We start from the raw sequence: 57671 nt of genomic DNA, 5'->3' as shown, positions 1-57671 counted from the left end.
AAGGAAATAATGCCAATGACGCTCGTTCCTCTAAAAATATCAAGCAATTTAGGGTCAATCTGTTGAATATCATTGAATGTGGCAACAGGTCCACCTAATTGAGTAAAGGCAACGATCGGCACGAGCACTAATGCTAAAAACATAATAGCTCCTTGAACAAAATCAGTTAAACTAACTGCCAAAAAGCCGCCGAATAGTGTGTACAAAATCACGATACTAGAAGTTAAGATTAAACCAAACATATAATGAGCACCAAACGCTGATTCAAATAAGCGTCCGCCTGATACCATACCTGATGAGGTGTAAAGCGTAAAGAAAATCATAATGATGACAGCTGAGACAGCTTTCAATAAAGTAGATGAGTCTTTAAACCGTTTGTCAAAAAAGTCTGGAATGGTAATCGCATCATCAGCAACTTCTGTATATGATCTCAATCGTGGCGCTAGGAATAGATAGTTTAAGTAAGCCCCACTAATTAAACCAACAGCAAGCCATCCAGATGAAAGACCGGTTGTATACATAGCGCCTGGAAGCCCCATCAGCATCCACCCACTCATATCAGCTGCACCAGCAGATAGAGCCGTTACATAAGGACCTAACCCGCGTCCGCCTAACATATAATCATTCAAGTCGTTTGTTTTTCTGAATGCATACCAGCCAATGGCAAGCATTCCAATAAAATAAATAGATAGAGAAATTACAATCTCAATACTCATGTTTCCATATCACCTTTTTCGTATTAATTTGACATCACCTCAATCAAAATATACAAAGAACAGCCTATTGAACTGTCTGCTCACTGCTATGGTTACTTAACCTATCAGAGTATTCCCAAGTGATCAACCTTCTTAAACATCCTCATCATACAAAAAAATACGTGTATGCGTGATAAGCGTCTATATGTAAGCGTTTACTCAATTAAATAAAAGAAAAAATTTTCTGAAAAATAAAAGTCAGCTTGATGAATATTTTAGACAATAGTGGACAAAGCCTTTCTGGGCGTCCTCGTAAAGTTGCTTTAGAACAGTAAAATTTGATATGATAAAGTGTATATGACTTATGATCATGACCACGAACACGTATCATTTTGGAGGTGAACCTGCATGTCAAGAATTTCAATAGAAGAAGTAAAGCATGTTGCGCATTTGGCACGGCTTGCGATTACAGAAGAAGAAGCTGAGATGTTTACAGAACAGCTTGATAGCATCATTTCATTTGCAGAGCAGTTAAACGAGGTAGATACGGAAAACGTTGAACCAACAACACACGTATTAAAAATGAAAAACGTCATGAGAGAAGATGTTCCGAATAAAGGTCTTTCCATTGAGGCAGTCATCAAAAACGCGCCTGATCATAAAGACGGCTATATTCGTGTGCCATCAATTTTGGACTAAAGGAGGCCTGAGGCATGTCACTGTTTGACCACAAAATTTCTGAATTAAAAGAGCTTTTACATAAAAAGGAACTGTCTGTTTCTGATTTAGTGGACGAGTCTTATAAACGAATCCATGAAGTAGACGGGAAAGTACAAGCATTCCTAGCGCTGGACGAAGAGAAAGCACGTGCGTACGCAAAAGAATTGGACGAGGCCGTTGGTGAAAAGGACGAGCTTGGTCTATTGTTCGGTATGCCGATCGGTGTCAAAGATAACATCGTGACGAAAGATTTACGTACAACGGCATCAAGTAAAATCTTGCAAAACTTCGATCCTATTTATGATGCAACCGTTGTGAACCGCTTAAGAGAAGCGGAAGCTGTCACAATCGGTAAGTTAAACATGGACGAATTTGCGATGGGATCTTCTACGGAGAACTCTGGCTTCAAAGCAACGAAGAACCCGTGGAATTTAAACACAGTTCCAGGTGGATCAAGTGGTGGCTCAGCAGCATCTGTTGCAGCTGGAGAAGTACCATTCTCTCTTGGATCGGATACAGGCGGCTCCATTCGCCAGCCGGCATCATTCTGTGGTGTTGTTGGTCTTAAACCAACGTATGGCCGTGTATCTAGATACGGTTTAATCGCATTTGCTTCATCATTAGATCAAATTGGGCCGATTACGCGTAATGTTGAGGACAATGCATATGTTCTTCAAGCGATTTCTGGTGTTGATCAAATGGACGCAACGAGTGCAAATGTCGATGTCCCAGATTTTCTTTCTTCATTAACTGGCGACATCAAAGGCTTGAAAATCGCTGTGCCAAAAGAATATCTTGGCGAAGGTGTTGGCGAAGAAGCAAAAGAGTCTGTTCTTCAAGCGTTGAAAGTATTAGAAGGACTTGGTGCCACATGGGAAGAAGTGTCTCTTCCTCATTCTAAATATGCGCTTGCGACTTACTACTTGCTTTCATCTTCAGAAGCATCTGCAAACCTTGCTCGTTTTGACGGTATTCGCTATGGCTACCGTACAGACAATGCAGACAACCTGATTGATTTATATAAAAATACCCGTTCTGAAGGCTTTGGAGACGAAGTCAAACGCCGCATCATGCTTGGCACATTCGCTCTAAGCTCAGGATATTACGATGCATACTATAAAAAGGCACAAAAAGTCCGTACACTGATCAAAAAAGACTTTGAAGATGTTTTTGAAAAGTATGATGTCATTGTAGGACCAACAACACCAACTCCGGCATTTAACATTGGTGAAAAGACAAGCGATCCACTGACGATGTATGCAAACGACATTTTAACGATCCCTGTTAACCTTGCAGGCGTCCCAGGAATCAGTGTGCCTTGTGGATTTGCAAATGGTCTTCCGTTAGGACTGCAAATCATCGGTAAACACTTTGATGAAGGAACCGTTTACCGCGTGGCTCACGCTTTCGAACAAGCAACAGATCATCATAAAGCAAAACCTGAACTGTAAGGGGTGAATCAGAATGAACTTTGAAACGGTAATTGGACTTGAAGTCCACGTAGAGCTCAAAACACAATCAAAAATTTTCTCAAGCTCACCGACGCCTTTTGGTGCGGCTGCCAATACGCAAACAAGTGTCATCGATCTTGGTTATCCAGGCGTACTGCCTGTGCTGAACAAAGAAGCGGTGAACTTTGCGATGAAAGCAGCAATGGCACTGAACTGTGAGATTGCAACTGATACAAAATTTGACCGTAAAAACTATTTCTATCCTGATAACCCAAAGGCGTATCAAATTTCTCAATTTGATAAACCGATCGGTGAAAACGGCTGGATTGAAATTGAAGTAGACGGCAAAACAAAACGAATTGGTATTACACGTCTTCATTTGGAAGAGGATGCAGGAAAACTGACGCACACAGGCGACGGTTATTCACTCGTCGATTTCAACCGTCAAGGTACACCACTTGTTGAAATCGTATCTGAGCCTGACATTCGTACGCCAGAAGAAGCGTATGCTTACTTAGAAAAATTAAAATCCATTATTCAATATACAGGCGTTTCTGACTGTAAGATGGAAGAAGGCTCACTACGTTGTGATGCCAACATTTCTCTTCGTCCGATCGGCCGTGAAGAGTTTGGAACGAAAACAGAGCTCAAGAACTTAAACTCATTCGCTTTCGTCCAAAAAGGTCTTGAGTTCGAAGAAAAACGTCAAGAGCAAGTATTGCTTTCTGGCGGCTTGATCGAACAAGAAACTCGCCGCTATGACGAAGCGTCTAAAAAGACGATCCTCATGCGTGTCAAAGAAGGTTCTGATGATTACCGCTACTTCCCAGAACCAGATTTGGTGGAGCTATACATTGATGACGAGTGGAAAGAACGCGTAAGAGCATCCATTCCAGAGCTTCCAGACGAGCGCCGCAAACGCTACATTGATGAACTTGGACTTCCTGCATATGACGCAATGGTACTGACGCTGACAAAAGAAATGTCTGATTTCTTTGAAGCGACCATTTCAGAAGGTGCTGAAGCGAAGCAAGCATCAAACTGGCTCATGGGTGAAGTATCTGCGTACTTAAACTCGGCTCAAAAAGAGCTGGAAGATACGAAGCTAACGCCGCAAGGACTGGCTGGTATGATCAAGCTTATCGAAAAAGGAACGATTTCTTCTAAAATTGCCAAAAAGGTATTCAAAGAACTTATCGAAAATGGGGGCGACGCAGAAACAATCGTCAAAGAAAAAGGACTTGTCCAAATTTCTGACGAAGGTGCACTGCTCAAACTTGTCACAGAAGCACTTGATAACAACCCGCAATCCATTGAAGACTTCAAAAATGGAAAAGACCGCGCAATTGGTTTCTTAGTCGGACAAATCATGAAAGCATCGAAGGGCCAAGCAAACCCGCCGATGGTCAACAAGATTCTTCTCGAAGAAATCAAAAAACGATAAATCGCAAAAACCGCCTCATGGAAGAGGCGGTTTTTTTGTTGATGGATATGACAGGGTCTTATCACAGATTCAGACCACCGCCGTATATCAATTCATTGGTTCTTTTTTTATAATGAAGCATAAGCTTTAGCACATATTCGAAGGGGATAAAGGTGAACTAAAGTGAACATCGCCACGTATTGTCATTGGAGGAATAGCTTCAATTGTTCCACAGCTCTTTGGACAGCGGAGTCCTCACACGTTTCTAAATTTGTCAGCATCCCTTGAATGACCGGCTTGCGAGGCTCATTTTTGGCCAATTCTTCTTCAATAACTTCAATGGATACAAGGGTATCATCCGAAAGCAGATGCTCAGATTTTAACAATCGAAGCTCTTCTTGAAGAGTAGCGGCATTTGGCGCTTCATCATCCCAAATGTTTTGCTTTAGAATCGGCTTCGCATGAGAATGGAGAAGCCCATGCACCAAATCATCAAATCGGTCGAGAATAAAGGATGAGAGCTCATCACATGATAATTGCATCTGATCTTGTAAAAGCAGTACCTGCACATAAGATTGGATGATTCCTTGAATCATGACTGACAGGTCAGTTATGTATGGTTCGATCTCCTGTCCATACGTGGTCAAAATAGAAATTTGGATTTCATCATTCATCTGCTTTTTAACCGTTTTGGAATACTTTTTAATTTGCTGGTTTTCCGGAATAATGTTCTCGCTGAGGATCAAAATGATAAAATCCTTGTTCTCAGCAAAGTGCTGGAACTGTTCAGCGATTTGTTTCTGAAAGATATCTCTAGGCGCAAGATGCTGATTTTCTTTTCGAATCTTTTCAATACTTTGCATAGACGTGTCGATATAATATTCAAACGCTCTGTTGAAAAGCTGTTCTTTTGATTTGAAATGCAAATAAAATGCACCTTTAGAAATTCCGCATTCATCTGCAATTTCCTGAATGGTCGTAGAAGAAAAACCTTTTTTCGCAAACAACTGAATGCTTGCTTTAATGATTTTTTCTTTTTTTTCGTTCATGAAATAAGGCCCCTTCAGCTTTAGAATGTTACGTCAAACGCAAGTGAAATGGTTGACGGCATTGTATATCACCGTTTATTATGATATAGAATGACCAGTCAGTCAATACATAAAGGAAAATGGAGGACATAATGAATTCGATCATCAATTTTGTATTAAAGAACAAGTTCGCTGTATGGCTCATGACGATTATCGTAACAGTTGCTGGTCTATATGCCGGATTGAATATGAAACAAGAATCAATCCCGAATATCAACACTCCAGTCATTACGGTTTCTACAACGTATCCTGGCGCAACGCCGGACGAAGTATCAGATAAGGTGACAGACCCAATTGAGAAGTCGATCCAAAATCTCAATGGGGTGAATGTGGTCACTTCTAATTCTTTTGAAAATGCCTCATCGATTCAAATCGAGTACGATTACAATAAAGATATGGATGAAGCAAAGAAGGAAATTGAAGATGCCATTAGCAATATCAATTTCCCAGAAAATGCAGAAAAACCAAAAATCGCACGTTTTAGCATCAATGCGATTCCAATCTTAGCTCTTAGTGTCTCCGGTGATAAAGAATCATTACAAGACCTGACACAAAAAGTGGAAAATGACCTTATTCCTTCTCTTCAAGGTTTAGATGGTGTCTCTTCTGTCGAAGCTTCTGGACAACAAATCAAAGAAGTAGAATTTTCTTTTAAACAAAAGAAATTAAAGGAATATGGTTTAGATGAAGAAACTGTCCAAAACATGATCAAAGGCTCTGATGTCAATGTACCTTTAGGGTTATACACATTTGGCAACAAGCAAAAATCAGTCGTAGTGGATGGCAATATTTTAAGTGTTAAAGATTTGAAAAACATGCGAATTCCTGTTACACCAAGTGCAAGCGGCGGTGCGGGAAGCGCAGGAGCTGGAGCGCCTTCTAGCGGCTCAGGAAATGCAGGAGCTCAAGGTGCTGATCAACAGGCTGGAAGTGCAAGTCAGCAGCAGGCAGCAGCTCAGCAACAAACTGGTGCAGGTGCAGCAAGCGGTCAATCGGTAGAGCTGCCGACGATCAAACTTTCTGAGATTGCAGATATTAAAGTCGTGAAAGATGCAGAATCGATTTCTAGAACGAACGGAAAAGACAGTATCGGTCTGCAAATTGTCAAAGGCTCTGATGCTAACACAGTGAGTGTAGCAGAAGCAGTCACAAAAGAACTTGAAACATTCAAAAAAGACAATAAAGGAATCAAAGTCAGCACGACATATGATCAAGCAGAGCCGATTAAAGAATCTGTCAGCACAATGCTGAACAAGGCGATCATCGGAGCAATCTTTGCGATCATTATCATCATGTTGTTCCTTCGAGATATCAAATCAACATTAATTTCGGTCATCTCCATTCCGTTATCCCTGTTGATTGCTGTTTTATTATTAAATCAGCTCGATATCACATTAAATATCATGACACTTGGTGCCATGACAGTCGCCATTGGACGTGTTGTCGATGACTCGATTGTTGTCATAGAAAACATCTATCGACGAATGGCGTTAAAAGATGAACCGTTAAAAGGCAAAGCACTCGTTAGAGAAGCCACAAAAGAAATGTTTATTCCGATTATGTCTTCGACGATTGTCACAATTGCGGTATTCTTGCCATTAGCGCTAGTGGGTGGAATGATTGGTGAATTATTCATCCCATTTGCATTAACCATTGTGTTTGCTCTAATGGCTTCACTACTTGTTGCCATTACAATCGTTCCAATGATGGCTCACAGCCTATTTAAAAAGAACCTGTATGGCAAAGCGAAAAAGGTAAAAGAACACAAACCAAGCAAACTTGCTGGTGGTTATAGACGTGTACTCAATTGGACATTGAACCATAAATGGATCACGTCAGGAATTGCGATTCTGATGCTGGTCGGAAGCTTATTCCTCGCACCACTTGTCGGTGTCAGCTTCTTACCACAGGAAGCAGAAAAAACGGCAATGGTGACATACACGCCAGAGCCTGGACAAACGAGAGAACAAGCCGTTGCTGAAACGAAAAAGGCAGAAGATTACTTAATGAAACGTGATCATGTCAATACAGTTCAATATTCATTAGGCTCTTCAAATGCAATGACAGCAAGTGTTGGCGGAAACTCTAACGGTGCATTATTCTTCGTACAATACGACGAGGACACACCGAACTTTGATAAAGAAAAAGATCGTATGGTTAAAGCCCTTCAAGACAAAACGTCTAAAGGGGAATGGAAATCACAAGACTTCTCATCTGCTGGCGCAAGCAACACAGTGACGTACTATGTGTACGGTGACAAAGCAAGTGATATTGAAGGCACAGTCAAAGATGTCGAGAACATTTTAAAAGATGAAAAGAACTTGAAAAACGTCAGCACAAGCTTATCTGAGAAATATGACGAATATACGTTTAATGCAGATCAAGAAAAACTGGCGAAACTAGGCTTAACCGCTTCACAAATCGCACAGGCGATCGCTCCTCAAAGTAATGAAACAACGTTGACGAAAGTAACAGAGGACGGCAAAGAACTAGATGTGAAGCTTCAAACGGAAAAAGATGAATACAAGAGTAAAAAAGATCTAGAGAATAAAAAGATCACAACACCAACAGGACAACAAGTCCGAATTGGCGATGTGGTGAAAGTGAAAGATGGCACAACAGCAAACACTGTAACAAAGCGTGATGGGAAGATTTACGCTGAAGTATCTGGTGACATGACAACAGACGACGTATCAAGTGTGACACAAGATGTTCAGAAGAAAGTTGACAAGCTTGATTTAAAATCTGGCGTTACGATTGATACAGGCGGTGTAAGTGCGGATATTGAGGAATCCTTTACACAGCTAGGACTCGCAATGCTTGCAGCGATTGCGATTGTATACCTCGTTCTCGTCATTACATTTGGCGGAGGTCTTGCACCATTTGCGATTCTGTTCTCACTTCCATTTACGGTTATTGGGGCACTCGTTGGATTGTTTGTAGCGAAAGAAACCATCAGCTTAAATGCCATGATTGGATTGCTGATGCTAATCGGAATCGTTGTAACAAATGCCATTGTCTTGATTGACCGAGTGATTCATAAAGAAAAAGAAGGTCTTTCAACAAGAGAAGCCTTACTTGAAGCAGGTACAACAAGATTACGCCCAATCTTAATGACGGCACTTGCGACAATTGGTGCATTGCTGCCACTCGCATTAGGTTTTGAAGGCGGAAGTCAGATCGTATCAAAAGGACTTGGCGTCACCGTTATTGGCGGTTTAACAAGTTCTACACTTCTCACATTGGTCATCGTGCCAATCGTGTATGAAATCTTAAGCAAGTTTAGACGTAAGAAAAAGTACGCTGAAGAAGAGTAAGAGGAAGCCCCGCTAATGAGCGGGGCTTCAGCGTGTAGACAAACCCTCGCATTCTTTGTCAATCCTGCGTGCTGGTGCTCACGAATGTCAAATTCGCTCCGCGCCGGTACTCGTTCTTCCTAGAATGCAAAGGTTTTCTATCACGCTGAAAAGAAGACACAGGGCTAAAAAAGTACATTTTAGTCCTTTGTCAACAATCTGAGCCCCGCTAATAAGCGGGGCTTTTTTATGATGAAATCTGACAAACCGCTTTTCTCATCAGCTCTTCAAAGGCCTCGAAAAAGGCATCCCGATCGACGTGGTCAATGACTTGAATCAATTTTCCATCTGGATGTTCTTCGGTACGTCCTTGTCTTGGTGTTTCGGTATAAACAATTGCATTCATTTCTTTTGAACGGGTAAATGAGGTGGATGCAAGAGTGATCGTTGTCAGCACATCCCATAAGTAGTAAGTCGAGTTCGTTTCGTGATGAATGAGAGGCGGACAAAAGGCATAACATTGTCCAATAAAGTCAATCCCAATGTGAGAGCGAAGGGAAGCCCAGCGTTGACGGACATCGAGTGTGAGCGGGACTTGATTCGTGCTTTCCAGTGCGACCATTTCAATTGGAAAACGCTCTTGAAATACGGTGCTCACAGCATAAGGGTCCCAAAAAGCATTCCATTCTGCTGTTCCATCATGCTCGGGTTCTTCGACATTGCCTTTTTCAAGGAATGTGCCGCCCATCCACACCAGTTTCTCAATTTTATTTGAGATGGAAGGATCTTCTTCTAAGGCGCGTGCAAGGTCTGTGAGCGGTCCTGTAAAGAGCAGCGTAACAGGTTCTGTTGACTTTTTCACCGTTTCAATCAGGTGAAGATGTGCAGGAAGCTTAGATACTTTTGTATCAACAGCGCCTTTTTCATTTAAAATCGGCAGGGCATCTACATAAAAAGCATGCATGCGCCATTCCTTTGGAAAAGGATTCACATCTCTAGAATTGGAAGCGGCGACTTCAATCTCATATGGGCTAAAACGATCAATAATTTTCTGAGAAGCGCTCAGCGCAGGCTCTAAATAACAATCAGCAGGAATCACAGACATTCCGATCACTTTCAGGTGTTCCATTTGAAGAAGTAGAAATAAGGACACAAGATCATCAACACCGCCGTCATGGTTGAAATAGACAGGCTTTTTCATGGCATACCATCCTTTTCATCGTTTTCTTTTATCTTATCAGAATGTTGATCTGCTCAGGGAAACGTGCCATGAGATTTCAAATATTAGGGGGTTGTTCTGTTGCCATTTTCAAATCTCATAGTATAATTAAAGGTTGTTAGTGGTGAAAATAGATTGCATAATGATAATAGGATGATGATGAATGAAACGTGCTCGAATTATATACAATCCGACATCTGGACGTGAACTCTTTAAGAAGAATTTACCGCAGGTTTTGCAAAAATTTGAACAGGCTGGCTATGAAACATCTTGTCATGCGACGACATGTGCAGGAGATGCAACACAAGCAGCCGAAAAAGCCGCACAGAGAGACTTTGATTTAATTGTAGCAGCTGGTGGAGACGGCACGATTAATGAAGTCGTCAACGGATTAGCGCCGCTTGAAAAAAGACCAAAATTAGGAATCATTCCAGTTGGAACGACCAATGACTTCGCAAGAGCACTTGGCATTCCAAGAGAAGATATTTTAAAAGCGACAGATGCGATCATTGATGGTGTAGCAAAGCCGCTTGATATTGGTAAAGTGAATGGACAGTATTTCATTAATATTGCGGGAGGCGGCCGATTAACAGAGCTGACCTATGAAGTGCCTAGTAAGCTGAAAACCATGCTAGGACAACTTGCGTATTATTTGAAAGGCATGGAGATGCTTCCTTCCATTCGCCCGACAGAAGTCGAAATTGAATATGACGGCAAATTGTTTCATGGCGAAATCATGCTGTTTCTTGTTTCACTAACAAACTCAGTAGGCGGCTTTGAAAAGCTCGCACCAGATTCCATTCTAGATGATGGGATGTTTGACCTGATCATTCTAAAGAAGGTCAATCTAGCAGAAGCCATTCGAGTGGTCAGCCTTGCACTTCGAGGCGAGCATATTCATGATAACAATGTCATCTACGCAAAAGCGAATCGCGTGAAGGTAGATGTAAAAGATAAAATGCAATTGAATTTAGATGGTGAATACGGCGGCATGCTGCCAGGTGAATTTGAAAATCTGTATCGCCATATTGAATTTATTGTGCCAAAAGCAACAGCTGAAAAAATAGGGTGAAGACTAAACTTGGTTCCTTATGGCGACCAAGTTTTTCTTTGCAAATGAGGTGATAAAATTGGTGAAAATGAAACCGCCTGTTGAAAAGAATGAATACTACAATGTAACCTTCGAAGATTTAACGCACGAAGGTGCAGGTGTAGCGAAAATTGAGGGTTTCCCTGTGTTTGTACCGAATGCCCTTCCTGACGAGCAAGGGAAAATCAAAGTCACACGTGTCAAAAAAGGATTTGCTTTTGGACGACTCATGGAGCTGACAAAGGAAAGTCAGCACAGGCAAGATGCGCCATGTCCTATCTATAAGCAGTGCGGAGGCTGTCAAATTCAGCACATGAGCTATGAAGGCCAGCTGCTTTTTAAACAGAAACAAGTAAAGGACGTATTGGAGCGGATCGGCAAGCTTGATATGAGCCGTGTAAAAGTTCATCCTGTACTCGGCATGGAAGACCCTTGGAATTACCGAAACAAAGCACAAGTACCAGTTGGTGAACGAGAAGGCGGACTTGTTGCAGGATTTTATCAGCAGCGTACCCATGAAATCATTGATATGGAAAAATGTTTGATCCAGCAATCAGAAAACGATGAAGTCGTTCAAGCTGTCAAAGAAATATGCCAAGCGTTCGGTATCAAAGCATATAACGAAGAACGTCATAAAGGCTGGTTGCGTCATGTCATGGTTCGCTACGGTATTGCAACAGGTGAAATGATGGTTGTGTTTGTCACAAGAACGGCTGATTTTCCGCAAAAGCAACAAGTGATTGAGCAGATTATAGCACGCTTCCCACACGTTCGGTCAATTGTGCAAAACGTGAATTCAAAGAAGACAAATGTCATTTTCGGAGACGAAACGACCGTTTTATGGGGAGAAGAATACATTTATGACACGATTGGCGACATCAAATTTGCTATTTCAGCCCGCTCGTTTTATCAAGTGAATCCAGCTCAAACAAAGGTGCTTTACGACAAAGCCCTTGAATATGCCGAGCTGCAAGGAGAAGAAACCGTGATCGATGCGTATTGCGGAATCGGTACAATTTCCTTATTTCTCGCACAAAAAGCAGGCAGAGTATATGGCGTGGAAATTGTGCCAGAAGCGATTGAAGATGCAAAACGCAACGCTGCCTTAAACGGAATCAACAACGTTGAATTCGCAGTCGGCGAAGCAGAAACGGTTATCCCAAACTGGTACAAAGAAGGCATCAAAGCAGATACGCTAGTGGTTGATCCGCCAAGAAAAGGCTGTGATGAAGCACTGCTTGATACGATTTTAAAGATGAAACCAAACCGTGTTGTGTATGTGTCCTGTAATCCAGGGACGCTAGCTCGTGATTTGCGTATTCTTGAAGATGGTGGGTATGTGACGGAGGAAGTGCAGCCGGTGGATATGTTTCCGCATACGAGTCATGTTGAATGCGTTGCTAGTCTTGTGATTCAACAGTCATAATGTATTGAAGCATCCCGATTTCGTGATATAACACCGATATCGGGATATTTTTATTTTGGCTGCCTTTCACTTGAATACAAAGCGGTAATTATAGGTCGAAAATTAATCTTTACCCCTTATTTGGTTTTGAAATGTCCTTTTTTGCAATTTTGCCTAGTTCATATTAAAGTATATAATGATAAAAATTGCTGAAAGAATTTACAGAAGGACATGCCCTTTAAGGCGCTATGTTATGAGAGGAATTGGATGAAAGATGAGTAAAAATTTCTGGCGTGATTTACCACGGCCATTCTTTATATTAGCACCAATGGAAGAAGTGACAGATGTTGTGTTTCGTCATGTTGTGAGTGAGGCGGCGAGACCGGATGTGTTTTTTACAGAGTTTACGAACAGTGAGAGCTACTGCCACCCTGATGGCATTCAAAGTGTGAAAGGCCGTTTAACATTTACAGAGGATGAGCAGCCGATTGTTGCTCATATATGGGGAGACAAGCCTGAGAACTTTAGACAAATGAGTATTGGAATGGCGGAGTTAGGATTTCAGGGGCTTGATATTAATATGGGTTGTCCTGTCCCAAATGTCACGCAAAACGGGAAGGGTAGTGGATTGATTCTTCGTCCAGACGTTGCGGCAGAGCTGATTCAAGCGGCAAAAGCAGGGGGATTACCTGTTAGTGTGAAAACAAGACTAGGGTTTACAGAGGTCGATGAATGGCGTGGTTGGCTCAGACACATTTTGGAGCAAGACATTGTGAATTTATCGATTCACCTTCGCACAAGAAAGGAAATGAGCCAGGTGGATGCGCATTGGGAGCTCATTCCTGAGATTAAGAAATTGCGTGATGAAGTAGCACCTGATACGCTTTTGACGATCAATGGTGATATTCCTGATCGTCAAACTGGCTTAAAACTCGCTGAGCAGTATGGAGTGGACGGTGTGATGATTGGGCGTGGGATTTTCCATAACCCATTTGCTTTTGAAAAAGAGCCGAAAGAGCATACGAGTGATGAGCTGCTAGGTCTTTTAAGATTACATCTTGATCTTCATGATCAATATTCTTCATTAGGTTTGCGACCATTTAAGGCACTGCATCGTTTCTTTAAGATTTATGTAAAAGGATTCAGAGGAGCGAGCTTCCTAAGAAACCAATTAATGAACACATCATCAACAGATGAAGTGCGTGCAATGCTAGATGAATTTGAAGCGAGAAATCAAGAACAATCATGATCAACAAGAGGAGGGAGAACCCTTCTCTTTTTTTATGAATAGGACTATTAAACTAGTTTTCTTAAATGGTAAAATGAGATAGAAATAACAATTGGAGGTATTTTATTTGAAACCATTTTGGGACACAGACAGAGAAAGTGAAGAGACATTTAAGAAAATCAATGAAAAAGGCATTGCAAAAGCGGAAAAGAAACTAGGCGTCATCTTGCCTGATACATATAAGAAGCTTATCCTCGAACAAAATGGCGGTTATACCTTGCATAATGCTTTTCCAACAGACCATCCGAATGGATGGGCAGAAGATCATGTGTCATTTGATCATTTAAGAGGAATTGCCAAAGGCGAAGGTATCATGGATAGTGATTATTTAATAGAAGAATGGGAATTGCCTGAGAGGCTTGTGCTGATTTGTGGGGATGGTCATACGTGGATCGCATTGGATTATAGAGAAACAAAGGAACATCCGCCGGTTCATTACTTTGATCTAGAATATGAAACGGATTTTAAATTAACGGATTCGTTTGATGAATTGATTGCGGGGCATTATACCGCAGAAGATAGCGAAGAAGATGAAATGTCAGATGAAGAATGGCTGGCTGAATATGAAAAACAGAATAAACCATTATCAAAAGAAGAAGTGAAAGATATCTTTTTAACCAAAGACCCTGAACAGCTTTCAAAAATCTCGAATTTTCAAGTGGAACAAATAGATGATGTTAAGTGGATTTTTTCTGAAGTAGAAACATATATGGATACCCTTCAGGACGAAGAAATGTTAACGACTGTTGGCTGGGCAATCAATACGATCTTTATAATGAATGACGAAATGATTAAGCAGCATGCTGATGTTGTCGAGCATGCACGTCGTTTTGCGAAGCATTTGAGTCAATCAGAAATAGATGAAATGCCCCACATTGCCTTTAATATATCAATCGCATTGGAATTTGATTTAGAGGAATAAGTATCTATTATTTTTAAAATAGACCCCCTCACCAAAAGGGGGTCACCAATTCCTTTACTCCGCACTCTCCTCAACATCACGGCTATCTTCTGTTTCACCAATATAAATAGGACCGTTTGCATGGTCGATTCGGATTGGCCATTCGTATGGGACTTGCAGGCGTCGTGCGATGGCTCTCCAAAACTTTGCAGAATCAAATTCTAGTTCTTGAAAGTCTTTAAGCAATTCTTTATAAGAAGATCCATCAAATTGAATGTACGAGTCTTGCAGACGCATAAAGGCGTAATGTCTCACTTCTAATGCTGCCGCAGCTTCCATTTCTTCTTCTGTTGCTTCGCCAATGATTGTTCCTGCGGGTGGAAGCATGTCATATACGTTAAATTCCTCTTCTTCTTCGTGTGCTGCATTGTGCTGTTGATCTGACATTTTTTTCACTCCTTCTAGTCTTCATCAAGCTTTTATTCGTGCTTACTTCTATTATCGGAAGGAAATGCGAAATGTGGAATGAAAAAAGAAGCAGATCCACAATACTTGCTTTTTCTTCTTGATTCTTTTATGATCAATTACAGATATAAAAGGTCTATAATAGATAGAAAGGAATGTTTCGATGAAATATTCTAAAGCGACCAACTATGCGCTGCATACGATGGTATTTTTAACCCTTGCACCAAAGGGGAAAGCAATAGGCGTTGAGCCTCTCGCCAAGATGCAAGATCTTTCACCTACCTATTTATCTAAAATTTTAACAAAGCTTGTGAAGGCAGGATTGATTGAATCAACACCTGGCGCAAAAGGTGGTTACACCATTCTGAAAAAGAAGGAGGACATTTCGTTTTTAGACGTCATTCAGGCGGTAGAAGGACAAACCCATTTATTTCGTTGTTCTTTAGCACATGATTCTTTCATGCCTCATGATGACTGTTTGATTGAACAAGTCATGCAGGATGTTGAAATGAAAATGCAGGAGACGTTAAGTCAAAAGCGGTTAGTTGATATTGCAAGTCAAATAGAGCAGACAGAAAAAAATCCATTTTTCAAGATGTGATTTTTTTTGAGTAAATTATAGATATTAAGAGTCTTTAAAGTCTTGGATAAAAAGGAGAGATTTATATGTTATTAGATTGTGCCATTATTGGAGGCGGGCCAGCCGGATTAAATGCAGCTCTTGTTGTGGGGCGGGGCAGAAAACAGGTCATGGTATTCGATGATGAGATGCCAAGAAATCGAGTGACTCAGGAATCACATGGATTTATTACAAACGATGGAATGACACCGTTTGAGATCAGACAAGCAGGAGAAGCGGATCTCCAAAACTACCCCAATATCCAAATCAAACGAAGCAGAATTGTGTAGATACAAAATCATGAGGACAACTTCGCGTTACTGACACAAGAAGGAGAAAGATTCGAAGCGAAAAAAATCATTTTGGCAACTGGACTTCAGGATATATTGCCAGAAATGAAGGGGATTCATGAAGTGTATGGAAAGACGTTGTTTAGCTGTCCTTTCTGTGATGGCTGGGAGCTAAAGGACAAGCCGCTGGCTCTGATTGCTGAGAACCAGCGTGCTTTGCATATGGCGAAACTTCTTTCCAATTGGACAAAGGATTTGATTGTGTTTACAAATGGACAGCAAGTGTTAGCTGAAGAGGAGAAAGCACTGTTATCAGCACATTCTATTCAAGTTATTGATGTGCCAATTGTAGCGATCCATCATGACAATGGGCAGCTTCACTCTCTTCACCTTGCGAATGGGGAAACGGTGAAAAGAGAAGGCGGATTTGTCGCAAGTGATTTCAAGCAGTCAACCCCTTTTGCTGAAAAACTAGGCTGTCAAATGACGAAAAATGGGGGCATTGAAACAGATATTCTTGGGCGTACAACCGTCAGCGGTATTTTTGCATGTGGTGATAATTTAGGCGGACCTGCTCAGCTTGTTCTTGCAGCAGCAGCTGGAAGTCAGGCAGGAATGGGCGTGATTCATGAACTTGTGCAGGAAGAGTTTCAACAAAAAACATCTCTGTAAAAAGAGATGTTCAGCGATGAGCGATTTTCCGTTTTGCTAAGACGTGAGCAGTCCATTCAAAAAGTGCGTAGATGACAAAGAAGATTAGGATCCAGCTGCTGACATCGACCCATACATTGGTGATATGAATGATGTTCGCCTGATCAAGTCCAGTCTGTATCCACATCGTGATCAATGCGGTGAGGAACACCTGTAAAAACCATTTTTTCAATTGGTCACACCTCCATCTCTTTCTATCATATAAGAAATGACAGTTTATTTCCAATTGAATTTCCATCAGTTTCAACGGTAAAATAAGAAATAAAACCACTGGAAGGACATGACATGAGCGATCAAACCAATCGTTTTTTAAAAAGTCATTTTCCTGATCTTGTCCTCACGCCGCCTCTTTTTTATGGGTGGCCTTTTGGTCTTCGCTTTGAAGTGGCAGATTGGTCATTAGGAGAAGAATCGGTTGTATTAGAAAAAGCAGGAGATCGTGCTTTGAAAATCGTCAGATATGCTTTTGATTCAGAAGACGATATTCTATTTGTCACAGATGTCTATACGCAGCATGAACATGAATTAATGAAGCAAAAGCTCCTTGTTTATCAAAAATATGCCGACCGACAAGTGTGTCACCGATTGCGTCACGAGCGTTTGACTTATGTACAATCAAAACTAGAAGAAACAATGAAAATAGAGAGATTTACACTCAAGTGTCAGCTGCAAGATATTCGATTGCGCACGCTATTACAAGCTATATGCCAAGAGGATTTCTACAAACCGAATCAAATCTTGAAAGGAAAGTTTGGTTATGACATTTATCTTATCAATCTTTCAAAACAGATGATTTTCCACTTATATGATGATCGAGGCTGTGATCTTATTGCGGCAGATCCAGAACATCTGCGTCCAGTTTATGAAGGTTTACAGCACTGGCTCTTAGACTATGACCGTGCTCAGATGGATCAGTTGTTTGCCGGGAAATAAGAAAACCGCACTTTTGACAAGTGCGGCTTCTTTTTATGCTTCTACTTTATTGAAAAACTGTGGCAGATATTCTTTGTGTGCTTCTAGCATTTCATCTAGGATGCTTTTTGCAATGGCATCTGATGGGACGAGCGGATTGATGGTCATGGCGACAAGTGCTGTGTTGTAGTCGCCTGTCACGGCTGCTTCAGCGGCTACACGTTCAAAGGATTTAATTTGAGAAATAAGTCCTTTGACAGCGACCGGCATTTCACCAACAGCGATTGGTTTTGGGCCGTCTTTTGTGATGACACAGTTCAGTTCAACGGCAGAATCATTTGGAATGTCACTGATGGCACCATTGTTGATTGTGTTTACAGGCTGAATGTCATGTTTGTCGTTGTAAATGGATGCGATCAAGTTACATGCTGCATCACTGTAGTAAGCACCGCCGCGTTTTTCAAGCTGTGGCGGCTTAATATCAAGATCAGGATCTTTGTAAAGCTCGAACAGGTCATTTTCTAGTGCACGGACGACTTCTGCACGAGTTCCCTCATTCGCTGCTGCTTTTTTCTCTTCAGCCAGCATATCACTTGTTTTGTAATAGTAGCGGTGGTACGGACAAGGAATCACACCAAGCCCTTTTAAAAAATCTGCATCCCATGGAATCGCTTGAATGTTGTTCATGGACATGGTGGAGTTTGGATCTGCCATGTCTTCGATTACTTGATCCATGATGCTTTTGCCATCTAAGAACACGTTCAGTCCAAAGACCATATGGTTTAATCCAGCAAAGCTGACTTCGACTCTGCTTGCGTCGACATCAAGTCCTTTGGCGATGCCCATGCGAATGCCGATTGGTACGTTACATAAGCCAACGACTTTGCGATGGTTTGAATAGCGAAGTACGGCTTCTGTGACCATACCAGCAGGATTGGTGAAATTCACAAGCCAAGCATCTGGGCATAATTCTTCAATATCTTTCACAATATCAAGAATGACAGGGATGGTGCGCAGACCCTTGAATAGACCGCCTGGACCGTTTGTTTCTTGACCAATGACATCATATTTTAAAGGAATGCGTTCATCCTTCATACGTGCTTCCAGTAATCCGACGCGGAATTGTGTTGTGACGAAATCAGCGTCTACCAGTGCTTTCCGGCGATCTAAAGTTAGATGAACCTCGATTGGAAGTCCCGCTTTTTTCACCATACGTTTTGCAAGATTTCCGACGATCTCAAGCTTTTCTTTACCTGCTTCGATATCGACGAGCCAAAGTTCGCTAATTGGAAATTCATCGTACCGTTTAATGAATCCTTCGACTAGCTCCGGTGTATAGCTTGATCCTCCGCCGATTGTGACAACCTTTAATCCTTTTGCCATGTTCTGCACCTCCGAATAATGTAACGCACAATGTTATAATAGAGTGAATCAATCTTTTATCATTTGTTTGTACATCTATAGCTTATCGTGAGAGTACCTTGTGCGTAAACGGTTTCATCGTCTTTAGGCAAGGGTGCCCTATTTAGAGATTTGTTACATAAAAGAAACGTGATGTGTCATGTTATTGGAGAAAGGGGAAGTCAGATGTTTTCAAGTGAGGTCATTTCCAGCTTTAATGAACTAGAAAGCGCTTTATACCGATACATTATGGAAAATAGTGAAAAAGTCGTCTATATGAGAATTCGTGATTTGGCAGATGCCGCACATATATCGACCTCATCTGTCCTTCGCTTTTGTCGAAAAGTGAATTGTGAAGGCTTTTCAGAATTTAAGGTGAAGCTCAAAATGTATTTAGAAGCAGAACAAACACCTTCTTTGAAAAGCACGCAGCATTTCTTGTATGAATTTATCGAACGGACACTTAAAGGAGATTTTGAGGGAAAGATCAAAGAGGCAGCAAAGCTGATTGCGGATGCAAAGAATGTGCTGTTTATTGGGACGGGCAGTTCTGGTATTTTGGCGCAGTATGGGGCAAGGTACTTTTCAAGTCTTGAGAAATTTTCGTTTTACATCAACGATCCGTTTTTCCCGATGAATATGCAGTATTTAGACAATAGTGTCACCATTGTGCTGTCGGTATCAGGAGAGAACCGCATAACGATTGATCATATTTCGAAACTAAAAAGAGAAGGCAGCACGATCATTAGTATTACAAACAATCAGCACTGTACAATTTCTCGTATTTCTGACTTAAATATTGCTTATTACGTCACAGACGAACGAGTCCATAGAGCCAACATCACCACACAGACACCCGTTGTGTATATCCTAGAAGCAATGGCGCGTGACATGTTTACGATGTTAAAAGAAAAGTAAAAGAGCCGCTGCCTCAAACAGCTGCTCTTTTTTTCTGCATCATGAAAGCGGTGATGGCAATGCTTGAGCAGATGAGTACAAACAGTCCGCCTAACAAATACACAAATCTCGCTCCGAATGTATCCGCAATTAATCCAACAAAGAAAATAGATAAACTGACAGACATAGAAGAGAGAACGTATTGAGCCGCATACACCTTTGATAACTCATGGACTGGCGTTTCCGTTTGGAGAATGGTTTGCTGCGAAACATCCCGAATTTGATAGGCAGGCCCCATTAAAATACAAAGCAGCAATGCAAGCCATGGCAGGCTGTTTAGCGAAAATAGGATCGTCAGCACTGCATAAATAAAAGAGCCCGCTGCCATAAAGAGGAGAAGTTGTTTTTGAATAAACTGACTTAGCCATGCGGCCATGAGTCCGCCTATAATGGCACCTATATAATATGCGGCATTGATATATCCCCACCATTCCGCACCTTCCTTTAAAACAAGTGTGACAAAGGCAAGCGTAACCGGTCCGACCCACAAAGCACCTGCAATATTTTCACTAACATCCATGAAAGTCAGGGTGCGAACCGTTTTGTTTGTCCAAATGATCTTCCAGCCATCTTTGAACCCGTTCATCTTATTTTCTTTTTGAACCGTGTCTTCTTGCTTGAGTAGAGAAAAAACAGGGATGATCAATAGATAGGACAACACAATCATGAAACAAGAGGCCCACATTAAATAAGATGGACCAATCAACAGGACGAGCATTCCAGTAAACGAATAGCCGGCGATTTGAACAGATTGATAAAAAACGGAGGCTGTACTGTTCGCTTTCACAAGCTGATTTTCTGGCACAAGCATCGGCATGATGGCCTGTAATAAAGGGCTGATGAACCCGCCTGTGATGGAAATCAAAACGAACGCACTAAACAGCCAGATCAGGTGCTGCTGAAAGAAATCAAATTGGGTCGTGAATACGACGAGCATCCCAATACGTAAAAGAGGGACCCATTTCAATAGACGCTTGGCTTGAAAGAGTTCTGTCAAAACAGGAGAGAGGAGCCCAGCCAATAGCTGACATAGTGTTCTTATGAGCGGAAATACAGCCGCATAGGCGACAGATTGTGTATCTTGATAAATAACCAATGTGACTGTCATCAAAAATAGAATATCACTTAGCATGAGAAGGCTTTTACTGCCTGTATAACACCAAAACTTATTTCCCATATCCAACCGACTCCTTTTCAAAAACAAGTTCAGTATAGCATGTTGGCGAAGTGTGCAGAGGTTTTCCATTGAAAAATACATCTTAAGGTTGAGAGGATTGTGATAAGCTAAATGAAAGAACATCGTAAGGAAAGGGGTTCAATCCATTGAAAAAATTACCAGCACATGACTTTTTGGACAAGCATGGCATCCCGTATGACATCAAAACATTTTCTGCCGACACAGAGAAGGGCGCAGCGAATGTAGCGGCAGCTCTTGGTTTTAGAGAAAGACAAATGATCAAAACATTGATCTTTGAAACAGGGGAAGGGGAGCAGCTGCTTGTGATGGTTGGTGCTGACCAGCACATCAAATCAGGGAAACTAAAGAAAGCCGCCGGCTCTCGTAATATCAAAATGGCTTCACCTGACACGGTGCTTGAAGTGACGGGCTATCGAATTGGCTCGATTCCGCCATTTTGCTGGCAGCCTGAAGGGTTCCGCACGATTATCGAAGCATCGCTATTAGAAGAAGAGATATTAGGCGTTGGAGCAGGAGAATGGGGAAATGAAATCCTCATCACACCAGAACAATTAGTGATAGCCTCAAAGGCGGTCCCATTTGATCTTGTTCAGCCATCCGAATAGAAAAAGTGCCTGTTGCTGAAGCAGGCACTTTTTTTAATTGGAAGCAGGTGGTGTAAAGGGACCAATGTCTTTCATTTGCAGAAAAGCATGTACCGTCCTATTTTCCTCAAGGTCATTCGCCCGTTTGCAGACCACAACAGGTCTGATAATGTCAATTCCTTCGATATACACGCGCCCAATCTCTCCACGTTCTAAGCTTCGCTGAACAGCGTCACGAGGAACAAGGGTAATGCCATAGCCAGCTTTGATCATTTGAATGGCTTCGTGGACACCACTGAATTGTAAATCAACGGTCGGTTTTTTAATTCCTTTAGCGGTAAAAAGGGAAAAAAGCTTGTCTCTCGTCGAACTGCCTTCTTCTCGCATTAAAAAAGGTTCATGGCTCAGTCGTTCTAGTGGGACGGTTTGTCCATTTAACGGATGATCCACAGGCACGATAAAGTCATAACTTAAATCAGTTAAGTGAGAGGTGTGAAGATCTTCGTGGTGCAGATCCTCTATTACGGCGATCGCCACATCTGATTGATATTGAAGCAGACTTTCGATCACTTGAGCGGAGTTTCCGCTTTTTAATTCAATATCTGTCTGTGGCGATGATGTTTTAAAAGAGGCAAGCCAATCAGGCAGTAAAAAGTTAAGTGGTACGTAGGTAGAAGCAATTCTGAGTCTTCCTTTTTTTCCGTTTTGCAGAAGAGTGATCTGATATTCTACTTCTTTTTCCGCCTCGAATACTTGCCGGGCATATGGATACAGGATCTTCCCCATTTCCGTCAGGGTAATCCCCCGGCCGTTTCGTTTGAAAAGACGAAAACCGATCTCTCGTTCAATGCTTCGTAATTGTGCCGTCACAGCCGGCTGCGTCAAAGACAGCACGTCTGCCGTTTGTGTGACACTTTTTGTTTCGGCTACCTTTGCAAAAATACGGAGGGCATGTAAATTCATCTTTGCACCGCCTATCAATTATTTTGATGATTCAATCAAAAACATTCATTAGATTTATTATAAGGTATCCCTTATCGTAAAGGTAGCGAAGGGGGAAGAAAAAATGGATCGTCGTCAAAAGCAAGTTGTGTCAATTTCGCTCATCACAGCATTTGCACTTATTGGGGATTCAATGCTCTATATTGTTCTCCCGGTCTATTGGAAAGAGATTGGTTTATCATCCATTTGGGAGGTGGGGTTACTGCTGTCTATCAACCGATTCATTCGTATCCCGCTAGCACCTGTCGTATGGTGGCTTTATCGATATATCCCAATGAAGACCGGTGTACTGATCGCAATTATGATCGCGTCAGTGACCACGATATTATATGGTATGAGTGGATTTTGGCTGCTATTGATTTGCCGCTGTGCATGGGGTCTCGCTTGGACGTTACTCCGTATGAGTGGGATGAGGGTCTTGGCTGAAATGGACGAAGGCTCACAAGGACATTTGACGGGTCTTTATAATGGGCTTTACCGGCTTGGCAGTTTATTTGGCATGTTATTTGGTGGAATCCTTGCCAGCTTGATCGGTTTTCAGTCCATGACGCTTGTCTTTGGCTTACTCACATTAATGGGCTGCATTTTTTATGTATCGTTGAATGAAATTGAAAAAAGAGAAGGCACGCAGGTGTATCATGGCATCAAACAGAAGTGGTTGACACGAGATGTGGTAAAAGTACTGATAACAGGCATGCTGATCGCACTGATCATTCAAGGTTTATTCGCATCCACGCTGAGTCATGTCATTGAAGCAAAGATTGACCAAGATGAATTGACTCTGTTTGGCTTTGTCATCGGAGCTTCGGCTTTAAGCGGTGTTATTCAAGCACTCAGGTGGGGGTGGGAACCATTTCTCGCACCGAGAACGGGCAAATGGTTTGATCGTCTTGTGATGAAGGAACGAATGTTATGCTGGATGTTTCTTTCATTTGGAGGGCTCAGTTTTTTTGTGATCATGCTGAAGGTAAGCGGCTGGTTCCTATTGATGCTGCTTTTGATTCAACTGATGGCAACAATTGTCACAACGTTCACCGATACACTTGCCTTTCAAAAAGCTTCTGCTCAAACAGATAAGAACCGCTTTCTCGCCAGCTATTCTTTTGTTCAAGATATGGGGGCTGCTTTAGGACCTTTGTGTGGGTATACGTTGATCCAGTTTTTCGGAACAAACAGCGTCTTTTGGCTGATGCTTATCATAAGTTTAATGCTCGTCAGCATGTGGATAAGAAGCGGGCAGCATGTTTCTTCTAGTGCAGTGTAAGAAATAAAGCGTTATATAAAAAACTGCCTCATGCAGCTGATCGCAGGAGGCAGTCATATTCTCTTATTCTAAGTCTGAATCATAGGCTTTTTGCGTGAGTTGGCTGACGACCTCTTTCAAGCCATTGGGTTTATGGAATTCAACAGGTGTGCTTCCTTTTTCAAATACAATTTGATCTGCTTCAACGAGTACGACATATCGATTGTTGACCTTTGCGATATGAATCGAGTGGCCAAAGTCGGCTAAAAGTCCTTTAATTTCTGTTTCGCCTAGACGCATCTTCATCGTGATATCAGGGGTTTGTTCAACAATGTGTGAAGCCGCTAGTGTGACCTGTTCTGTATCGAGTGTTTCCCGAATCTCCCGTTTTTCACTTGCTTCCCATATTTCAAGGTCCTCTTCAAATTGTTTTAATTCTTCACTTTCATCCTGAAATGTTTCAAATACATGTTCCTGCACCATATTCATGACCTGTGATTTCATGATTTCAGGCATCGATTCCCCGTATTCGACGAATTTTAGAAAGTCCTCAAAATAACGAGCGTGTGAGGATTGGTGAATTTTCACTTCGGCTTCCTCTGTCATGCCCTCTTCTGGCATAAATGGGTATTGAATCGATTTCATGTTTTTTGTTGTAATCGCCATTTCTACTTTTTTGATCAAGGTAGATGTATCAGCAATAGAAGCGACTTTCTGTTCAAAATCGCATTTCATGATAAAGACAAAAGAGTCATCGAAATATTTTTTAGGAACCGCAGATGCAACCAAAAACACGCCGCCTCTGACAGCACTTGTATCTAAATAGGTGCGAACAAACTGTTCACTGCATTCGTTAAATACTTCTTTTGTATCTGCAAATCTCGTCTGATGAAATAAATTGTAGTTTGGATTTGAATCGAGTTCATGGCCGGGTTCGACAATGAAACGTCCGATTTTAGTCGGTACTTGCTCAGACTTAGGGTGTCTGTCCACTTTTCGTTTGACGATTTTTTTAAGCTCACCGTCTAGAAAGTCTTTCAGCTCACTTTTTTCAAATTCTTCTTGGTCTAATGTTTGGTAATGTTTAAACCGTTTATTTGCTTGTTCCTCTTTGCCTTCTATTTCAACCACATAGAATGATAGAAAACGTATCGTAAAATCCACTGATTGGTCACCACTTTTTCTTCTTTGGATATGTTGAGTATAGAAAAAGGAGTGAAAATCGTCAACGAATGGAGAAATATCGTGTCATTATTTCCCGAGAAATGTTTCGTGAAAAACGCTTGATAATAATTATCATTCTTGATAGAATGATAAAAGAAAAGAAGGAACCTGCCAGTTCCTTCATCTCAGAAAATCATGTATTATTTTGTTTCAAATGTTTCGCAATCCGTTTCAGCATTGCGAGTCACGTCAGTCATTGTGCTTTTACCAATTTTAATGGTAGAAGCTGTACAGCTGTTGTCAGCCCAAAAACGGCAAGAGTTCACTTCACAAAGTACATTTTGTGCCATGGGAATTCACCTCCGTGATTCATATTAAGAATGAAGCAAGCTGCCACTTGAGTTCATTCAATCTAGTAGTCTCTTTATCGAAAGAGGCTGTTTGTGCTGTATATGCACATGTTTATCATACCATCTACCCTGAAAATATACAATTTAAACTTTGAAAGAGCGAGAATACAAATCTCGCTCTTTTTTGTTTGTAAAAATAGTTAAATGCTAGGTGGCACCCTCTCTTATTCCAACATATGAATAGAGTAGATTCAAAACCTGATGTCGGACAAAGTATAAGGGTACATGTACTGATTTTCCGCATGAAGATAGGGTTTTCAATCAAAAATTTTCATAGAGAGATGAGGGGAGAAGATGAAAGCAGTCATTCTCTGCGGAGGAAAGGGAACGAGAATGAGTGAGGTCACACAAGCGCTTCCTAAACCACTTGCTATGATCGGAGATCGGCCTATTCTATGGCATATTATGAAAATCTATCAGTATTACGGTGTAGACGAGTTTATCTTATTGCTTGGATATAAAGGAGAGAAAATCAAAGAGTATTTTCTCAACTACGACTGGCGGCATCACAGCATGCAGCTGGATATGTCGACAGGGGAAATGAAGCTTTTAGGGAATTCGGAGAACTGGAAAATCACCTTTTTAGATACGGGTGAGGATACGATGACAGGCGGGCGGTTAAAGCAGGTACAGGATTATATTGGTGATGAGACATTTATGATGACGTACGGTGACGGACTTGCCAATATCAATATGTTTCATTTGCTCAAGCGCCATCAAGAGCTTGGAGCAACTGCCACTGTCACAGGAATTGAAAAGAAATCACAGTACGGCACGCTGAAGGTGTATAACGGGATGGCACAATCCTTCTCTGAGAAGACAGACAGTATCGGGATGATCAACGGAGGATTTTTTGTGTTGTCTCCAAAGGTTTTTGATTATTTAACAGATGATGATCAATGTGTGTTCGAAGCAGAGCCTCTTCAGAACTTGGCGAATGATGGAGAGCTTGCAGTCTATGAGCACCACGGATTTTGGACAGCAATTGATACGTATAAAAACTTGAAAGAAATCAACGGCATGTGGACTGAAGGAAAACAACCATGGAAGGTTTGGTGACAGCATGAGCGGGTTTTGGAAGGGAAAAAACGTATTTGTGACTGGGTGTACGGGATTGTTAGGGAGTTACCTCGTCAAGGAATTGATAGATCAAGGAGCAAACGTAACAGGGCTTGTACGTGATCAAGTGCCAAGATCGAACTTATATCAAGGCAGTCAATTTGAAAAGATGAATGTCGTCCAAGGCGCACTGGAGGACATGCAGACGATAGAACGTGCGTTAGGAGAATATGAGATTGATACGGTCTTTCATTTGGCTGCCCAAGCGATTGTTGGGGTCGCAAATCGGCACCCGGTCTCTACATTTGAAGCCAATATTTTAGGGACATGGAATGTGCTGGAGGCGTGCAGAAGGCAGCCGCTCATCAAACGAGTGATCGTGGCATCAAGTGATAAAGCATACGGAGATCAAGAACAGCTTCCTTATGATGAAGACATGCCGCTTAACGGCAAGCACCCATATGATGTGTCAAAAAGCTGTGCAGATTTAATTTCTCACACGTACTACAACACATATGGTCTTCCAGTTTGTATTACGCGCTGCGGTAATTTATACGGAGGCGGAGATTTGAATTTTAACCGAATCATTCCGCAAACCATCCAGCTGGTATTAGAGGGAAAGGCGCCAGAAATTAGAAGTGACGGTACCTTTATCCGTGATTATTTCTATATTGAAGATGCGGTCAAGGCTTATTTACTGCTAGCTGAAAAAATGGAGGAAAAAGGGCTTGCAGGAGAAGCATTTAACTTTAGTAATGAAATTCAGCTGACCGTGCTTGAGCTCGTTGATAAAATCTTAAAGGCGATGGGCAGTGAACTGAAGCCGCGTATTTTGAATCAAGGAACGCATGAGATTAAGCATCAATATTTATCAGCAGAAAAGGCGAGAAAGCTGCTTGATTGGAAGCCTGATTACTCCATTGATGAAGGGTTAGAAAAGACAATTGAATGGTATCGCGAATTCTTTCAAAAATAGAGGTGTATACAGATGAACAGCATATATTGTACGGTTCTATCAAGTGGAAGACTTTATCAAGCCATTGCGTTTTTCTTATCGTTGAAGCAAGTAGAAAATGATGCTGTCATCAAGACGTTATGTATGGATGATGCTGCATTTGATTTGCTTCATCAAATGAATTTCCCGCATGTCGATCTTGTTCATGTACGGGATCTTGAAACGCCAGAGCTGTTAGAGATCAAAAAGGAACGAAATGATTCGGAATATTGCTGGACATTAAAACCGATTTGGATTGAGTGGCTATTTAAGCAGGACCAGGCGGAGGAAGTGACGTATCTTGATGCGGATTTGTTCTTTTATGAGAGTCCGCAAGTGATTTTTCAAAACCAGCCTGATGCCTCTGTGCTTCTATCAAGAGGGGATATTGTCATTCCAAGTTTTGATCCAGAGGAAGTGAAGATGCTTCAGAAACTTTTAGGGCGCTATAACTCAGGCCTCCTGCATTTTAAAGGAGATGAAGCCGGCCGGAAGTGCCTGAGCTGGTGGAAAGAAGAATGTCTAAAGGAATGCAAAAATGCGCCTGGAGAAGGAAAATTTGGCGATCAAGGGTATTTGGATCATATGCCGATGCTGTTTGAAAAAGTAGAAGATATTCAAACAAAGGGTGTGAATATTGGTCACTGGAATTATGGCCAGCATTCTTATCAGGAAGAGAATGGACGTATTTTGCTTGAGGATGGAAGCCCACTCATTTGTTATCATTTCAGCGGATTTCGGATCTTAAGCAAAGATGATATGCAGCAAATCCATGAAAAAGGAAGAGATGACTTGCCATTTTTCCAAGAAGCCTATCGGGAAGTGCTGCGTCATGTAATTGAATCGGTAGAACAAGTCAATCCGATGTTTAACGGCTATGCCAAACTGGAGGAGGATGGCGCATGAATGAAAAGCCGAAGGTCAGCGTCATTATTCCGAGTTATAATGCGAAAGAGCGTTTAGAAGGGAGCCTCTTTTCCTTAACGCTTCAGGAAACCGATATTCCATTTGAGGTCATTGTTGCTGATAATGGGTCAACGGACGGCACGATGGAAATGCTCGAAAACATTGAGGTGAACTTTCCATTCAAAAAGGTGCGTATTCCTGTCAATCAAGGAATTGCCAAGGGGCGCAATCATGCCATTCGTGAGGCAGAGGGAGACCTCTTAATATTTCATGACAGCGATATGTTGGCAGAGCCCCAATTTATTCAAAAGCACACGGAGGCACATGCTGATCATGAGGACCGTGTGATTTGCGGTGTTTGCTGGAAGCGAATCTATCGTTATTTTTACACTGGTTTTGATAAAGATCATGTGAATCGATTAAAAAAACAAGGGCTGTATCAGCGGAAAATGAAAGACAAAACGCCTCTTGTGTCGATGGAGGAAATAAAAAACGGCGCATTTCTAGAGAGAAGCTTCGACTTGCAGTCCGAATTTATTGATATCCTGAAAGACATTTTAAACACGTACGACTATGATTTAAGTTCTTATCAATTGCCGTGGCGATTTTTTATCACAAATAACTCTTCCGTCAAGCGAAAGCATGTCATGGAACTAGGGATGTTTGATGAAAAAATCGTTCGATACGGGTTTGAGGATTATGATTTAGGCATTCGTCTGCATCAGCTTGGCCTCTCATTTGAGCTGCGTGAGGATATTTTAAGTGTGCATCAGGAACATCCAAGTAATTTAACGTCATTCGATGACATCAAATATAACATTTTGTATATGTGCGAGAAGTACAACAATATTGATTCGATTGATGTTCATTTGGCTTTCTCTGGACCATTTTCTCATACCGTGACAAATGATATCGTGAAAGACATTCGCCAGCTGCGTAAGAATGAAGCATATGATGATCTGCTTGCTTATTTTTTGGAGCTGCTTCATATGATCACAGAGCGGAATGTGGGCATTAAACGTGATCAAAAGGACGTGCTGACGGCAAAGCATTTCCCTTTGAAAAAGCTGTCAGAGGCGGCCCAGCTTGCCAAGCAGGAACATGGATGCACGGTGCTGGCAGAAGCCATTCAAGGGCTCACAAAAGAGCTGCTGCATGTTGACTTGTTCCAAGTGGATGTGTTGTAGATGGCATCCTATCATTTCACAACCATTGTGTCGAATACCCATGTATTTAAGCTGCTGGCGCTGATTCATTCACTTGAGCAGACGGCTCAATCATACAAACTTTCTGTCTTATGTGCTGATCCTTTGGCTTACAAGGTGTTAAGTCAGTTTCCTCATCCACATGTCCAATATGAACAGCTTGAAGATGTGGAAGATGATTCGCTGCGAAAAGCAAAGGCGGATCGTACGTTCCACGAGTATTGCTGGACGCTTAAGCCTGCGTTTCTACTCAAAATTCTTGAGTCCTCTGATGCAGATTATCTCGCTCATTTGGATACGGATTTGTATTTTTATCATGATCCAGAGGCGATATTTGCAGAAAATCCACTCGCTCATGTATTTTTGACAGATCATATGAATTCCAAGCGATTCTATCACTTTTATGAATTATCCGGCCGTTTTAATACTGGGTTTGTAGGCTGTCGAAACACAGATGTGGCCAAACGGGCTGTGACGCAGTGGAAAGAGAACTGCATTGCGCACTGTACAGTAGAAATGGATACGGAAAAAAAGACATATGGTGATCAGCGGTATGTTGAAAGATGGATCGATGATTTTGAGGGTGTCCATGTGGTGGCATCTAAAGGTGCCAATGCAGCGATTTGGAATATTGAAAACTATAAGCTCTCCGTTGTGAAAGGAGATATGTATCTCGACGAATGTCCACTGCTGTTCTATCATTTTTCTGCCTTTACGATCATTGATGAAAATACCTTTAATCTGAATTGGTATTACTATATGACAGAACACACTCTTGTGGATCATTTGTATATTCCGTATGCGGATTTGATTCATCTGAAAATTAAACAGGTGCAAAAGGTCTTTCCAGACTTTCAGCAGGGGTTTATTGCAAAGAAGCATGTTCCGGACACGCATTTTTATGAGATATGAAAAAACCGCTCATTTATTGAGCGGTTTTTACCTTTTATGATTCATTCCATTTCGCTATGGTCTGATCGTTTGGCAGTAAGAAGGCTAGGATACCTAATATCGGTAAAAAGGCGACACCGATCATGGTAGGCGTTAAACCGACTGCATCAATTAATGAGCCGAGGGCAACGGATCCAATCGCTCCCATACCAAACGCAAGCCCAACAGTTAAACCAGACATTGTGCCAATTTTCCCGGGAAATAGTTCTTGGGCATAGACCACGGTGACAGAGAAGCTTGAAGTGAGAATGATCCCAATAAGTCCAAGTAAAACATAAGCAACAACCGGTCCGGCAAATGGGAGAAGCAGGGCAAACGGAAAGGATGCTAATAAAGAAATTAAAATGACGGTTTTCTTGCCGAAGCGGTCTGCAAGCGGCCCGCCTAAAAATGTTCCAATCGCACCTAATATAAGAAATAAGAAAATATAAGTTTGTGATTCTTTAATCGTCAGACCATATTGTTCAATCGCATAAAACGCATAGAAATTCGAGATCGCATTTCCATACCAAGAACGCGCGAAAATAAGAAAGACGATAATGCCAAGTGCTGTGAGCGCTGATTTGCGGTGAAGTTCAGATCTTGCTGCTTTTGCAGGCGCTTTTTTCGCTTGTGCTCGAATGGTTTGAAGTCTTCCTGCGTACCATCTTGAAATATAAAGAAGGAAACCGACAGCAATCATTCCAACAATCGTAAACCAAGCCACACCTGGCTGACCGAGAGGGACGAGCATGAATGCAGCGATTAGCGGAGCAAAGGCTTGACCTGTATTTCCACCGACTTGATAGATGGATTGAGCAAGACCGCGTCTAGGACCAGCTGCCATGTTGGCAACCCGTGAGCCTTCTGGATGGAAAATCGCAGAGCCGAGTCCAATAAAGACGACGCACAGTAGGATGGTCGCAAATGATGGCGCAAACGCAAGGCCGAAAATGCCGACAGCACTTGAAAATAATGCGATAGGCAGAGCATAGGGCATCGGCCGTTTATCTGTGTACCACCCGATCGCAGGCTGCATGACAGAGGAGACCATATTTAATGTAAAGGCGATTAGCCCTAATTGAGTAAAGGTCAGCCCCATTGAGCGTTCTAAAATAGGGAACATGGCAGGAATCACGGCTTGCAATGTGTCGTTAAGCATATGGCAAATACCAATAATCAATAAAATAGGATAAACCGTTGAACCGGTGACCGCTTTTTGAGGTTTATCCTTTGTTTGAGCAGCAATAGCCAATGAGACTTCCTCCTTTCATTCAACTTGTTTCTTTTTTCATTCTCCTCATTTTATTCATAAGGTGAACTATAAAACAATAGCAAATTGTCATGATTTAGAAAAAAAGAGACACATGCGCTTGATGGAGCGTGTGTCTCTAAAGGTTTATTTATAGAAAGAAGCGATGACAGGCTTCATTTTTTGAATGACAAGTCCACTGCCTCCACGGTTTTTCACACCTTCAATCATGCCGACGAGGACGTAATCTTCTTTTTTAGGATTAAACGCAAGTAAAAATCCATTTTCAGTACCGTCTGTCGCACCTTGTTTGCTCTTTAGTTCCGCTGTTCCCGTTTTAGCGGCTATATCAGCCCCTTTTATTTGCAACGAGTGAGCGGTTCCGTTTGAATTGGTGACGACTTGAGTGAGTGCGTCCTTCACCGTATTTGCTGTATCTTCTTTGATGATCTGTTTTGGTGATGCTGTTTTTTCATCCTGAATGACTCGAGGGTACACAAGCTTTCCTCCTGTTGCAAATGGAGAATAGGCATGTACTTGTTCAATTGGTGACATGAGTAATTCTCCTTGGCCATATGCTGAGTCGGCAAGTAAGATGTCTGATTTGATTCCGTCGTTAGACACTTGTGCCGGTTTCATTGTAAACGGCATGTTTAAATCATCGCCAAATCCAAATGTTTTCACTTTTTTCTCGTAAGTATCTTTGCCGATTTCAAGGGCTTCCTGTCCAAAATAAATATTATCTGAGTACACGAGGGCATCGACCATATTGACTTGTTCTTTGTCATGTACCCGTGTAATGCGATAATTTCCCCAAGATTGATCCTTCTGCCATTTCAGTCCATGAATGGTGCGTACTTTATTAGGCTTTGTGACACCTGTTTCCAGTCCAATCGCTGCTGTAATGGTTTTGAATGTGGATCCTGGTGCATATCTGCTCGCATACCGAGCTTGGAATGGGAGATCAGGATTTTCACTGTATGCTTGATATTGTTTAGGCGTGATCCCGTTGGTCATTAAATTGACATCGTAAGAAGGGGTGCTAACAAGCGCTAATAAATCACCTGATGATGGGTTCATAATGGTGACAGCCCCTTTTTCACCTTTCAGCTGTTGATAGGCTTTTTTCTGTAAAGATGCATCAATGGTCAGCTTGACTGTTTTTCCGTCTTTTCGGTCTGTTTTTTGTAATGTTTCTTCAATACCTGTTTCATCATGGATAATGAGGATGCTTCCGCCATCTTGTCCTCTTAAGTTCTTGTCAAATGTGAATTCAAGGCCGGTTTTGCCGATGATTTGATCCGCCTTTAAAGCTGGATTTCTTTTGATATCATCCGCATTTGCTTTTCCCACATAGCCTGTCAGATGAGCAGCGGCTTCGTTATATGGATAGTAGCGCATTTCCTTCGTTTGATAGGTGACGCCATTTATGTCTTTTGGAATCGGCTTTTGCTCTAACATAGACTTTAGCGGGACAAATGTGTCATCTGTGACCCATGCTTGTTTCAGCTGATTTTGAATCAGCTCTTCATCTATATCAAAAGCGCTGCTGATTTTTTTGATGTTGCTTTCTTTTTCCGTACCTGTCCCGAGCTTTCCAGGGATGATGCCAAGTGCGTGTCCACCAGTTGTTTCGGCTAACGTGCGCCCTTTTCGATCTACAATATTTCCGCGTACCGCAGGATCCGTTGTCACTTTGATGGTGTCACCCTTTTCCATTTGCGGGAAGATGAGATTTGGTTTCCAGTCTACTTTCCACTCGTTATCCTCTTCGGAGAGAACACCTTTGTAAGAGAGTTTGTTCAGTTTTCCAAGTGACGTTTTCATCGTGACTTCATAGGTGAATTGATACCCATTTCCTTTGTCCTGTTTTTCTACGTTGACGTTTGAGACGTTTAGATCATTCGCACCGATGCCGCTAAAGATATGATCGTATTTTTCGGCAAGTTGTTTTTTAGAAAAGTCATTGGCTTTCAGAGAGCCGCTTGTGACCTCATCTGCCAGTTTCGTGAATTCTTTTTTCTCCAGATGTTTCGTAAAGGATTCAGCGGCTTTCAGCGCCTCCTTTTCTTTTGAGAAAAGCGTATCTTTTAAGAAAAAGAGAGCAGCAGCAATCGCGATGATGCTAAGAAGGGGAATGATGACTTTTTTCTGTTTCCAAAATGATTTTCGTTGATCTGTATACAATGAAAACACCTCAATTTTTGATTAGATCCTCTATAGTTTACAGTTACTGTGTAGGATTTGTATAGTTTCTCCTATGAAAATAGACCAAGACATGAAGTGGAAATATGAATCAAGACACAGTTGTTTCATAAGGATATCTTCATTTTTTCTTATGATTTAAAGGATTTTTTATGTGATCATCGAATGTGAAAAATTAGAAAAAATTAAAAGCGTTTTCATGGAGGAGGAATTGTGATCGTTTATAAAAAAGTGAATCTGACTGGACTTGTTCTTGGACCGATCTTCTTTTTGCTTATTTTTTTGCTCATTCCAGAAAGTGAATTGACCTATGCACCAAGAGTCGTACTGGGCGTTACGGCTTGGACTGCGACATGGTGGGTCACAGAAGCTTTGCCTATACCGGCTACCTCTTTATTGCCCATCATCCTTTTGCCAACACTTGGCGGGCTATCGATGGAGCAAACATCAAGAGCTTATGGAGACCCGATTGTTTTTATGTACATGGGCGGATTTATGATTGCCATCGCCATTGAAAAATGGAATTTACATAGAAGAATGGCCTTACATATTTTAAACATCATTGGTACAAGAAGTGACCGCATTGTATTAGGGGTTATGATGGCAACGGCTTTTCTATCTATGTGGATTTCAAACGCAGCCACAGCACTGATGATGCTGCCGGTGGCACTGGCTGTGATTAAAGAGGTGAAGGCGAACGATATTTTGTCTGGTGCATCTCTTGACCGATTCAGTAAAAGCATCCTATTATCGGTCGCTTATTCAGCCTCTATTGGCGGACTGGCGACACTCGTTGGGTCTGTGCCAAATGCTGTTTTTGCGGCGATGTCAAAAAAGCTGTTAGATCGAGAAATTATGTTTTTTGAATGGTTTTTGTTTGGTTTTCCGGTGGCGGCTGTTCTGCTCATTCTCTTATTTCTGTATTTGACCAAGATACAGTTCAAGGTAGAGCACACAGGGGAAATGGGAGCGGCGTTTATGCGGAAGGGTTTAGAGGATTTAGGCAAAATGAAACAAGAAGAAAAATGGGTTTTTGCTATTTTTCTTATGACGGCTTTTTTATGGATTTTTAAAATCTTTTTGTTTGGCGGGCTTCCTGTCTCGGATACGTCGATCGCAATTTTTGGGGCGATGCTGTTATTTCTCATTCCAGCGACAAATGGAGAGAGAATACTAGAATGGCAGGATATGAAGCAGTTGCCATGGGGGCTTTTGCTTTTGTTTGGAGGCGGGCTTTCGCTCGCTACAGGATTTGCGGAAACGAATCTAACAGGATGGATCGGGGAAAATTTACAGCATTTAAATGGGCTGTCTTACCTCATGCTGCTAATTATTTTAACGGCTTCAATTTTATTTATGACCGAAATTATGTCTAATACAGCAGTTGCGAACATGATCATTCCAATTACAGTAGGGCTTGGACTTGCAATTGGCATGGAGCCGTACGGCTTAATGGCTGCGGCTGCGTTAGCTTCCTCATGTGCGTTTATGTTGCCAATTTCCACACCGCCAAATGCGGCTGTCTTTAGTGCAGATGTGCTGAAAATATCTGATATGGTCAAGGCTGGCTTTTGGCTAAATGTGATCAGTATTGTAGCGATTGTGCTTGCGGTTTATTTCTGGCTTCCGGTCGTGCTGAGATGAAGACTTTGATCGAATGGAGACTTTTGGTGTTTTTGTTTCTTTTGGCTTCGGTACTGAAGCTGCCTTTTTGAGGTGCGGGTCCTTTGGCGTGTAATAGGTGGCCCCAATGTTGAGTCTGCCTTTAAGCTGATCAATGGAAAGCTCACCAAACTCTAAATGGTAGTCAATTTTGTCCACATGCAGTGATTCAATGTGAATGTGCGTATCCTCCGAGACAGGCGGAGCAGGTGCAGACATTTTCTGCTCAAGAGCGGTGAGTCTTTTTTCCAGCTCGACGACAGAGAGGGATGGACTGGCTTCGGTTTTTTTAAAGAGTGATTGAATGAAATGTTTCAAGTGGACCACAACCTTTTCTTTCGCCTTGCTCTAGTCTATGGAAAAGCTGCCCGGTATATACTTATAGAGATACATGAAAGGGGAGAAGTGCATGCTGCCTACACGCATTCAGATTACCCATATGAAGACGAATACGATTGGTACAGGGTCCTCGATGACATTCGGTTCGACGATCGTACGAAATCACTGCTCGACGATCAAAAGAAACAATGGTTTTGGTGAACAAAATGCCGATGGCGTGATCACGATCTTGCCGATTGAAACGATTGATGATCGTGATCTAATAGACGCAGTCAGTATCAATATTCGTCATCTATGATAATCGCAGTTGCTTTTCCTTCATCTTTTTGCAACCGAATATATAGCACGCCGTCTTTAAAAGCCGCATTCATTTGACCAAGAATCATATCTGGGAGCCGAATTTTTCTTTCAAACGGACCATACTTTCCTTGTTTTTGGCGAAAATCCTGTTCGTTAAAAAAGGAAAAACGCTGTCCTTTTACAACTAAATATTCACCATATGACAGCACCTGAACATCTTCCTTCCGGTAGCCAGGCAGATAAATTAAGTACTGAAATTCAGTAGGGGTTTCCACAATGTCGACTGGTGGAAACGATGCATCTGTTCCTCGCTGATCTTGCTGCGAGAATGTAAATGGAGACGGACCATTTGCCATAAAGGGAGATCTTTGCTCATCATCGAATATCATTTTCCAAAAATCATCTCCATGCATTTGCTGGGCAATGTCCATCCACTGCTTCATTTTTTCGAAGTCCATGTGAAGACCTCCTGTTAACATACTTGATGGGTGCTCGCATATACCTATAAAAAGGAGGTTTATCTGTGGTTCAACCAACTCCGTATATCAATATTAATATTTTCATGTTAAAAATTAATTCCTTTGAAAATGCGTCGGCGGTGAATGTCGGACAAAATTTGTTAGCAGAGTGGCAAAACTCAGATAAAAAAAATCAGGGGTACGGACAGAATTTTGGAGATGCCAGCGGTTTTATCGGAACAAAGAGTCATGTAGATGATCGAGATCAAGTGGACTCACCTGCCTCTTTTTCGCCAGCAGCTAAACCTATTCCAAGGAAGTGATGTGTGATGTTATTCTCACCCTCAGTCGTCAATGTCGGTGCTTTTAAAATCAATGCAATGGATCGGGGGGCATCACTGACACTAGGACCTTATCAGCAGATCGATTATTTTCTCTCGATGAAATTGAACCAAGGTTTTGGTGAGGACAATGGAGATTGTTCACCGCTTGTCATTCCGATTTCAAGCGTACTCGATCCAGATATGGTGGATTCGAATTCAGTGAAAAACAGTGTGATTTAAACAAAAAAGAGACCGGGATACCCCGTGTCTCTTTTCTATTGTGTTTGATTCAGATGGCTTTTGCGTCTTGCGTAGGTAAAATACACAACGACACCAATCGCTACCCAGATGAGGAAGGCTCGCCATGTCTCCCATTTCAGTGTGGCAGCCAATATCATACAAATGACTGCACTAATGATGGGAAGGACAGGAACAAAGGGTACTTTAAACGCTGTTTTCATATTCGGATGTTTTTTCCGGAGTATGATCACAGCGATCGAGATCACCGTAAAGGCCGCAAGTGTACCGATGCTGACTAAATTAGCAAGTGTTGATAAGTTGACGAATCCAACGATACATGCCGCAACAGCGCCTGTCAGCCAAGTGTTGGCAACCGGTGTCTTCGATTTTGGATGAACGTTTGAAAAGATTTTCGGCATGAGTCCATCTCGGCTCATGGCAAAGGTTAAACGAACCTGAGCGTAGACAAGTGCAATTAACACGGTCGTAATCCCGATAATAGCACCTGCCGATATAATACCAGCGACACTATTTAGACCAACCACTTGTAAAGCAAAAGCGACAGGGTCACTGACATTCAGCTTCGTGTAGTGAACCATGCCTGTTAAGACAAATGAAACCCCGATGTATAAAATCGTACAAACGCCGAGCGCACCAATAATTCCGATCGGCATCGCTTTTTGTGGGTTTTTGACTTCTTCAGATGCATTAGCGATTGCATCAAATCCAAGGTAAGCAAAAAAGACAGTGGCCGCTCCAGCAATCACGCCATGGAAGCCCATTGGCATAAAAGGTGTCCAATTTTCAGGTTTAACGTAAGCAAAGCCTGAAATGATAAAGAGGAGGACAATGGCAATTTTGATGAGTACAATGATGTTATTCAGCTTTGTGCTCTCTTTTACGCCTCTTGAGACAATAAAGGTAATGAGTAAAATAATGAGTGCGCCTGGCAGGTTAAAGATGGCCCCATCAGCGGCTCCGGGTGCAGCCGATAAAGCCTTCGGTATGTGCAGACCAAATCCACTGAGCAGTGATTGAAAATAGGATGACCATCCGCTTGCCACAGCAGAGAGCGCAACAACATATTCAAGCATTAAATCCCAGCCCATTAAAAAGGCGAGGAATTCTCCAAGTGTTGCGTAAGAATACGTATAGACACTTCCTGACACTGGAATGGACGAGGAAAATTCAGCGTAGCAAAAAGCAGCAAGGGCGCATGCGATCGCAGCCAAAATAAAAGATATAATAATCGCAGGTCCCGCATCTTTCGCAGCCGCAACCCCCGTTATCACAAAAATTCCAGTCCCGACCACACAGCCAATGCCAAGCAAGATTAAATCAAATGTATTCAAAGAACGGCTCAGCCGCTTCGTTTGACTTTCAAGCATGAGCTGATCGAGAGACTTTTTTCTAAATAAAGAACTCATGTTGACCTCCTAATGGATAAATCTTTTCGTAAGACGAATGTTAGTATATGCGTAAATGACAATTTAGTCAATTGGTTGAAAAACGCTTTAAATCACTAAAGTATTAAATGTCACAAAAGTCTAATGTGTATCAAAAGACATCCGCCGTCATGTGACAGGCGGATGTGATAACAGGAGATTTACGTTTGTTCTGCAAATATTTTTTCATTGTACAGCACACTCGGATGGGTTGGGTAATGGGCTGAGGATGCAAGATGATGGGTTTTGGCTTGAGCCAAATCACCGAGCTGATAATAACAATAGCAAAGCTGAAGGTGAGGATACCATGTTTTATATTGTGTCAGTGTAAAGGCTGTTTCGATTTCAGGTGCCTTCAGTGCCTGCTCATACCAATAGATCGCTGCTTTGTGTTTATTTTGTGCTTTGAAATGATCCCCAATCCGGCAGCAGAATTCTGGACGGGGCTGATCATATAAGAAGGATCGCAGTAAGGAGGATAAGGCGGCTTCCTCAAAACCGACTGCATAATAGCAGTCAGCTAAATTTTGGCATGTGCGAATTTCATCCTCAATCCAGCATTGTTTTGTGGCTAAAAATTTGTGATAAAAGCGAATCGCCTTCACATGCTGCTTGTTATCTCGTAATTCATTGGCGAAGTAAAAGAGATCACGAGGTGTCATCTCTTCGCCTTTTGCAAGCATGTTTTCATAAATGCGCAGATTGCGTCCAGGCTCTCCGGCGGTTGTTTTTTTACGCTTTTGATGGGTGACGGCGATATCAGCGGGAAAAATGTTGCCATACACTTGAAGGAATTCATGAACGGCCCCATACCACTGAAAGTTCAAGGCACGCTTGACGAGCCGATTTCTTCTATATTTAAAATTCACCTGACCGTCCTCGCTAAATCCAACGTGGTAAAACATCGAGACGGCATCTACTGCGGGATCAAGCGTCTGTTTGAGCTGAAGCAGTTTTTGCTGGTCCTCTTCAAGTAGGACATCGTCGGCATCCAGCCATAAGATATACTCTTTTGTCGCATGGGAAAAAGCGAAATTGCGTGCTTTTGCAAAATGCTGGACCCATTCAAAGTCGAGTACCTTTGCTGAAAAGGAGTGAGCAATGTCCTTTGTTTGATCCGTTGATCCTGTATCAACAATGATCATCTCATCTACAATGTCTTGAACAGAAGATAGGCAGTCAGCCAAAACCTCCTCTTCATTTTTCACAATCATACATAAACTAATGGTTATCATCTTTAGATCACCTCTTCATAGTGTATCGAGCATCAAAAGGAAACATTCTTTTCAGCAGCGGGTTTTTTTAAAACTAGTTTTCTGCTACTGGCTGATTTAAAATAAAGGAAGAATCTATGTAAGGGCTGATAAAATGAGTTTATTGAATGTAGAAGGATTATATAAAACCTATGGCGAAAAAACGCTGTTTGATCATATCTCTTTTCATATAGAACCAAAGGAACGCATCGGGTTAATTGGACCGAATGGAACAGGGAAGTCAACGCTTTTAAAAGTCATTGCAGGACTTGAATCATTTGAGGAAGGCGACATTACAAAGGCAGGGACACTTGATATCGAATTTCTCGAGCAAGATCCTGAAATGAGCGGGGATGAAACGATTCTCGACTATATTTTTTCAGGAACAGCACCAATGATTCAAACAATGAAGGCCTATGAAAAGGCACTGGCTGATTTAGAGCATGATCCACAAAACGAGGCAAAACAAGAAGCGCTTATGCGTATGCAAAATAAAATGGATCAGGACGACGCATGGGATGCGAACCTTTCGGCGAAAACGATTTTGACAAAGCTTGGCGTTAAAGATGTGAGCCGATCTGTTCATGCGTTATCAGGTGGACAGAAAAAGCGTGTGGCGATCGCCAAAAATTTAATTCAGCCTGCGGGTTTGCTGATTTTAGATGAGCCGACAAACCATCTGGACAACGCAACCATTGAATGGCTGGAAGGGTACTTGAGTCAATACAGCGGGGCTGTCATTCTGGTGACCCATGATCGTTATTTCTTAAACCGCGTCGCCAATCGGATTTATGAATTAAATCAGGGGCAGCTTTACACATATAAAGGAAATTATGAAGTCTTTTTAGAAAAAAGAGCGGAACGAGAAGCAGAAGCTCAAGTAAAAGAAACGAAACGTCAAAATTTGCTTAGACGTGAGCTTGCATGGCTCAGAAGAGGAGCAAAGGCTCGAACGACAAAGCAAAAAGCACGTATCGGCAGAGTGGAAGAGCTGAAGGATCAAAAGGGACCTGATGCAAAGGGAGAGCTTGATTTTGCGATCGGTTCTCACCGGCTTGGAAAACAAGTGATTGAGGCAGAAGAGATCAGCATCACATTTGCTGGTCAAACCCTTGTGGATCAGTTCAGTGATTTAGTCGTGCCAGGGGATCGTATCGGATTTATCGGACCGAATGGAGTGGGCAAAACGACTTTACTCAATTGCCTGGCGGGTAAAATCGAACCGACGAATGGGCAATTGACCATTGGACAAACAGTCCGCATTGGCTATTACACGCAGGACCATAACGAAATGAATGAAGAGCTGAATATCATTGATTACATCAAAGAAACAGCTGAAATTGTCAAAACGGCAGATGGTGTCATTGTGACAGCAGAGCAGATGTTGGAGAGATTTTTATTCCCTAGATCCATGCAGCGCACGTTTATCCGCAAGCTGTCAGGGGGAGAGCGCCGCAGATTGTATTTATTGAAGGTATTGATGGAAGAGCCGAATGTTCTCTTTTTAGATGAGCCGACGAACGACTTGGATACAGAGACACTGAGCATTTTAGAGGATTATTTGGAGCAGTTCCCAGGCGTAGTCATCACCGTGTCGCATGATCGTTATTTCTTAGACCGAGTCGTCCATCGTCTGCTTGTGTTTGAAGGGAATGGACGTATTTCACACTTCCAAGGTGCTTACAGCGATTACATGGAGCAAGAAAAAGAACAGAAGCGGACAGAGACAAAACCAGCTGAAAAACAAGTAGAAGCTGCACCGAAAAAGAGGAAAAAACTATCCTATAAGGACCAGCTTGAATGGGATGGGATTGAAGATCGGATACAAGCACTAGAGGACAAACACCAGCAGCTCGAAGCCAGCATTGCTGAGGCTGGCAGTGATTTTGGGAAAATTCAAGAGCTGATGGACAAGCAAAAAGCCGTCGCTGAAGAATTAGAACAAGCGATGGATCGCTGGACAGAACTGTCGATGATGATTGAGGAATTAGAAAGTAATGAAAAATAAAGGCTGGCAAAAAAAACTGTAGAGACATTCTACAGTTTTTTTTGATAAGAACATTTGGCATAAGCATCGTGCTGGTGAATGGATTCTTCATTTCGACACTCAATTTGAAAGCCTTTAATCCAGTTTTGTTCGTACAACTCTGCGGCAATTAACCTCGCAACATCCTCTACAAAACGTGGATTTTCATAGGCCTCTTCTGTCACGTGTTTTTCATCTGGTCTTTTGAGTACAGGGTAAAGGGGCGCACTCGCATTAGACTCGATGATCTGCAGTAGATCTGCTTTCATGTCATCAGGGAGTTGACCTTGTTCAAACAGCTCTACCTGAATAGATACAGTGCCGCGCTGATTATGTGCGCCGTATTCACTGATTTCTTTTGAACAAGGACATAACGTTGTCACTTGAGCAGTGCAGCCAATATGACAAATCCATCCGTTTTCTTCATGAAAGTGGATGTCATATTGCACGTCTGCATGCATCAAACCGGACTTTCCGCTGATGGGACTCTTTTTTTTCATGTACCACGGAAAGGAAACGTGAATCGAGGCAGAAGGCTGATTCATTTGCGTGGCAAGCTGTGCGGTCAATTCTTTTAAGGAATCCACATCAACCGGTTTTCCGCTCTCATAAAATGAGTGAAGCTGCTCGGTGAGACGGCTCATATGAATACCTTTTTGATGAGCTGGCAAATATGTACTCAGCGTAAAATCAGCGGAAGAGGTTTGGTGCTGTGGAGCCGTTTGAGACAAAATATGTACAGGGTACGACACACGGCAAATTCCGACCTGTTCCAGATCAAAATAAAAGTCCTGTTCGGTTTGTTGGATGTCTATCATGTCCTCTTTTTGACAAGGTTTTGTTCTAGCGCTTGGCGGGACAGAACCGAATTGTGCGTGTCGTTCTTTTTTGGATGGAAATGAACGCATAGGGTACCTCCTTTAAAACGTAATGATTCCTATTTATTCTGCATCAAACCACAATAGAAATCAAGTGATCAAACATTAACGTTTACGTTAAGGTCATAAAGGTGTATAATAAAACATGAATTGATGAGCAGGAGGCACTGGTGATGGAATGGATGAAAATTGATCAAGTGGCGAAAAGAAGCGGTCTGACGAAACGGACCATTCGTTTCTATGAAGAGATTGGTTTATTATCAGCACCAAAGCGGACAGAGGGCGGTGTCAGACTTTACTCAGAGGATGACATGGAAGAACTGGAGAAAGTAATGCAGGCCAAAGAAGTACTTGGCTTTTCTTTACAAGAGCTTCAATCGTTTATGGAAATCGGAAAACAGCTTGAGCTGAATAAAGAAGGCTACTTGCTGTCACTTGACCCGAAGGAACGATTAGAGAAACTGTTAGATATTGATGCGCAGCTGACTGTGCAGCATCAATTGATTACAAAAAAGCTAGAAACGATTCAATCCTTTAAAAAGGATCTTGAAATGATGAAAGAAAGAGCGGCTCATGCCATTGAGCAATTACAAAAATAAACACCTCAGCGTGTTTATTTTATTTTGTTAAACAACTGTAGGAAAGGTTCTGATCGAATGAAGGAAGAAGAAGTGTTGAAACAGCGTACAAGTCTGCTTAGGCAGCCAAAGGCCGTCTGGGCGGTGGCCTTTGCTTGTGTGATTTCATTTATGGGCATAGGGCTTGTAGACCCGATTTTGCCTGCCATTGCATCACAATTAGATGCATCTCCAAGTCAGGTCTCTCTTTTGTTTACGAGCTACTTACTTGTGACTGGCTTTGTGATGTTTTTTACCGGTTTTATTTCTAGTCGGATTGGTGCGAAATGGACGTTATTAATAGGACTTATTTTTATTATTGTCTTTTCTGCTTTAGGTGGTACTTCTTCAACCATTAATGAATTAATTGGTTTTAGAGGCGGATGGGGCATTGGGAATGCCTTATTTATTTCAACGGCATTATCAGTAATTGTCGGTGTGTCTGTTGGAGGAAGTGCGAAAGCCATCATTTTATATGAGGCGGCACTAGGTCTTGGGATTTCTGTCGGGCCGCTCCTTGGCGGTGAGCTTGGAACGATCTCTTGGCGTGGGCCATTCTTTGGTGTGGCAGTGTTAATGCTCGTTGCTCTTTTAGCCATTACCTTTATGCTGCCACCTATGCAAAAGCCGCAGAAAAAGGTGAAGTTATTTGAAGCTGTTGGAGCCTTGAAATATAAGGGGCTTTTAACGATGGCATCTGCTGCTTTCTTATATAACTTTGGATTCTTTGTTCTTCTAGCTTATTCGCCATTTGTGCTTCAGCTTGATGAGCATGGTCTTGGCTATGTCTTTTTTGGATGGGGATTATTTTTGGCTGTGACATCTGTCTTCTCAGCGCCGGTCATTCATCGCAAGCTTGGAACATTGACTTCTCTTGTGGTTCTGTTTGCTTCGTTTGCTGTGATTTTATTCGGTATTGGAATCTGGACTTCACATGTTGTAGTCGTCATCTGCGGAATTGTCATTGCTGGGGGTATTCTTGGTATGATCAATACTGTGCTCACGACCGCAGTGATGGGATCAGCACCGGTTGAGCGTTCCATTGCTTCATCCTCTTACAGTGCCGTGCGGTTTATTGGGGGCGCGATTGCTCCTTGGATTGCCGGCGTACTTGCTGAATCTTTTACTGCAAGCACCCCTTACTATGTTGGGGCGGCTGTCGTTCTGTTAGGCATGATCATCCTGCTAATTGGCCGGAAACATCTCATCAATATTCAAGCAGGTCATTAAATAGAAAAAGCCTTATATCTGCATGAGATATAAGGCTTTTTTGTGATTATAATACTTTGGTTGTCCAGGATTCACAATTCCAAGTTTCAGTGGCCACATCTTGATAAAATTCAGGTTCGTGGGAAATCAATAGGACGCTGCCTTTATATTCTTTTAATGCGCGCTTTAATTCTTCTTTGGCATCGACATCCAAGTGGTTTGTCGGCTCATCGAGAACAAGTAGGTTGGTTTCTTCATTGATCAGCTTACAAAGGCGGACCTTCGCTTTTTCACCACCACTTAAAACAGACACACGGCTTTCAATATGTTTTGTCGTTAAACCGCATTTGGCAAGGGCAGCTCTGACTTCATATTGTGTGTACGATGGGAAGGTGCTCCACACCTCTTCGATACAAGTGTTGCTGTTTTGTTCTTTTACTTCTTGTTCAAAGTAGCCTATATGCAGGAATTCTCCGCGTTCCACCTCACCAGAAATGGGGGAGATTTCTCCAAGAAGACTTCGGAGCAGTGTCGTTTTTCCGATACCGTTGGCACCGTATAATGCAATTTTCTGCCCGCGTTCCATTTTTAAATTCAATGGACGAGAGAGCGGTTCGTCATACCCAATGACTAAATCCTTCGTTTCAAAAATCAATTTCCCTGATGTACGTGCAGGTTTAAAGTGGAATTCTGGTTTTGGTTTTTCTGCCGCTAATTCAATCATGTCCATTTTATCGAGTTTCTTTTGACGAGACATCGCCATATTTCGAGTGCTGACACGTGCTTTGTTTCTCGCGACAAAATCCTTTAATTCAGCCACTTCTTGCTGCTGCCTTTTATACGCTGCTTCTAGCTGCTGCTTTTTCACTTCGTACACTTGTTTAAATTGATCATAATCACCAACGTATCGCGTGAGTTCTTGATTTTCGACATGATAAATCAAGTTAATGACACTGTTTAGGAACGGGATATCATGTGAAATGAGGATAAACGCATTTTCATATTCCTGCAAATAGCGCTTCAGCCACTCAATATGCTGTTCATCTAAATAGTTGGTCGGCTCGTCAAGAAGAAGAATTTCAGGCTTCTCTAACAGCAATTTCGCAAGCAGTACTTTTGTACGCTGTCCGCCGCTCAGCTCTGTCACATCACGATCGAGCCCGAGATCTGTTAACCCAAGACCTCTTGCAATTTCCTCTACCTTGGAATCAATGATATAAAAATCATTGTTCGTCAGGGCATCCTGAATGACGCCTACTTCTTCTAAAAGCTTTTCCAGTTCATCAGGATCTGCTTCACCCATTTTTTCGTAAATGTCATTCATTGCGGCTTCCATTGAGAATAAATAATGGAATGCATCTTGAAGGACTTCACGAATGGTTCTTCCTTTTTCAAGCACGGTATGCTGATCGAGGTAGCCGACACGGACATTTTTTGCCCATTCGACCTTTCCTGCATCTGGCTCAAGCTTGCCAGTAATAATATTCATAAACGTTGACTTTCCTTCACCGTTGGCGCCGATCAAGCCGACATGCTCGCCTTTTAATAACCGGAAGGAGACTTCGTGGAAAATGGCTCTGTCGCCAAAGCCATGACTTAAATCTTTAACAGATAATATCATTTTTTACACCTCAAATAGATTCAAAACGGCTAGTGCCTCTCATGATTATATCGAACTGTCCGGCTCGATAAAAGCATCAAAAGAAAAATTGCGTTTCAAAGCTGATTTTGAGATACTTAAGGATAGATTGAATGAGGATAAAGGAGATCAACATGACGGAAAATTGGGCATTTTTGAAAGAAGCAAAGCCATTTATTCAAAAGAACTTTGAAGCGGCTGGCTTTGAGAAGCCAACAGCGATACAAGAACAAACAGCAGAGTGGATTACGGAAAAACGCGATGTGATCGCAGAATCACCTACTGGAACAGGGAAGACCCTAGCGTATGTTCTGCCGCTTTTAAATAAAATTGATGTGAGTATCAAACACCCGCAAGTCTTAATCTTGGCACCTTCAAGAGAGCTTGTGATGCAAATTTTTGATGTCGTGCAAGAGTTCAAACAAGGTTCAGACATCAAAGCTATTTCCTTAATAGGCGGGGCAAACATCAAGAAGCAGCAGGAAAAGCTAAAAAAACACCCGAATATCGTGGTGGCGACACCGGGTCGCGTACAAGAGTTAATCAAAATCAAGAAACTGAAAATGCATGAAGTGAAAACGATCGTGTTAGACGAGGCAGACCAGCTTCTTGTCCCAGAGCATATGAAAACGATCCAAGCGATCATTAAATCCACATTAAAAGAAAGACAAATCCTTTGTTTCTCTGCGACGTTGAAAGAGGAAACTGTTCAACTGATCAAAGACATTGCATCTGAACCAGAAGTATTGAAAATTAGCAGAAGCCAAGAAGAAGCGCAGAAGGTAGGGCATTATTACCTGTTATGTGATCAGCGTGACAAGGTGAAATTACTGCAAAAGCTATCACGGCTTGAGGACATGCAGGCACTCGTCTTTGTGCGAGATATTACGAATTTGAGCATTTATGCAGAAAAATTAGCGTATCACCATGTCGACCTTGGCGTGCTTCACAGTGAAGCGAAAAAAGCAGAGCGTGCTGTCATCTTAAAGGAATTTGAACAGCGTGAATTCCCGCTTCTTCTTGCAACAGATATCGCAGCAAGAGGGATCGATATTGATGATCTGCCATATGTGATTCATGCAGATATGCCAAATGAAGAGGGCTACATCCACCGTTCAGGTAGAACCGGACGCGCAGGAAAAGAAGGCGCAGTCATCAGTCTTGTCACACCTCAAGAGCAATCAATGCTGAAAAAAATGGCGAAAAAGCTGAATCTTTCGCTTGAAGAAATTGTGTATAAGCAAGGCCAGCTGCACCTTGCGCCCAAGCAGGCATAAGAAAAGGACCCTCCATAATTGGCAGGGTCCTTTTTGTGTTATGAAATTTTGACAAGTTGTTTTCCGACATTTTCCCCTTTGAATAGTCCAAGGAATGCATCAGGAATGTTGTCAAAGCCTTCAATGATTGTTTCTTTATATGTGAGTTTGTCTTCTTTTACCCATTGTGCGAGATCTTTTGCTGCCTCTTCAAAACGATCAGAGTAGTTGGCAACAATGAAGCCCTGCATCAATGCACTTGTTTTAATGAGTTTTGTTTGCACACGAGGGCCAATGTCTTCGTTTGCACTAATGTTATAAGAAGAAATGGCACCGCAGACTGGAATACGTGCAAAACGGTTCAAATGATTCATTACAGCATCAGAGATGTCGCCGCCCACATTGTCAAAATACACATCGACACCGTTTGGACAGGCTTTTGCAATGGCGTCATCTAAATCATTTGTTGTTTTATAATTAATGGTTTCATCAAAGCCCAGTTCTTTTAAATAAGCCAGCTTATCATCAGATCCGGCAATTCCTACGACGTGGGCACCTTTGATTTTAGCGATCTGTCCGACAACAGAACCAACGGCACCTGCGGCTCCAGAAATGACAACAGTTTCGCCTTCTTTTGGCTGACCAATCGCAAGAAGTCCAAAATAGGCGGTTTGTCCTGGCATGCCCAAAATCCCTAAGTAATAAGATAACGGCGCAATGGATGGATCAATTTTTGTCAGAGACTCTGCTTTGGCAGTAGAATATTCCTGCCAGCCAAGGAATCCAAGTACAAAATCACCTTTCTCAAATTGAGGAGATTTGGACTCGACGACTTCTCCGACCACACCACCTTGAATGACTTCATTCAGCTTGAACGGAGGTGTATAGGATTTTGTATCTTGCATTCGTCCTCTCATGTAAGGATCTACAGACACATATTTCGTTTGAATCAAGACTTCGCCATCTTGCGGCGTTGGTATATCAACTGTTTCAAAATGAAAAACATCTTTAGTAGGTAACCCTTTTGGACGTTTTGCTAATTGAATTTGTTTTTGTTGACTCATGTCAAATCCTCCCTTTCACTTGCAACCTAGATTTACATTAACATGATGCTTCTTTTCGTTCAAAACATACGGTCTTTTCCAAGCACATACAAAAAAGCAGCCACCATCTAAAAGAAGGGGACTACTTTTTTTGAAGAGAGACAGAAAGGAGCGGCGGGAGACAACCAAACAGTTGATACTCATCCGCATCACGTTCTTTTAACAAATATTCATTTGCATTTTGCATGGAGGCTTTCATCATATCGTGCGTCACAAAAGGAAAAAGGATATTTAAATATGAGGACAACAGGTCTTGTGGATCTTGTTCGATTGACTCGATATCTCCAATGTTGATAATAATAGAAAAGAGATAATCGATGCAGATGTGAAAGTGCTGTTCAGCAAACAAAGTAAGCGGCTTTGCTTTTGATTCTTCAGGATTCCATTTTTGAAAAAGCTGTTTCACCAAATCACTGACAACCCATGCATTAAACTGCTGCTCAGCTGAAAAATAATACATCAGCTCCACCCCATTTCTAGCCTCCAGTATAAGAATTGTACAACAAATGACAAGGAAAGCATATAATTTTTCAGAAAATTTAGTCATTTTTACAGTCTTTTTGTCAAAAATAAGTCCATAGACGCATTAAGTTCACAGAGTAAAAATGGATGTGCCGGAGGAGGGTTTAATGACAAAAGTGACGGGTAAAAGATTCGTAAGACGTTAAAGGAGGAATAATAAATGAAACCTGTTGTAAGAGAGTATTCAAATGATGAAACACTTCAAAGAGATGTGGAGCAATTAAAACAACTCGGTGTTGCAAGAGAGGACATTTATGTTCTGTCCCATGACGATGATCGAACTGAGCGTATTGCAAGCAATGCAGATGCCAATACGATAGGTCCAAAAGAAGTTGGACTCAAGCATGCGGTTGGAAACATCTTTAGCAAAAAGGGAGATGAACTCCGCAATAAGATTCACGAAATTGGTTTCTCAAAAGAAGAAGCTGAGACATTCGAAGAACATTTAGACGAAGGAAAAGTTCTTCTCTTTGTGACTGACCATGAAAAAGTGAAAAATTGGGCATAAACGCCATCGTAAAAAGCCTCTTACTTTTGTAAGGGGCTTTTTTTCATGCTGCGATAATTAAAATCTACCATCTGTCTTTTTCACTATAATAAGAAAGGTTGAAAAATTGGGATAAACAGTAAAATGTCTAATTGAAAATATAGAAACATCAAAGGATACCATCAAAAAAAGAAAAAAGTAGTGAAAATATCACAAAAAACCATTCGGGAAATAATTATGATATCTTTATTTTTATCTCAAAATGAAATAAAAATCTTGTGTAATTTAGTAGATAAATTTCTTAGTTCTATTGGTTTAAGTTGTATTTTTGTGTAGAAATAAGTGTTTTAAGGTCAAAAAACCACGAAATATACCTGTATTTTCAATTAGAAAATCATTCTAATGTTTAGGAAATAATTTGTTGACAAAATAATCTAAAAACAATATATTTGGCTTAATCAAGTCATTATGGAATTAGTTGTTAAATTTTTGATAGGTGGATTTCAGGATCAATTCTGTAAAGGATGATGCATTAAGACCTAAGGAAGAGCACTTCTGGGGCAAAGCGATACTGAAGAAATATCTATTAGACAAAAAGAAATGAATGATAGATAGCTTAGAATGGTAGATTCGTTTTTCTACTATGCCTATTTCTCAATGATATGATTCAGGGTATTCAGAGGATCATCATAAAGAAAACGCTTTCTAAACGCTGTTAAGGAGGTGAACCCATATGAAGAAAATGTATAACAAACTAAGGCGCTGTAACAGTTGAATGGCTGTGGTTGTATGTGAAGATGAGTGCTGAAAAAGAAGAGTGACATGTGGGATGCTTCTCTCCTTTTTCAGAAAACAGATTTCCTAAAAAATCCATCTTTCATTTTATCATAAGGCTTTTTGCTTGAAAACCACCTTTGTTAGGAAAGGTGATTGTGAATTGAAGGAGGTCACGTGATGAAAAAGGCTTTGTATCATGAAGACAGCGGGTTGTATTTAGAGAAGATGCGCATGGCTTTTCAAGAACACTATGAGCAAAGAACAGATATGTGGTCTACTGATCCATCATTAACAGACGCTGCTGTGATGTCTCTCAAGGCATGGCGTTCCAGGGAAAAGGATGCACTTGCTTCTGTGCTGGATATCGGCTGCGGGAACGGCAGGGCTCTTGAACATTTACAAGGACTGTCGGCATATACCGGCATTGATCTTTATGAACATGAGGAATGGCAAGGATTAAAGAAAAGAAAAGAGGTTCCTGTCCATTTTTATCATCAAGATTTTATGTCCTGGTCAATGGATCAAGGGCGCGAGCTGACGTTTGATCTGATTTTAGATCATGGCTGCTTTCACCATCAGCATCCTGATGACCACGAACGATACTTAAAGCAGATATCCTCGCTGCTTCATGAAGGTGGTGTCTTTTCCCTTGTTGTATGGGGAGAAGAGTGGAAAACAGGCTTAATCGGAGAAGATGGACGCTTCCATTTTTCATTCTCAGATACTCAGCTTGGAGAAAAGATTTGTACATCAGGACTTGAGCTCGTTTCGATTACACCATTACAAGCGAAGGCTGGGATCAGCCAGCATCATGTCATTGCTGTCAAAATCTAGTGCAAAGGAGGATAAACGCGATGTTTGATGTGATGGTTCTTGGTGCATACCTAGGCGAGTGCTTCAATCAATGTAGCTGAATTGAAGTACGGACTATTCATCCAATCAAAGGGTACAACCGGATGACGTGCATTTGAAGGACCAGAGCTTCTAGTAAAGGAGAAAGCAGCTCGAAGCTAGCAGAGATATTCTTTTAGAGAAAGAGCATGTCAGTTTCCATTCAAGAATCATCAAATGGTGTTGCTCTCTTACAGAGAATACAGCGTATGAAGCTCGATTTCTGCTCCTTTGTACTGGACAAGTGACAGTCTAAAAAGAGTCTTTATGAAAGGTACTGATGGATGATTGGCATCGCACATCTATTCAGCCAGTATGTCAGGAAATTTCTCCTGAGCCATGATTCTAGCTGGAACCGGTGCTCAGGGTGCAAAGGGAGTGCATACACATATTCATCACGCCATCACTGCGCTGAGAGAGTTCAATGGGGTGCAGTGATGAATAGGGGGAGACAAATGAACAAGTTTGTAGCTGAACTACAATCAATGATTCATCATTTTACATTTCAAGAAAAACACTATTTGCTCGTGGGGCCAGTGAACCTGCCGATCTCTATTGAACATGAAGAAGTGCAGTTTACATGGTATGCCTTTGCGTCTGTAGAAGCTGATACAACGCCAACGGTTGAGTCTATTGTACAAATGAGTACCGAGCAGCAAACATTTTCCTCTTGTCTCCTTTTTGGCGACTTTGAAAATGAAGTGCCGCCGCTTGTGCGAATTCATAGTGTCTGCCAAACAGGGGATGTGTTTGGGTCACTGAAATGTGATTGCGGTCCACAGCTTGCATCATCGCTAAAAAAAATCACCGATTACGGAAAAGGCATGCTTGTGTATATGGCCAATCAAGAAGGGCGCTCTATTGGGCTAATGGCCAAAGCCTTCACGTATAAATTACAGGAAATGAAACTGGATACATTTGAGGCGAACAGGTTGATCGGCTGCGGAGATGATGATCGGCATTACGAGGAAGCAGCGGCTGTCTTGCACTATTTAAACAAAGGGAAACCATTGCATCTCTTAACCAATAATCCAGATAAAGTCGATTCCATTGCTGCTTACGGTCTTCCGGTTTTACGGTTTGATCATACGGTAGAAGCCTCTCTCTATAATGAAGCATATTTAAAGGCAAAAGCAGCATCAGGGCATATGGTCGATGAGAAGAAATTAATTAATCAGTAGATGAGTTTATTTAAAGAAGGCGGGAGAAAAGCGTGAAACCTGATATCAATTGGATTCAAATCCCAAGCGGCTATGCGACGATTGGAAGTAATGAAGAAGATATGAAAAAGGCATCAGAATTTTGGAAGGACAAACTTCTGAATCCAGCCTATGGCCGTGAGAAAAAATTTCAAAAATGGTTGTACAAAGAATTTCCATCTTATCAGCCGTATATGAGCGAATTTTTCATTTCAGATACGGTCGTCACAAATGAATGGTATCAAAGCTATTGCGACGAGACAGGAAAGCCTTATCCAGAGAGCTTGACGAACCTAGAACTTGGCGGGGGAAAAGACCATCCAGCTTGGGGCATGGACATCGAGGAAGCTTTCTCATTTTGTCAGTGGCTGAGCGGGAAGCTTGGATATGAGGTATCGATCCCTACTGAGGAAGAATGGGAATATGCTGCCCGGGGCAATACGAGACATCAATATCCTTGGGGAGATGAGTTTGACCCCTCTTATTGTAATACGCACGAATCAAATATTGAAAAAACGACACCTGTCCGTCATTACGAAAAAGGAAGATCTCTATTTGGACTATATGATATGGGTGGCAATGTCGAAGAATGGGTCAACACCAAGTATCACATATATGAAGGCGGAATTGAGGTTGTAGATGATTTAACCGAGACACTCGGCAGTGATTACTACATTTTAAAAGGTGGCTCCTTCGCAAGAGGCGGAGATTTATGCAGAGTCGCAAGAAGACACGGGAAACACCCAGACCCTGTTTTTCGATTTACTGGTTTTCGTGTAGTTACTCGTCAAAAACAACATATAAAGGTGGGAGTGTAAAACCATGCATAGAGGACCGATTACATCCGTTTTATCAACTCAGCATGACCAAATTGTCTACACAGGTGGCTATGACCGCTGTATTTATAAATGGGACCGTGCCACGGGAGAAGGAACATTTATTGGCAGTCACGAGCATATCATCAACTCTTTATCCCTTTCGGAAAATGGAACGTATTTAGCGAGTGCATCGTCAGACTATACCATTCAATTATATGATACTAGCACACATACAAGAATTCGTACGCTATATGGTCATGCGGATGATGTGGAAGCTGTCGCATTTGCAAAACAGGATACGCTTCTTGTATCGGTGTCCAGAGACAGAAGATGCTTAGTTTGGGATATTGAAACGGGAGCCATTTTAAGAGAATTTCATGGACATAGCAAGGATGTATTAGCTGTATGGATTCATGAGGATAAAGCTTATACAACTGGTGACGATGGCTATGTCCTTGTATGGCTCTATGAAACAGGAGAAATTGTAGGTGAAATTGGCCCGTTTGATTATGAGCTGGATACCATCAGCGGCAGCAATCAAAAAGAAGTATTCGCCCTTGGCAGAGATGATGGCACAGTTATCATTTATGATGCCGCTACATTACAGGAGAAAAAAATCATTAAAGCTCATTTACAAGGTGTGAAACGTGTGAATTTTTCACCGAGCGGTAACTACTTGCTTACAGCGGGTTATGACCATCTAATTAAGCTGTGGAATTATGAAACCGGTGATTTAATTGATACGTTGCTGCCTCATAAATATCAATGGGAGCGCTCGCTTGTTTGGACAGAAGACGAGCAAGCCATTTTAGGAGCCAGCTTTGGGAAAACGTATTGTGAATGGTCCATTCAAGAAGGAAAAGTGATCTCTGATGAGCAGGAATTGGCGACACCTTCTATTAATGATATTGCGTTGACTGAAGCGGGTGATATTATCACTGCATCAGATGACGGAAAATTCAGAAAGAATGGAATCGAAATCGCAAAATCAACAGGTGTTCTCACAAATGGAGTGGCTGTTGCACGGGATGGAAGCTATTATGCATGGGGCGATCATGCGAGTCAGGTGCATATTGTACACGAGTCATTGCAGCAAATGGTCTCTTTTGATCTCAACACAGGTCCTGTCAATAGTGTGTATTTCCATGAGGAGGATCGTCAATTTTATATTGGCACTTATGGCGGTTATGTGCATGTCATTTCGACAGAACACTTAAAGGAAATCGGCCGTTCTAAAGCACATGATTGCGCAGTCAAAGCATTAAAGGTAGAAGGAGATCATATCATCACAGCGGCAGTTGAAGGAACCATCTGTCTTCTCGATAAAAAGAGTTTGTCCTTAACAGCAGAATATATCGGGGCGACAGAGCTGTTAAATGATGTATTTATTGATAGCAAAAGAGATCGTATTGCCATTGTCAGCCGTGATAAAAACGTCCGATTGTTTGATTTGCATACAGGCAGAATTTTAAATCAGCACAACGAGCATCAATATTCCATTAAATCCATCACTGTGACAGACTCTGGCTATATTGTGAGCGGAGACTATTGGGGGTATATTGTGGTCTGGAATCCAGAGCTAGATGTCAATACAGGTCCGATTCGAATTGCTAAGAATGGTATTAGTGCCATTAGACAACTAGGAAATGATGTGTATGCAAGCTCATATGACGGTGGTATTTATCATATTCGAGAAGATGGCACACATACGGAAGTACTGCGCTTATTTGAACAATTTCCGAAAGAAGTAATCTCTCATTAAGAAAAAGAATGTAAGCGGGGGATTCTCATGATAAGTGTTTGCAAGGAACATATGAAAAAAGGTCTGACTGTACTCAATTGTCCGCATGTGCTCCTCATTAATAAATATGAATGTCGCAAATGCTGTTTTTGTAAACAACGAGCATCATATAAACTGTTTTATTCCTTGCCTTACTATGATCGATCTGAAAAGAAACGGCTTGAGAAAGTATAGCACATGAGAATAGAACTCCTTCATTTTCTGAAGGAGTTCTTTCCCTTGAGAGAAGAAAGGAGCCCGAGATGAAAGACGATGTTTTTTATATGAAGCTGGCGATTGCCAACGCGAAGGCGATGAAAGGACAAACCTCACCCAATCCGCTTGTTGGTGCAGTGATTATTCAGAGCGGTGAGATCGTTGGGATTGGTGCGCACATGAAGGCTGGCGAACCGCATGCTGAAATTCATGCACTGCGAATGGCAGGAGAAAAGGCGAAGGGAGCTGACATGTATGTGACACTCGAACCTTGTACACATCACGGAAAAACAGGCCCTTGCACCGAAGCGATTATTAGCAGTGGTGTGAAGAAAGTGTTGATTGCCACCCAAGATCCGAATCCGGTTGTTGCAGGTAAAGGAATTGCCTTTTTGAAAAAGGCTGGAATTGAAGTGGAGCAAGGGATATGTAAACAGGAAGCAGATCGTTTAAATGCTCCTTTTTTTCATTTGATGCAAACAAACCTTCCTTATGTTGTCTTAAAATCAGCTATTTCGATAGATGGGAAAATTGCCACGGCTGAGCAAGAAAGCAAATGGATCACTGGAATAGAAGCGAGAACAGAAGTGCAGCGCTTACGTCAAGAAGCAGATGCGGTGCTGACAGGAGTGGAAACGATTATTCAAGATGATGCCGGCTTAATTGTAAAGGATTCATTCAACCATCAGCCCATTCGTGTCATTTTAGATTCAACATTAAGGATACCGATTCATGCCAAATGCTTAACAGATCATAGGGCAGAAACCATAATTTGTACATCACAAGATTATGATCATCAAAAGTATCAACAGTTGATACAAAAAGGTCATCAAGTATTTGTTACAAGCGGAGAATACCGGACAGATCTTCAGGATGTGTTACACATGTTGAAGAAGCGCTCTGTGATGTCAGTGCTTGTAGAGGCAGGGGGCAGTGTGAGTGCGTCATTTTTAGAAGCATCCCTTGTGAACGAAGCTGTTATCTATATGGCACCTTTATTAATCGGAGGGAAAGATGCACCTACTTTTTTTGAAGGAGAAGGTGTGAAAAAACTAAAAAAGGCGATCCGTCCAGCGGATATTGAATATAGTATGGTAGGAAAAGATTTAAAAATGACGATGACATTTTAACGATGGAGAGAGGGCCTTGCACGTAGGGTGCAAGGCCTTTCAAATTTTTTGATAAAAATAAAATTGTACATACACCTTTATCGATCATGATGAATACGATGGATGGGGGTGATTCTATGAGAAAATGTAGACAATGCGGAAAGATATACCCAACTCATTCGACAGACCACTACCAAAAAGGAAGCTGGTATGATGCGTATAAGGATGATGGCTGGGAATGTGATAGTTGTAAGAAAGGTAAATCAGACAAACAAAGGAAACCAGTAAAAAATCCATGCTGCGGAAAAGATCCTTGTGTGTGTGTCATTCAAGGACCGCCAGGGGGAAGAGGAAGGAGAGGCCCAGCAGGTCCGGCGGGTCCAGTGGGTCCAGTAGGCCCAGCGGGTCCAGCCGGCCCGGCAGGTCCACAAGGCCCAACAGGCGTTGGGTTAACAGGGATTGTAGCATTTGATCCAGCGGTAGCCCCGGCGTATCCAGTAGGTCAAGTGGTGACATATGATGGCAGTACGTATGTGGTAAATTCAGCACCACCAACAGGTACGCCTGATACATCGCCGGATTATACGCTTTTAGCAGCTGCGGGCGCAACAGGTACAGGACCAACAGGTGTCACCGGAGATCCAGGTCCGACGGGTGCAACAGGAGCCACTGGTGTAGGTCTAACTGGAGTCGTTCCTTTTGATGCGGCAGCGGCACCAGGATATCCATTGGGTCAAGTAGTGACATATGAAGGTGGAACGTATCTTGCAAACACAGCATCACCAACGGGTACACCGGATACATCACCAGATTATACGCTTCTAGCCGCTGCGGGTGCGACAGGAGATACGGGTGCAACCGGAGCAACAGGAACAGGAGCAACAGGAGATACAGGCGCAACTGGAGCGACCGGAGCCACAGGAGATACGGGTGCCACAGGAGCAACAGGAACAGGAGCGACTGGCGCTACTGGAGATACAGGCGCAACCGGAGCGACCGGAGCCACAGGAGATACGGGTGCCACAGGGGCAACAGGAACAG

General features: G+C 42.0%; 52 protein-coding genes and 2 pseudogenes (1 of these 54 running past the window's edge). 34 read left to right on the top strand and 20 right to left on the bottom strand.

The window, feature by feature from the left end:
- On the bottom strand, positions 1 to 716 hold the start of the coding sequence (gene putP, locus ACTJJD_RS16360; RefSeq protein WP_039168534.1) for a sodium/proline symporter PutP. 766 nt of this gene lie to the left of the window's left edge; the window shows 716 of its 1482 coding nt (coding positions 1–716); it begins with the start codon at positions 714 to 716; its stop codon lies off the left edge, out of view.
- A 387-nt stretch (positions 717 to 1103) separates the two neighbouring features.
- Between putP and gatC the strand changes: the two genes are divergently transcribed.
- Genes gatC through gatB form a run of 3 tightly spaced genes read left to right on the top strand, consistent with a single transcriptional unit; the run spans position 1104 to position 4310 of the window.
- Positions 1104 to 1394, top strand: coding sequence for an Asp-tRNA(Asn)/Glu-tRNA(Gln) amidotransferase subunit GatC (gene gatC, locus ACTJJD_RS16355; protein ID WP_003213898.1), 291 nt, complete (start codon positions 1104 to 1106; stop codon positions 1392 to 1394).
- Positions 1395 to 1408: 14 nt separating this feature from the next.
- Entirely contained in the window at positions 1409 to 2866 is a 1458-nt protein-coding gene (gatA, locus tag ACTJJD_RS16350) for an Asp-tRNA(Asn)/Glu-tRNA(Gln) amidotransferase subunit GatA (protein WP_007496857.1), read from the top strand.
- A 13-nt stretch (positions 2867 to 2879) separates the two neighbouring features.
- Positions 2880 to 4310, top strand: coding sequence for an Asp-tRNA(Asn)/Glu-tRNA(Gln) amidotransferase subunit GatB (gene gatB, locus ACTJJD_RS16345; RefSeq protein WP_007496855.1), 1431 nt, complete (start codon positions 2880 to 2882; stop codon positions 4308 to 4310).
- A gap of 182 nt (positions 4311 to 4492) precedes the next feature.
- Here the strand turns inward: gatB and ACTJJD_RS16340 are convergent, their stop codons facing one another.
- Positions 4493 to 5338, bottom strand: a complete 846-nt coding sequence (locus ACTJJD_RS16340) for a TetR/AcrR family transcriptional regulator (protein WP_035391424.1) — start codon at positions 5336 to 5338, stop codon at positions 4493 to 4495.
- A gap of 131 nt (positions 5339 to 5469) precedes the next feature.
- Here ACTJJD_RS16340 and ACTJJD_RS16335 point away from each other — a divergent pair, with 131 nt between their 5' ends.
- Positions 5470 to 8694, top strand: coding sequence for an efflux RND transporter permease subunit (locus tag ACTJJD_RS16335; RefSeq protein WP_440608653.1), 3225 nt, complete (start codon positions 5470 to 5472; stop codon positions 8692 to 8694).
- Between the two features lie 226 nt (positions 8695 to 8920).
- On the opposite strand, the gene ACTJJD_RS16330 is transcribed toward ACTJJD_RS16335, so the two are convergent.
- Complete coding sequence (locus ACTJJD_RS16330) at positions 8921 to 9874, bottom strand: nucleoside hydrolase (RefSeq protein ID WP_440600302.1); 954 nt, start codon at positions 9872 to 9874, stop codon at positions 8921 to 8923.
- A gap of 181 nt (positions 9875 to 10055) precedes the next feature.
- Here ACTJJD_RS16330 and ACTJJD_RS16325 point away from each other — a divergent pair, with 181 nt between their 5' ends.
- The 4 genes from ACTJJD_RS16325 to ACTJJD_RS16310 all read left to right on the top strand — a co-directional run bounded on the left by ACTJJD_RS16325 (position 10056) and on the right by ACTJJD_RS16310 (position 14597).
- Complete coding sequence (locus ACTJJD_RS16325; RefSeq protein ID WP_007496845.1) at positions 10056 to 10964, top strand: diacylglycerol kinase; 909 nt, start codon at positions 10056 to 10058, stop codon at positions 10962 to 10964.
- 61 nt (positions 10965 to 11025) lie between these two features.
- The gene (gene rlmD, locus ACTJJD_RS16320; protein ID WP_251211095.1) at positions 11026 to 12408 is read left to right on the top strand and encodes a 23S rRNA (uracil(1939)-C(5))-methyltransferase RlmD; all 1383 of its coding nucleotides are present in this window, start codon (positions 11026 to 11028) and stop codon (positions 12406 to 12408) included.
- A gap of 253 nt (positions 12409 to 12661) precedes the next feature.
- Positions 12662 to 13636, top strand: a complete 975-nt coding sequence (locus ACTJJD_RS16315) for a tRNA dihydrouridine synthase (protein WP_017366774.1) — start codon at positions 12662 to 12664, stop codon at positions 13634 to 13636.
- Positions 13637 to 13742: 106 nt separating this feature from the next.
- Positions 13743 to 14597 (top strand): SMI1/KNR4 family protein, encoded by an 855-nt coding sequence (locus ACTJJD_RS16310; protein ID WP_440608652.1) that lies wholly within the window; start codon positions 13743 to 13745, stop codon positions 14595 to 14597.
- Positions 14598 to 14651: 54 nt separating this feature from the next.
- On the opposite strand, the gene ACTJJD_RS16305 is transcribed toward ACTJJD_RS16310, so the two are convergent.
- Positions 14652 to 15023 carry a hypothetical protein gene (locus tag ACTJJD_RS16305; protein ID WP_007496834.1) on the bottom strand — a complete coding sequence of 124 codons (372 nt, stop codon included), beginning with the start codon at positions 15021 to 15023 and terminating at the stop codon, positions 14652 to 14654.
- A 181-nt stretch (positions 15024 to 15204) separates the two neighbouring features.
- Between ACTJJD_RS16305 and ACTJJD_RS16300 the strand changes: the two genes are divergently transcribed.
- Both ACTJJD_RS16300 and ACTJJD_RS16295 read left to right on the top strand, forming a co-directional pair.
- A complete protein-coding gene (locus tag ACTJJD_RS16300) occupies positions 15205 to 15642 on the top strand; it encodes an Rrf2 family transcriptional regulator (RefSeq protein ID WP_440608651.1) in 438 nt (145 codons plus the stop codon).
- A gap of 65 nt (positions 15643 to 15707) precedes the next feature.
- Positions 15708 to 16622: pseudogene (locus tag ACTJJD_RS16295) on the top strand (NAD(P)/FAD-dependent oxidoreductase).
- 10 nt (positions 16623 to 16632) lie between these two features.
- Here ACTJJD_RS16295 and ACTJJD_RS16290 read toward each other — a convergent pair.
- Entirely contained in the window at positions 16633 to 16833 is a 201-nt protein-coding gene (locus tag ACTJJD_RS16290; RefSeq protein ID WP_025206887.1) for a hypothetical protein, read from the bottom strand.
- A 113-nt stretch (positions 16834 to 16946) separates the two neighbouring features.
- Here ACTJJD_RS16290 and ACTJJD_RS16285 point away from each other — a divergent pair, with 113 nt between their 5' ends.
- Positions 16947 to 17594, top strand: coding sequence for a DUF3885 domain-containing protein (locus ACTJJD_RS16285; RefSeq protein ID WP_035703589.1), 648 nt, complete (start codon positions 16947 to 16949; stop codon positions 17592 to 17594).
- Between the two features lie 33 nt (positions 17595 to 17627).
- On the opposite strand, the gene ACTJJD_RS16280 is transcribed toward ACTJJD_RS16285, so the two are convergent.
- A complete protein-coding gene (locus tag ACTJJD_RS16280; protein ID WP_181891127.1) occupies positions 17628 to 18956 on the bottom strand; it encodes a 6-phospho-beta-glucosidase in 1329 nt (442 codons plus the stop codon).
- A 204-nt stretch (positions 18957 to 19160) separates the two neighbouring features.
- Here ACTJJD_RS16280 and ACTJJD_RS16275 point away from each other — a divergent pair, with 204 nt between their 5' ends.
- Entirely contained in the window at positions 19161 to 19892 is a 732-nt protein-coding gene (locus ACTJJD_RS16275) for a MurR/RpiR family transcriptional regulator (protein WP_336750328.1), read from the top strand.
- Positions 19893 to 19905: 13 nt separating this feature from the next.
- On the opposite strand, the gene ACTJJD_RS16270 is transcribed toward ACTJJD_RS16275, so the two are convergent.
- Positions 19906 to 21108, bottom strand: a complete 1203-nt coding sequence (locus ACTJJD_RS16270; protein ID WP_440608650.1) for an MFS transporter — start codon at positions 21106 to 21108, stop codon at positions 19906 to 19908.
- A 146-nt stretch (positions 21109 to 21254) separates the two neighbouring features.
- Between ACTJJD_RS16270 and ACTJJD_RS16265 the strand changes: the two genes are divergently transcribed.
- A complete protein-coding gene (locus ACTJJD_RS16265; RefSeq protein WP_017360428.1) occupies positions 21255 to 21734 on the top strand; it encodes an aminoacyl-tRNA deacylase in 480 nt (159 codons plus the stop codon).
- A 33-nt stretch (positions 21735 to 21767) separates the two neighbouring features.
- On the opposite strand, the gene ACTJJD_RS16260 is transcribed toward ACTJJD_RS16265, so the two are convergent.
- Positions 21768 to 22676, bottom strand: a complete 909-nt coding sequence (locus ACTJJD_RS16260; RefSeq protein WP_440608649.1) for a LysR family transcriptional regulator — start codon at positions 22674 to 22676, stop codon at positions 21768 to 21770.
- A 103-nt stretch (positions 22677 to 22779) separates the two neighbouring features.
- On the opposite strand from ACTJJD_RS16260, the gene ACTJJD_RS16255 reads away from it, so the two are divergent.
- Complete coding sequence (locus ACTJJD_RS16255; RefSeq protein ID WP_440608648.1) at positions 22780 to 23979, top strand: MFS transporter; 1200 nt, start codon at positions 22780 to 22782, stop codon at positions 23977 to 23979.
- 63 nt (positions 23980 to 24042) lie between these two features.
- Here the strand turns inward: ACTJJD_RS16255 and ACTJJD_RS16250 are convergent, their stop codons facing one another.
- Entirely contained in the window at positions 24043 to 25122 is a 1080-nt protein-coding gene (locus ACTJJD_RS16250) for a DUF3900 domain-containing protein (RefSeq protein WP_317328826.1), read from the bottom strand.
- A gap of 200 nt (positions 25123 to 25322) precedes the next feature.
- The gene (locus ACTJJD_RS16245; protein ID WP_008344201.1) at positions 25323 to 25472 is read right to left on the bottom strand and encodes a DUF1540 domain-containing protein; all 150 of its coding nucleotides are present in this window, start codon (positions 25470 to 25472) and stop codon (positions 25323 to 25325) included.
- 354 nt (positions 25473 to 25826) lie between these two features.
- Between ACTJJD_RS16245 and rfbF the strand changes: the two genes are divergently transcribed.
- From rfbF to ACTJJD_RS16220, 5 genes are read left to right on the top strand one after another with little or no spacing between them, the layout of a single operon-like run.
- Positions 25827 to 26591 (top strand): glucose-1-phosphate cytidylyltransferase, encoded by a 765-nt coding sequence (rfbF, locus tag ACTJJD_RS16240; protein WP_440608647.1) that lies wholly within the window; start codon positions 25827 to 25829, stop codon positions 26589 to 26591.
- Between the two features lie 4 nt (positions 26592 to 26595).
- Positions 26596 to 27567: a GDP-mannose 4,6-dehydratase gene (locus ACTJJD_RS16235; protein ID WP_272511888.1), complete on the top strand. Its 972-nt coding sequence runs from the start codon at positions 26596 to 26598 to the stop codon at positions 27565 to 27567.
- 12 nt (positions 27568 to 27579) lie between these two features.
- Positions 27580 to 28491, top strand: a complete 912-nt coding sequence (locus tag ACTJJD_RS16230; protein WP_440608646.1) for a putative nucleotide-diphospho-sugar transferase — start codon at positions 27580 to 27582, stop codon at positions 28489 to 28491.
- The gene (locus ACTJJD_RS16225; RefSeq protein WP_440608645.1) at positions 28488 to 29678 is read left to right on the top strand and encodes a glycosyltransferase family 2 protein; all 1191 of its coding nucleotides are present in this window, start codon (positions 28488 to 28490) and stop codon (positions 29676 to 29678) included. Before ACTJJD_RS16230 ends, ACTJJD_RS16225 begins: the two co-directional genes overlap by 4 nt.
- Entirely contained in the window at positions 29679 to 30608 is a 930-nt protein-coding gene (locus ACTJJD_RS16220; RefSeq protein ID WP_282900905.1) for a putative nucleotide-diphospho-sugar transferase, read from the top strand.
- A 34-nt stretch (positions 30609 to 30642) separates the two neighbouring features.
- On the opposite strand, the gene ACTJJD_RS16215 is transcribed toward ACTJJD_RS16220, so the two are convergent.
- Positions 30643 to 31881, bottom strand: a complete 1239-nt coding sequence (locus ACTJJD_RS16215; protein ID WP_440608644.1) for an MFS transporter — start codon at positions 31879 to 31881, stop codon at positions 30643 to 30645.
- Positions 31882 to 32025: 144 nt separating this feature from the next.
- Positions 32026 to 34065 (bottom strand): penicillin-binding protein PBP4(5), encoded by a 2040-nt coding sequence (pbp4, locus tag ACTJJD_RS16210; RefSeq protein ID WP_440608643.1) that lies wholly within the window; start codon positions 34063 to 34065, stop codon positions 32026 to 32028.
- Positions 34066 to 34296: 231 nt separating this feature from the next.
- Here pbp4 and ACTJJD_RS16205 point away from each other — a divergent pair, with 231 nt between their 5' ends.
- Positions 34297 to 35727: an SLC13 family permease gene (locus ACTJJD_RS16205; protein WP_440608642.1), complete on the top strand. Its 1431-nt coding sequence runs from the start codon at positions 34297 to 34299 to the stop codon at positions 35725 to 35727.
- Here the strand turns inward: ACTJJD_RS16205 and ACTJJD_RS16200 are convergent.
- A complete protein-coding gene (locus ACTJJD_RS16200; protein WP_230677322.1) occupies positions 35659 to 36072 on the bottom strand; it encodes a hypothetical protein in 414 nt (137 codons plus the stop codon). The genes ACTJJD_RS16205 and ACTJJD_RS16200 overlap by 69 nt on opposite strands.
- Before the next feature lie 82 nt (positions 36073 to 36154).
- Here ACTJJD_RS16200 and ACTJJD_RS16195 point away from each other — a divergent pair, with 82 nt between their 5' ends.
- Entirely contained in the window at positions 36155 to 36382 is a 228-nt protein-coding gene (locus tag ACTJJD_RS16195; protein WP_017360415.1) for a hypothetical protein, read from the top strand.
- On the opposite strand, the gene ACTJJD_RS16190 is transcribed toward ACTJJD_RS16195, so the two are convergent.
- Entirely contained in the window at positions 36363 to 36842 is a 480-nt protein-coding gene (locus tag ACTJJD_RS16190) for an Hsp20/alpha crystallin family protein (RefSeq protein ID WP_008344182.1), read from the bottom strand. The genes ACTJJD_RS16195 and ACTJJD_RS16190 overlap by 20 nt on opposite strands.
- 65 nt (positions 36843 to 36907) lie before the next feature.
- Here ACTJJD_RS16190 and ACTJJD_RS16185 point away from each other — a divergent pair, with 65 nt between their 5' ends.
- Positions 36908 to 37165, top strand: a complete 258-nt coding sequence (locus tag ACTJJD_RS16185; RefSeq protein WP_440608641.1) for a hypothetical protein — start codon at positions 36908 to 36910, stop codon at positions 37163 to 37165.
- 6 nt (positions 37166 to 37171) lie between these two features.
- Positions 37172 to 37405 carry a hypothetical protein gene (locus tag ACTJJD_RS16180; protein WP_008344178.1) on the top strand — a complete coding sequence of 78 codons (234 nt, stop codon included), beginning with the start codon at positions 37172 to 37174 and terminating at the stop codon, positions 37403 to 37405.
- Between the two features lie 35 nt (positions 37406 to 37440).
- Here ACTJJD_RS16180 and ACTJJD_RS16175 read toward each other — a convergent pair whose 3' ends face one another.
- Positions 37441 to 38832, bottom strand: a complete 1392-nt coding sequence (locus ACTJJD_RS16175; RefSeq protein WP_008344176.1) for an amino acid permease — start codon at positions 38830 to 38832, stop codon at positions 37441 to 37443.
- 179 nt (positions 38833 to 39011) lie between these two features.
- A complete protein-coding gene (locus ACTJJD_RS16170) occupies positions 39012 to 40085 on the bottom strand; it encodes a tetratricopeptide repeat-containing glycosyltransferase family 2 protein (RefSeq protein WP_440608640.1) in 1074 nt (357 codons plus the stop codon).
- A 133-nt stretch (positions 40086 to 40218) separates the two neighbouring features.
- Between ACTJJD_RS16170 and ACTJJD_RS16165 the strand changes: the two genes are divergently transcribed.
- A complete protein-coding gene (locus tag ACTJJD_RS16165; RefSeq protein ID WP_041506629.1) occupies positions 40219 to 42111 on the top strand; it encodes an ABC-F family ATP-binding cassette domain-containing protein in 1893 nt (630 codons plus the stop codon).
- Positions 42112 to 42140: 29 nt separating this feature from the next.
- Here the strand turns inward: ACTJJD_RS16165 and folE2 are convergent, their stop codons facing one another.
- Complete coding sequence (gene folE2, locus ACTJJD_RS16160) at positions 42141 to 43037, bottom strand: GTP cyclohydrolase FolE2 (protein WP_440608639.1); 897 nt, start codon at positions 43035 to 43037, stop codon at positions 42141 to 42143.
- A gap of 143 nt (positions 43038 to 43180) precedes the next feature.
- On the opposite strand from folE2, the gene ACTJJD_RS16155 reads away from it, so the two are divergent.
- The gene (locus tag ACTJJD_RS16155) at positions 43181 to 43606 is read left to right on the top strand and encodes a MerR family transcriptional regulator (protein WP_017366797.1); all 426 of its coding nucleotides are present in this window, start codon (positions 43181 to 43183) and stop codon (positions 43604 to 43606) included.
- Between the two features lie 57 nt (positions 43607 to 43663).
- A complete protein-coding gene (locus ACTJJD_RS16150) occupies positions 43664 to 44854 on the top strand; it encodes an MFS transporter (protein ID WP_251211113.1) in 1191 nt (396 codons plus the stop codon).
- 46 nt (positions 44855 to 44900) lie between these two features.
- On the opposite strand, the gene ACTJJD_RS16145 is transcribed toward ACTJJD_RS16150, so the two are convergent.
- Positions 44901 to 46454, bottom strand: coding sequence for an ABC-F family ATP-binding cassette domain-containing protein (locus tag ACTJJD_RS16145; RefSeq protein WP_008343192.1), 1554 nt, complete (start codon positions 46452 to 46454; stop codon positions 44901 to 44903).
- Positions 46455 to 46606: 152 nt separating this feature from the next.
- Between ACTJJD_RS16145 and ACTJJD_RS16140 the strand changes: the two genes are divergently transcribed.
- Positions 46607 to 47749 (top strand): DEAD/DEAH box helicase, encoded by a 1143-nt coding sequence (locus tag ACTJJD_RS16140; RefSeq protein ID WP_440608638.1) that lies wholly within the window; start codon positions 46607 to 46609, stop codon positions 47747 to 47749.
- Positions 47750 to 47787: 38 nt separating this feature from the next.
- Here the strand turns inward: ACTJJD_RS16140 and ACTJJD_RS16135 are convergent, their stop codons facing one another.
- A complete protein-coding gene (locus tag ACTJJD_RS16135; RefSeq protein WP_282833986.1) occupies positions 47788 to 48792 on the bottom strand; it encodes an NADP-dependent oxidoreductase in 1005 nt (334 codons plus the stop codon).
- 121 nt (positions 48793 to 48913) lie between these two features.
- Positions 48914 to 49291, bottom strand: coding sequence for a YfmB family protein (locus ACTJJD_RS16130; RefSeq protein WP_017366799.1), 378 nt, complete (start codon positions 49289 to 49291; stop codon positions 48914 to 48916).
- A gap of 222 nt (positions 49292 to 49513) precedes the next feature.
- Between ACTJJD_RS16130 and ACTJJD_RS16125 the strand changes: the two genes are divergently transcribed.
- The 7 genes and pseudogenes from ACTJJD_RS16125 to ACTJJD_RS16095 all read left to right on the top strand — a co-directional run.
- Positions 49514 to 49861, top strand: a complete 348-nt coding sequence (locus ACTJJD_RS16125) for a general stress protein (protein WP_007496775.1) — start codon at positions 49514 to 49516, stop codon at positions 49859 to 49861.
- A gap of 933 nt (positions 49862 to 50794) precedes the next feature.
- A complete protein-coding gene (locus tag ACTJJD_RS16120) occupies positions 50795 to 51451 on the top strand; it encodes a class I SAM-dependent methyltransferase (protein WP_007496773.1) in 657 nt (218 codons plus the stop codon).
- Positions 51452 to 51963: 512 nt separating this feature from the next.
- Positions 51964 to 52689, top strand: coding sequence for a GTP cyclohydrolase II (locus ACTJJD_RS16115; protein WP_017360404.1), 726 nt, complete (start codon positions 51964 to 51966; stop codon positions 52687 to 52689).
- Positions 52690 to 52721: 32 nt separating this feature from the next.
- Entirely contained in the window at positions 52722 to 53525 is an 804-nt protein-coding gene (locus tag ACTJJD_RS16110; protein WP_024718589.1) for a formylglycine-generating enzyme family protein, read from the top strand.
- A gap of 4 nt (positions 53526 to 53529) precedes the next feature.
- Positions 53530 to 55287: a WD40 repeat domain-containing protein gene (locus ACTJJD_RS16105; RefSeq protein WP_035391378.1), complete on the top strand. Its 1758-nt coding sequence runs from the start codon at positions 53530 to 53532 to the stop codon at positions 55285 to 55287.
- A gap of 281 nt (positions 55288 to 55568) precedes the next feature.
- Positions 55569 to 56651 (top strand): bifunctional diaminohydroxyphosphoribosylaminopyrimidine deaminase/5-amino-6-(5-phosphoribosylamino)uracil reductase RibD, encoded by a 1083-nt coding sequence (gene ribD / locus ACTJJD_RS16100; protein ID WP_081114571.1) that lies wholly within the window; start codon positions 55569 to 55571, stop codon positions 56649 to 56651.
- Between the two features lie 116 nt (positions 56652 to 56767).
- Positions 56768 to 57671, top strand: a pseudogene (locus ACTJJD_RS16095) (exosporium glycoprotein BclB-related protein); the annotation flags it as partial.

This window comes from Bacillus sp. 22446 (assembly GCF_052044955.1).
Lineage (GTDB): Bacteria > Bacillota > Bacilli > Bacillales > Bacillaceae > Bacillus > Bacillus altitudinis.
The sequence above is the reverse complement of the archived record's forward strand: the minus strand, read 5'-3'. Positions and strand labels throughout refer to the sequence as shown.

Coding starts and splice junctions, on each gene's coding strand:
- gatC (WP_003213898.1), top strand. CDS start 1,104: ATGTCAAGAATTTCAATAGAAGAAGTAAAGCATGTTGCGCATTTGGCA.
- gatA (WP_007496857.1), top strand. CDS start 1,409: ATGTCACTGTTTGACCACAAAATTTCTGAATTAAAAGAGCTTTTACAT.
- gatB (WP_007496855.1), top strand. CDS start 2,880: ATGAACTTTGAAACGGTAATTGGACTTGAAGTCCACGTAGAGCTCAAA.
- ACTJJD_RS16340 (WP_035391424.1), bottom strand. CDS start 5,338: ATGAACGAAAAAAAAGAAAAAATCATTAAAGCAAGCATTCAGTTGTTT.
- ACTJJD_RS16335 (WP_440608653.1), top strand. CDS start 5,470: ATGAATTCGATCATCAATTTTGTATTAAAGAACAAGTTCGCTGTATGG.
- ACTJJD_RS16330 (WP_440600302.1), bottom strand. CDS start 9,874: ATGAAAAAGCCTGTCTATTTCAACCATGACGGCGGTGTTGATGATCTT.
- ACTJJD_RS16325 (WP_007496845.1), top strand. CDS start 10,056: ATGAAACGTGCTCGAATTATATACAATCCGACATCTGGACGTGAACTC.
- ACTJJD_RS16315 (WP_017366774.1), top strand. CDS start 12,662: ATGAGTAAAAATTTCTGGCGTGATTTACCACGGCCATTCTTTATATTA.
- ACTJJD_RS16305 (WP_007496834.1), bottom strand. CDS start 15,023: ATGTCAGATCAACAGCACAATGCAGCACACGAAGAAGAAGAGGAATTT.
- ACTJJD_RS16300 (WP_440608651.1), top strand. CDS start 15,205: ATGAAATATTCTAAAGCGACCAACTATGCGCTGCATACGATGGTATTT.
- ACTJJD_RS16285 (WP_035703589.1), top strand. CDS start 16,947: ATGAGCGATCAAACCAATCGTTTTTTAAAAAGTCATTTTCCTGATCTT.
- ACTJJD_RS16280 (WP_181891127.1), bottom strand. CDS start 18,956: ATGGCAAAAGGATTAAAGGTTGTCACAATCGGCGGAGGATCAAGCTAT.
- ACTJJD_RS16275 (WP_336750328.1), top strand. CDS start 19,161: ATGTTTTCAAGTGAGGTCATTTCCAGCTTTAATGAACTAGAAAGCGCT.
- ACTJJD_RS16270 (WP_440608650.1), bottom strand. CDS start 21,108: ATGGGAAATAAGTTTTGGTGTTATACAGGCAGTAAAAGCCTTCTCATG.
- ACTJJD_RS16260 (WP_440608649.1), bottom strand. CDS start 22,676: ATGAATTTACATGCCCTCCGTATTTTTGCAAAGGTAGCCGAAACAAAA.
- ACTJJD_RS16255 (WP_440608648.1), top strand. CDS start 22,780: ATGGATCGTCGTCAAAAGCAAGTTGTGTCAATTTCGCTCATCACAGCA.
- ACTJJD_RS16245 (WP_008344201.1), bottom strand. CDS start 25,472: ATGGCACAAAATGTACTTTGTGAAGTGAACTCTTGCCGTTTTTGGGCT.
- rfbF (WP_440608647.1), top strand. CDS start 25,827: ATGAAAGCAGTCATTCTCTGCGGAGGAAAGGGAACGAGAATGAGTGAG.
- ACTJJD_RS16235 (WP_272511888.1), top strand. CDS start 26,596: ATGAGCGGGTTTTGGAAGGGAAAAAACGTATTTGTGACTGGGTGTACG.
- ACTJJD_RS16230 (WP_440608646.1), top strand. CDS start 27,580: ATGAACAGCATATATTGTACGGTTCTATCAAGTGGAAGACTTTATCAA.
- ACTJJD_RS16225 (WP_440608645.1), top strand. CDS start 28,488: ATGAATGAAAAGCCGAAGGTCAGCGTCATTATTCCGAGTTATAATGCG.
- ACTJJD_RS16220 (WP_282900905.1), top strand. CDS start 29,679: ATGGCATCCTATCATTTCACAACCATTGTGTCGAATACCCATGTATTT.
- ACTJJD_RS16195 (WP_017360415.1), top strand. CDS start 36,155: ATGCTGCCTACACGCATTCAGATTACCCATATGAAGACGAATACGATT.
- ACTJJD_RS16190 (WP_008344182.1), bottom strand. CDS start 36,842: ATGGACTTCGAAAAAATGAAGCAGTGGATGGACATTGCCCAGCAAATG.
- ACTJJD_RS16180 (WP_008344178.1), top strand. CDS start 37,172: ATGTTATTCTCACCCTCAGTCGTCAATGTCGGTGCTTTTAAAATCAAT.
- ACTJJD_RS16175 (WP_008344176.1), bottom strand. CDS start 38,832: ATGAGTTCTTTATTTAGAAAAAAGTCTCTCGATCAGCTCATGCTTGAA.
- ACTJJD_RS16170 (WP_440608640.1), bottom strand. CDS start 40,085: ATGATAACCATTAGTTTATGTATGATTGTGAAAAATGAAGAGGAGGTT.
- ACTJJD_RS16165 (WP_041506629.1), top strand. CDS start 40,219: ATGAGTTTATTGAATGTAGAAGGATTATATAAAACCTATGGCGAAAAA.
- folE2 (WP_440608639.1), bottom strand. CDS start 43,037: ATGCGTTCATTTCCATCCAAAAAAGAACGACACGCACAATTCGGTTCT.
- ACTJJD_RS16155 (WP_017366797.1), top strand. CDS start 43,181: ATGGAATGGATGAAAATTGATCAAGTGGCGAAAAGAAGCGGTCTGACG.
- ACTJJD_RS16150 (WP_251211113.1), top strand. CDS start 43,664: ATGAAGGAAGAAGAAGTGTTGAAACAGCGTACAAGTCTGCTTAGGCAG.
- ACTJJD_RS16145 (WP_008343192.1), bottom strand. CDS start 46,454: ATGATATTATCTGTTAAAGATTTAAGTCATGGCTTTGGCGACAGAGCC.
- ACTJJD_RS16140 (WP_440608638.1), top strand. CDS start 46,607: ATGACGGAAAATTGGGCATTTTTGAAAGAAGCAAAGCCATTTATTCAA.
- ACTJJD_RS16135 (WP_282833986.1), bottom strand. CDS start 48,792: ATGAGTCAACAAAAACAAATTCAATTAGCAAAACGTCCAAAAGGGTTA.
- ACTJJD_RS16130 (WP_017366799.1), bottom strand. CDS start 49,291: ATGTATTATTTTTCAGCTGAGCAGCAGTTTAATGCATGGGTTGTCAGT.
- ACTJJD_RS16125 (WP_007496775.1), top strand. CDS start 49,514: ATGAAACCTGTTGTAAGAGAGTATTCAAATGATGAAACACTTCAAAGA.
- ACTJJD_RS16120 (WP_007496773.1), top strand. CDS start 50,795: ATGAAAAAGGCTTTGTATCATGAAGACAGCGGGTTGTATTTAGAGAAG.
- ACTJJD_RS16115 (WP_017360404.1), top strand. CDS start 51,964: ATGAACAAGTTTGTAGCTGAACTACAATCAATGATTCATCATTTTACA.
- ACTJJD_RS16105 (WP_035391378.1), top strand. CDS start 53,530: ATGCATAGAGGACCGATTACATCCGTTTTATCAACTCAGCATGACCAA.
- ribD (WP_081114571.1), top strand. CDS start 55,569: ATGAAAGACGATGTTTTTTATATGAAGCTGGCGATTGCCAACGCGAAG.